The organism is Candidatus Defluviilinea gracilis, from assembly GCA_016716235.1.
GTDB lineage: Bacteria > Chloroflexota > Anaerolineae > Anaerolineales > Villigracilaceae > Defluviilinea > Defluviilinea gracilis.
Genome location: JADJWS010000003.1, coordinates 1 through 57,293, shown reverse-complemented (window position 1 = coordinate 57,293; position 57,293 = coordinate 1). Strand labels below are relative to the sequence as shown.

Below are 57,293 nucleotides of genomic sequence, written 5' to 3'. Positions count from 1 at the left end.
ATGGATCGTCGAAGGTGAAGCGCCGATGGACGTCAACGTGTATCGCGCCACGCGCTTCGGAAATTATTTTACCGATCCGCAATATGCCGCGGAGCGCACGGTCGAGAGCGTGAAATATTATTATGCGATTCGTTTCCCCAACGATGAAAATGAAGCGGCGCGTCCGCATCGCATGAGTCCCGTTTATCATCGCACGCAAGAACTCGGCGCGGTCTTCGGCGAAAAATTTGGATGGGAGCGCGTGTTGTATTATTCGCCCGATAAAAAATGGCGGCGCGCGGGCGCGGATCAAAAAACGTGGGGCTGGAACAAGCCTCCGTATTTCGAGCGCGTCGGCGAAGAACATAAAGCCACACGCGAACGCGCCACGTTGTTCGATCTCACGTCGTTCGGCAAGATCGAAGTCACGGGTCGCGATACGTTGAAACTTTTGCAACGCGTTACCGACTCGAATGTTGATAAACCCGTCGGCAGTACCACCTACACTCAATTTCTCAACACGCGCGGCGGCGTCGAAGCCGATGTCACTGTGGCGCGCATCGAGCAAAATAAATTTTGGGTTGTTACGGGTTCGGGATTCATCGCCAACGATCTGGCGTGGCTTCAAATGCACACGCAAGATGATGACGACGTGACTCTACGCGACATCACAACGGATTGGGCGACTCTCGCCATCATGGGACCAAAGTCCCGCTCGATTCTTTCCAAGGTGACGCCTGATTCAGTTACGAATGAAGCGTTCCCATATCTGACAGCGCGCTTCATCGCCATCAACGGAGTCAAAGTCTGGGCGCAGAGAGTCAGTTATGTTGGCGAACTCGGCTGGGAGTTATACATCCCCAACAACCGCGCCTCGATGGTCTGGGACTTGTTGATGCACGCGGGCAAAGGCTTCGGCATGGAAGTCGGCGGCTACAAAGCGATGGATTCCCTCCGCCTCGAAAAAGCCTATCGCTACTACACCACCGACGTGACCCAACTCGAAACCCCGTTCGAAGCAGGCTTGGGATTCTGCGTCAACTTTGACAAAGGCGAATTCATCGGCAAGTCTGCATTGCTCGAGAAGAAACAAAAAGGCTTCGCCACAAAATTGTGCACGCTGATTTTAGATGGCGAAGACTTCACCCAAATCTACGGCGGCGAAGCGATCTACCACGAAGGCAAAGTCCTCACCCGCGTGAGAAGCGGCGGATACGGCTACACCGTGAAGAAAAATATCCTGCTCGCCTATCTGCCGCTTGAGCTGGCAAAAGCAGGCACTCGCGTGGATGTCGAGTTGATCGAAGGTATGCGCGTCGCGGAGGTGTCCGCGCCTGTGTTGTATGACCAGAAAGGGGAGAAGTTGAAGGCTTAAATTCTCAGCTGCTGATTTTGCGGACTTTTGAGTGTTTCTTTGAAAATTTCATGGGACATGCAATGTGGATAACACCATTTCTCCCAAGGTTTTACACTCGTCCCATTCGGATGGTTTGGCTTGAAGCATCACAACTGCCACTCCTAAGCTGTAATCGTAGCCATTTAGTGATTGATCTTCGATATAAAGGGCTGTAATCAGTCCAGGTGGGGTTTTGTCAGAAACTGTAACTTGATATCTGATGTCGCCTAGTTGAAGGATTTCATCGGGAATCGGGAAGTTGCCTGAAGGCCCAACTTCTTCTAATTGACACTTTTCAAGAACCAAAGATTGAAGGAAACCTACATCTACCCTTTTCCATTTAGAAGTATCGTAATTCATGATAAGAGGGGGATAAAACAAGAATGCAAATACACCCGGTGGAACTGGAGTCGGGGTATTTGTGACAATTGGAGTAGGGGGGGGCATAATGTCTTTCAGGCTCTCTGTTTCCATGGAAGCCGCAGTTAGACCAAATTCGGTTTGTAGCGTCTTCGTCGCCGCGGGCGATGTTGGCAATTGAGTAGGCGAAGTAATAATTGCACAACTCGGGCTAATGAAAAACACAAGCAAAGAAACCGATAGAATCCTAGTCTGATTTTTCAAGAACATAATTAATCACTCACTAACCATTTCTAATCGGCAGACTACCTCTCTTTATTTGAAGTGGAGAGATATGTGCCAAGAGAATCGATCTTTTTGTGCAATGCCTCAATCTCGCGTGCTAATGCAATAATCGTCAAGCCACTTACAATCATGATTAGCCACAATACGATATAACTTACGAGCCAAAATCCAGTCATCATTCCTCCAAAGTCATTCGCTGTAACATCCGATACAACTGCCGTACAAGCACGGCAAAAATCGACGCGCCTGCACAAATAAGCACAAACGGTAGAAGTATCTCCGTCATCAATGATCTTTCCCAAACGAGTGGATGGTTGTCCAATGACATTAAGCCGCCACCCCAGATCGCTATACAGAAAGCGACTATCAACAGAGCAACGTTACGACCAACAAGTTGATAGTTGACTTTTTGAGTATGTTTCGCCCCAAAACAGCCACATTCTAAATTTGTATATCCACGCATTAAACTTAATGCAATAACGGCAGTAAAAAGTATAAGCATAATCCCGCTGAAAACTGCAATCGCTCGAGTCTGCCACCCCACTAATAACAAACTACCAATAACTGCCTCTGTGCCAATTAGGATAAAAGCAATCGGTTGTACTGATGCGCTAGGGATGAGATTGAAGGCGGCTAATGTGGTTGCGAAGCGACGTGGCTGACCAGCCTTTCCGATAAATGAGGACAGAAAGATTACTCCGAGAAGTAGACGAAAAAACGTTAGTGTCAGAGGCTGAATATCCATGAGACTCATGACTATGGAGTGTTACAATACCGACCGATAGTGTTCAGGAAGTTTATGGGTAGTTTTGATAAAGCACAAACGCGACAGAAAAAATGCTTCAATCACAAACTTGAGCATTATCCCATGTAAATTTGTAGATATTTGTGGAAGTAGTTACGGTTGCACCACAACAAGGTGCAACCACTGACCCGCCTAATCTTTCCATATGGGAATGGGCTCCAGTGGAACAACCGGTACATGATCCTGTCGTGGCAGTTCCAAGCAATAAGATGCTACTAGTTAGGTTATATATCCCGCCATTTGTAACTGCAGGATTTGAGACATGCCCATACATAACAGTTCCAATATAGCAGTAACCTGTGTTGTTTAACCCGTATAATTCCACACTTATCGTGCGTTTAAAATTGTCACCACAACTAGCACTGCCACAGCAATGAAGTCCTATATAAGTAATAGCTCTACGCACATTCGGGTAATTAACTCGGAGATACACATTACCACTCCCTCCTATGTCAACGGGATTAGACCAACCCCGACATGTGCCATGTTGGTTACCAGATCCATTACAATTACCATCTGGATTTGAACAATTGCCATTGCAGTAGTTATTCCGACCAGTAATACATCCCGAGAATGGGCTTCTAACATAAACTGTTACAATAGCCATTTTATCCTCCGTAGCATTAAGAATATGCCCAAACTATATCAGTTTTCAACAAGGGACCCTCCAACTTTTTCGGGGTTGTCATGCCATCCATCGTACTCCATAAACATAGTGTAGAGTATATTTTTCTTTATCCATTGCAATGTATAGCCTTGTTCAGTAGGTATCATAATACCTCGTTTAGGGGTATAAACTACTTTCTCGGGCTTTTTGACAACATATTCATCATCGAGGATAAAGTCGCCTGCATCTTTTTTAGGGTAAGCAAGCACGGGCCATACTGGATATGGTTGGGCAAATATTGGGCGAGCCGAAAGGCTAATCAATGATTCCTGATTATCTTCAAAACCAAAGTCGAGTCTTGCTTCCCATACCTCTCCCGAACCAGCGAATCTAACGACATATCCTTGTAAGAATGTCATTTTATGAGGCAATGAACCAGGAACAAATAGGCGGAAGTCAATACTGGTTTTTAATTTTTCGATATTATCGAATACCAAAACTTCTCCTCTGTATGCAACCACGTCAGGATCAAATTCATCACCTTCATCTACCTGGCAAAGAATGGGGCTAGGTGCACACCCAACGAAAAATGGAATCGGAGCATCTAGATCAAGGAGCACAAAGCCCTCATACAATTCTCCTTCCGGCGAACCCTCGCCATATGACCCGAGAGAAGATACTCTTAGCAGTTTGTTCAACGGTGTTAATACGAAACCAAATGCCCCGATCATTTTGATGAAGTCGCGTCGGCTCAGCATGGGTGTTTACTCCCTTCTTGTAAACATATAGAATCATAGTACAACTAATCCGCCTTAACTTCAACTTGCGGATTCCCGAGGGTTGTTACTTTTCGTACAAGCGAATCAATTTCGCAACCGCCTCGGCTCGGCAACAAACATTCAATTTTGCATAGATATAGGTCAGGTGAACTTCAACTGAGCGCGTGACCATCCCAAGTTGTAAGGCAATTTGCTTTGTACTTTTCCCATTTTTCAACAATTGTATTACCTGTGCTTCTCTCTTGGTGAATACTATTGCTTCAGCAATTACTGATATATTTTCATCCATCATCGCGACCTCCTCTTCCTACGATGAATTTGCCCAAAAAGAAAACGATTATCAACTCATTGGCCGAATTGATTAGACAAGTCTATCATAGTGATATGGCTTTACCAAAGTAGAGAAAAAGGTGTGGTGAGTAGGGCAAAGGCTTGTGAGATGTGCGCGGCAAACCAGCGACGGGCGTGAGCGGCATTATGAAATTTAGCCTGTCGAATGAGAGCCAAAACAAGATTGTTGAGGAGCCATGACTTTTCCAGTATTGCCGACAGTCATGCGAGTAGCATCTTCTTTGAAAGTGACATCTCTGCGATAATGCAACCCGGTCTCAATGCCCCAATGGGCGCGGCGAATATGCAAGAGGCGGGCGGGAGTGGCTTGGGTACGGGTCAAACTGGTAATGCCGAATTCGATTTCATGGGAAGTACGGTAGCAGCGTCCAGAACGCCACCATTGGAATTGACGTTCCAAACGGTAGACTTGCGCCAGACCCGGCCAAGTCGAATAGGGGTTGAGCATTTCACTGGTGGTCATCGTGCGAGTTTCAAGGCGGCCATGCCCTTTGTTGACTTTTTGAGCCGTGAGGAAATCGGTCTGGATTTTCCCAAAACCAGGCTTCGGATATTCAGGGGCAAAGAGTTGCTGAATGTGTTGGTATAAGTGCAATTGATTTTCCTTGACTGGCAGAACATAGTCGCCGCCTTGGCTCACAATCTGAGTGGCTAGGGCTCTTTGAGTGTGAATCGCATCTGCGGTGACCACTTTGTGTGAGATTTCCACAGGGTGTAGGGCTTTGGAGGCTTTCGTGATTTCATTTTCTTTGCGACCCACTTCCACCTGCGACAGTACTTTTGCCTGTTCCACATCATAGACACTCAACAAATATTCTCCCGCCTCTTCATCCTTCTTGCGCATGCCGCGCACCGCCTTCCCATCCAGCGCATACACTTCCCCGTGCGCACCACCCTGGTTGTATTCCCCCACCAACCTCTCGATCTCTTCCTGATAGACCACGTGTGCCATGATCCGACGATACGTATTGTAATGCGGCAGGCTGGGTCGCTCCAGACGCAATAACTTCACAAGCTGCTCCTGATGGTTGCTGGCCCAATCCGCAATTTCCATCGGTCGATCACTGCCACACAACTTTGCCAGCACAATGATCATCAGCACAGTTTCCAGACGGTAACGCTTCCCTTGGCCTTCCGAACATCCGTTAACTGACAGAACCGTTCATACACACTCCCGCGTTCATACTCAAAGCCCTCCGCACTGAACTCTCGTTCAACTTTGCCTGTGCTATACTCCATTTTAGATCCTCCTCGGTCTTTTTGCTTGTCTCTACTCGCAATTGTACCGAGAAGGATCTACTTTTTGCTCTTTGTCAACCTACTTTGGTAAAGCCATAATCATAGTGAAAAAAAAATGACAACCCCTATTTGTCCCATTTTCTCGCATCATTCTGTTGTTCTATGTGCAAGCCGTTTTTTGTATAACGAGAACGGCGTATAATACCCCCATGCCAAAATCCCCTCCTGAATATGTTGGCTTTGGGATGCTGACGCCTGAAAGCCAAAGGTGACAGCCATCACGAAGATGACCGTCACCTTTGCATGCCGAACGGGTGGACAAAAAATCGGAGCCTCTCGACTCCGATTAGATGGCAATTGCTACCTCTTATTTAATTCCAAATAGCAATTTCAGCTTTGCATCCACTTCCTTTTGAGCGGGCGTGGATAATTGTCCCAATTCACGGACGATAACACTTGTCGCAACCGTCATCATGCGATGGAGTTGTAAAGCCGAAGAGACGCGCAATCCTGTGGCGGAAAAGTCCTTGTCCGATTCTGTGAATACGATGTCAGTAGAGAGCGGCTTGTTGGGAACGCGGCTGGTGATGAATGCCAGAACAACATGCTTGTGTTCACTAATTGGCTCGGTAAGACAAACCGCAGGACGGACCTTCGCGCTGGAAAGATCGTCAAACGGAAACGGGACAAGCACCACCTTATACTTCATAGAACGGTTTGCCGTCACTGATGGAGTAAATATCTTCTTCGGGGTCGCGTAGATACTCAAAGGCGGGATTGTTCAAGGAGACTGTTAGCCATTCCGCTTCTGTCCAATCATCGGCGATTTCTGTCAGCGGTGAAAGGACAATCACACGGACGCGTTTCGGTCCCGCGAAAGGAAGCAAACCATCCACTTGAAGTTTATGGTTTTCGTCAACCGTCCCTGTCATTTCTATGGCTGTCATCGGGGCTTCCATCTTGCACATTTCCTTTCTATGGATTAGCGGAGAAAACTCGATTCGGTTTTCGCTATTATAACCCTGTGATGCGGCAGATGAAAACGAACTTTTCGACTCACTCATAGAGAACAGCGTATAATACCCCCATGCCAAAATCTTCCCCTGAATACGTCGGTTTTGGGATGCTGACGCCTGTTGAGATTATGGTGCTGGAGAAACTTCCTCGGCATAACACAGGCGCGATCGTGACTGAGGTCAACGAGTTTGTGTTTGATGACGCCGCGATCGTGGCGTGTTTACTTCGTCAATGGGACGTGTCCGCGGGGATGATCGGCACCGCCGTCGGCGACGATGAACGCGGGCGCGCGCTTGCCAAGCGATTGAAGGATTGGGGAGTGCAGGGCAAGGTGAGATTCACGAAGGAATACAAAACTCCGCTTGAGGTGAACGTCTCAGACCGCAAAGGCGCGCGGACGTACTTCTGGCAGCGCACGCCTCAAATCCTAGCGACGCTTGATTCTGCTGACCTCAAGTTGATCCGCGGCTCGAAAGTTTTATACGTCGACTGGTACGATGGCAACCACGTCATCCGCGCAATAGATGAAGCAAACCGACTCAAAGTCCCTGTGTTTGTAAATCTGGAGCACGGACATAAATACCCCGATGTTTTGAAAAAATATGCCGACCGCGCCATGTTCTGTCAGGCAGTGACCGATGCCGCGCAACTCGGCGGCAAGCGCGCGCTGATCGGCACGGCGCGCAAGTTATTGAAATCGGGAATTGAAACCGCCATCATCACCCTCGCCAAAGGCGGATGCCTCGTAGCGCGAGGAAATGAGATTGTCCGTGTGTTCGCTCCCCAAGTCAAAGCCGTGGACGCGTGCGGGGCGGGGGCGACATTTTCCGCAGGCTTTATTTATGGTTATCTCAAAAATTGGAACCTTGAACAGTCTGCGCGATTTGCGACAGCCGCCGCAACGTTAAAAGTCAAACGCGCGGGATTGCAAATGTTTTCGGTTGCTGAAATTTTTGAGCTGGCTAACACATTAAAGGTTGAGCATTGGGCGTTCAAGAATAACCGCTTCGAGATACTCGATAGAATTATGAATATCCCGCGTCAAGTAGCCGCGCAAGGCAAGCGCGCACAGGATAGAATTCTTCGTGAACTCAGGCTTCCTAAGAAAAACGCGTCTCATGTACAGCCGCACACGAAAGTGAAAAGGAAGACAGTTTAAGTGCGACCATAGACGTTAGACCATTAACCGTCGTCCATACCCCATGGTCTATCGTCTATTGACCATGGTCATTGAGCGTGTAACAACTTTATTGTCAAAGGACATTCCATGTCGTTCGCCGAACTTCTTACACAAGATCAAATTCAAAAAATTCACGACGCCTCGTTGGAGATTCTTCAAGAGACAGGCTTCAAAGTCCGCTATGTGCCTGCGCGGGAGTTGTTCGCCAAGCATGGATGTTCGGTGGACGGCGAGCGAGTCAAATTTCCGCGCGAGGTGATCGAGAAATACCGCAAGATGGCGCCGCCGTCGTTCACGTTCCATGCGCGTGACCCGAAATTTGACAAGACGATTCCGCGCGACAGCCCGGTCATCGTCACGGCGAGTTCGGCTCCCGATATCATTGACCCAGTTACAGGTCACGAACGACGCGCCGAGTCTGCGGATATTGCCCGCATCGCGCATCTCATCAATGAATTGCCAGGGTACGATATGTTTTCCATCTCCACGCTGGCAGACGACGCGCCGAAAGATCAATTCACCATCTCGCGTTTGTATCCTGCGTTGAAATATTGTCTCAAACCTATTCGCGCGACGACGACCGATCACAAAGATACGCTGGCGATGATGGAGATGGCGTACATCGTCGCGGGCGGGGAAGAGGCGTACAAGGAGCATCCGTTCCTCACGCACCATTATTGCCCGACTGTTTCGCCATTGACGATGGATGTGCTTTCCACTGAAAATGTAATGTACTTTGCGGGCGAGGGCTTGCCTGTGTATCCCACCATCGTCCCGAACGCGGGACTCACGTCACCCATGTCTATGGCGGGGACGTTGGTGCAAGGCAACGCGGAGTATCTCGCTACGGTCGCGTTGATGCAAATGGTGAAAGAAGGCACGCCGACAATTTATGCCACGCTCGCAACGGTCGCGGACATGCGCTCGGGCGCATACACATCAGGCGCAATTGAGTGCGGCATGTTGCACATGGCGTTTGCCCAACTCGCGCGTTTCTATAACGTGCCATGCGGCGGTTATGTCGGGCTGACAAATTCAAAATTGAATGATGCGCAATCGGGCTACGAAACTGGCATGTCTGGGATGGGTGGCATCGTCGGTGGCATGGACATGTTCAACATCGGCGGTTTGATCGATGCGTTGAAAACTTTTGATTTCGCCAAGGCTGTGATTGATGATGAAGTGGCTCAGATGTTGAAGCGCGTCAAACGCGGCATCTCGTTTAGCGATGAAGACCTCGCGGTTGACCTCATCAAAGAGATCGGTCCGGGCGGTTCGTATATTGTTGCCAAGCACACGATCAACCGCATGAAGACCGAAGCGGTGATGACAAAGATTGCCGACCGCGATGCGCGGACGGCTTGGGAAAGAAAAGGCGCGTTGGATATCCAAGCTCGGGCGATGAATAAAGTGAAAGAAATTATGTCGAAGAATCCTGAGCCGTTGATCTCGCCCGAAGTGGACGAAAAACTCCGCGCCGCGTTCCCCGGTCTGGTGGCGGGTGAGTTGGCGGCGATTCAATAGTAGCGCAACGATTTTCGTGATGCAGTTCAACTGCATCACGAACGGTGGCGCCGACTTAAGTCGGCGTTACGGAGAAAATCATGTCACGCAGAATCCGAATCTTATTGGGCGTCTTTCTTCTCGCGGTCTCGCTCTCGCTGTTGATCTGGGGATTCGCGCCGTCGCGCCGCGAGGTTCGGACGCAACCTATCGCGCCGAACGAAATGCAGTTACCGTATCTTTTTGAATCTATATCATGAAAACCTCCGCATTTTTTCCGCGCTTGTTATTGGTGTTGTCGATCGCGCTGACGGTTCTCGCCTGCGGGATTGCATCTTCGGCGGCGCCTGAAGCGCCGTCAACAACGGATCAACCGGCCGCCGAGGAAATTCCCCCGTCTCAATCTGTTTCGACGGCTTTGCCAAATACTGGCGGTGGCGATTCGATCAGCCCCACATCGCAACCGGCGATTCCCGAGCGGCGGCGCATCACGCTCGAATTTCCTCCGCAGATGCGCGCGGGAGATTCGGATATTGTCCGCCTCACGCTCGAGGTGGATGATCTCGGCAATATCACGCCGACTGCGGAGGTGGGAGGCAATGTCGTCACGGGTGAAACGGTCGAAATTCCTAACTTATATGAAACGCATAACGTGATCGCCGAAGCGCGATTCGATGTCGCCGGGATGCAAGTCTCGCCGCCTGGACTCACAAGCCAGCCTCTCGCGCAGGGTGAGTCCGTTTCATTTTTTTGGAGTGTTCGCCCAGATGGAGTCGGCGTCTATCGCGGGACGGTATGGCTGTATCTGCGCTTTGTAGAACGCTCAAGCGGCGAAGAAAGCCAGAAAGCCGTGTCAGCCCAACCCGTCGAGATCGAAGCGGTGAATTTCCTCGGTCTATCGGGCGACTTGGCGCGGTCGTTCGGAGTAGTTGGTTCCATCGCAGGCACCGTCATCGGTTTCCCGTTTTTCGAAGATGTCGTGAGGTTTTTCTTCCGCAGGCGAAGAAAAAAATAGGATGAAAATCACACCAGAATAAATACTCCGTCAATTTGGGTCGGAAATCCTTTATGGTACAATCTTGCCGCTCGTAAAAAAAATTCGCAGGAGATTTTATGAGTTCGTGGGTTTATGTGGGTCTGTTTTTACTTGTTGGGTTGATCATTCCCATCGGCGCCATCGGCGCGGCGTGGGTGTTGGCGCCGAAGAAACCGAACCCGATCAAGCAAACAACATACGAGTGCGGCATCGAAACGGTGGGCGATTCGTGGGTGCAGTTCAAAGCCCAGTATTATATTTTCGCGTTGGTTTTTTTGATCTTCGATGTGGAGACGGTCTTCCTCTTCCCGTGGGCGGTGAAACTTAATTCGCTCGGCATGTTCGCGGCGCTCGAAGGCATCCTCTTTATCCTCATCCTCATTGTCGGCTTGGCATACACATGGCGCAAAGGGATGCTGGAGTGGGTGTAATTTCCATAGGATCAATGAAAAAGGCTGAATTGGTTTAACCTGTTCAGCCTTTTCTTTGTCCATCGCCTGGCCCTTCTTCCACACAGAGAAGGGGCGGGGAGGATGGCAAATTCAGGAGCAATGATGGATTTTCTCAAAGACCCTCTCAAAGTTGCGGCAGATTGGTTGCTTGGGATTTTTGCGGGTTGGGGTATGCCTGAACTTTGGGCGAACGTCCTGGTCGGTTTCCTCGGCATTTTTATTCTGATCGCTCTGCTGATGGTGTTGGATATCGTCCTCGTGTGGATCGAGCGTAAGGTGGTCTCGCGCTTCCAATCCCGCATCGGACCGAATCGAGTCGGACCGTTTGGGCTGATCCAGCCGTTCGCCGATATTATCAAACTCCTCATTAAAGAAGACACCACCCCCGAAGGCGCGGACCGGGCGCTGTATAACCTCGCGCCGATCCTTTCGATGATGTCGGTGTTGATCCTGTGGGCGGTGGTGCCGCTGGCTCCCACCATCCTCGGCGTGGATTTGAACATCGGCGTGTTGTACATCATTGCGGCGGGCGCGATCGGCACGCTTTCGATCATCATGGCGGGCTGGTCTTCGAACAACAAGTATTCGCTCATCGGCGCGTTTCGCGAGGCGGCGGTGATGCTGTCGTTTGAGATCCCGATGCTGACGGTGATGCTCATCCCAACGATTTTCGCAGGCTCGATGGGCATCGGCGCGATCACGAACGCGCAAGACACGTGGAATTTTTTCCTTGCGCCTCTGGCGGCGGTCATCTTCCTCATCGCCGCGATCGCCGAACTCGGACGCTCCCCGTTCGACATGGGCGAAGCGGAATCGGAGTTGATCTCCGGCTATAACATCGAATATTCGGGCATGAAGTTCGGCATGTTCTACGCGGGCGAACTTTTGCACGCCTTCACGTTCGGCGGTTTTTGGGCGATCCTCTTCTTCGGCGGTTATCGCTTCTTCGGTTTGGAGCAGGTCAGCGCGTTCCTTGCCATCGCCATTCTTTTCTTCAAAGCGTTCATTGGCTATTGGATCATCATGTGGGTGAAGTACACACTGCTCCGCATCCGCATCGACCACATGCTTGCTTTTAATTGGAAGTTTCTCACGCCCGTCGCGTTTGTCCTTCTGATGACGACCGCCCTGATGAACGCGCTTCTTGCCGACGCCTCAAACTGGCTCTACATCGGGGGCATGTTCCTCTCGAACATCCTCGTCGCGTGGATCTCCCTCGAAGTTGCCCGCTCTGCCAGCCGAAGGGAGCGTGAAAGAATTGAGGGTACGCAAGTGGTTGACGCGCGCCAATAAAAAAGAATTCGCTAATTCTCCAAGGCTCATCGGGAGAATTAGCGAATTGGAGAATTACTTCAATGGCCATTGACCAAATCATCTTCCTCATCGTCGCCCTTGCGACACTGATCGCCGCGTTGCGCGTGGTGACGACGGGGAATCTCATCCATGCCGCGTTTTGGTTGATCGCCGCGTTGTTCGGCGTGGCGGCGATCTTTGCCATCCTGCATGCGAGTTTTCTCGCGGTGGTTCAAGTGGTGGTGTACATCGGCGCGATTTCGATCCTGTTTATCTTCGCGGTGATGCTCACGCGCAAGGATATGCGCGACCAGGGTCCGCAGTTGAATCGGAATTGGGGATTCGGCGCGTTGCTCGCGGCGCTCGCGTTTGGCGGGCTGGTCTTTCTCGTCCACGGTTGGAGCGGCGTCACGAAGACTGCGTCAGCCTTCCCGTCCGATTTTGACGCGGTGGGGGCGTTGGGCAACGCGCTGGTGTCGCCCGATGCGTACGTCCTGCCGTTTGAAGTCGCGTCCGTGTTGTTGGTTGCCGCGTTGATCGGCGCGGTGTACGTTGCGTACAATCGAAAATGATACAACGTCCCGCAGGTTTGAACGATGGCATTGATCGTTTGCAGAAACCTGCGGGACGGTTTTTCAAGGAGTTGGTATGGTTCCATTGTCATGGTATCTCATTTTTTCCGCCGCATTATTTAGCATTGGGTTGTTCGGCGTGTTGTCGCGTCGCAATCTGGTCGCCATTTTGCTTGGCATCGAATTGATGTTGAACTCGGTGAACGTGAACCTCGTCGCCTTCTGGCGTTACGGCGACGTGACGAATATTACCGGGCAGGTGTTCACCATCATCGTCTTCGCCGTCGCCGCCGCGGAAGTGTCGGTGGGTCTGGCGCTTGTAATTTCCGTTTACCGCAAACGCAACACGGTCATTGCGGATGAGATTGATATGTTGAAATTCTAGGGAATAGAGAATAGAGAATAGATGATTAGAGAGCAGATAACTACTTTCCACTTTCCACTCTCTACTCTCTAGTTTCCACTCTCTACTTTCCACGCTCTAGTTTTGGAGGCTTTGTGTCAACCGAAACCATCATCTGGCTTATTCCTCTCCCTCCCGCTCTCGCGTTCTTTTTGATTGTGTTATTCACAAATCGAAACAAGGCGCTCAGCCACACGATCGCTGTCGGCGCGGCTTTGCTTTCGTGGCTCGGAAGCATGATCGTCTTCACGCGCGCGCTGGGCGTGGAGCATTTGGGCGAGCATCCGTTTACATCCTCCATCAACTGGCTGGCGACGGGGGAGACATGGCTCAGGATCGGCGTTCTCGTTGACCCGCTCACCGCGTTGACATTGTTCTTCGTCGCCTGGACTGTGTTGATGATCTTCATTTATAGCATCGGCTATCACAACTTCGGTCAACCGCAGGGCGACCACGACCACAAGGGCTTGCCCCCGCACGGCGCGACGGTGGACGAACACGGGCACAAGCATGTTGTCGCGTCCGTCGAGCCGCTGTACTCGCGCTTCTTTGCCTTCATCGGCTTGTTCGCCTTCGGCATGTTCACGCTCGTGGTTTCCGACAACCTGCTCACGTTGTTCATCGGTTGGGAGATCATGGGCTTGTGTTCGTATTTGTTGATCGGCTTTTGGTATGGGAAGAAATCCGCCCGCGACGCGGCGGTCAAAGCCTTCATGACCACGCGCATCGGCGATGTGTTCATGTTGTTGGGCATTGCGTATCTCTATTCGGTCACCGGCACACTTTCGTTCCGTGAAATTTTTACAGAATCAACGTTACGCACCCTGCAACTCATTCCAAGCGGCGTGCTTGGTTTCTCCACCGCAGGCTTGATCGGATTACTGCTCTTCATCGGCACGGTCGGCAAATCCGCGCAGTTCCCGTTGCATGTGTGGTTGCCCGACGCGATGGAGGGACCGACTCCCGTCAGCGCGATGATCCATGCGGCGACGATGGTTTCAGCAGGCGTATACACGGTCATCCGCATGTTCCCGCTACTGAGTCTCGACTCGCAGACGATGTCCGTCGTCGCGTTCATCGGCGCGTTCACGGCGTTGTTCGCCGCCACGATCGCCCTCGCGCAAAACGACATCAAGCGCGTGCTGGCGTATTCCACCATCTCGCAACTTGGTTTCATGATCGCCGCGCTCGGCATCGGCGCGTACATTGCCGCCATCTTCCATCTCATCACGCACGCATTCTTCAAGGCGTTGCTCTTCCTCGGATCAGGCTCGGTCATCCACGGCATGGAGCATGGAGTCTTTCGCACGGGGAATCATAAAGTTGACCCTCAGGATATGTTCAACATGGGCGGCTTGAAAAGCAAAATGCCCATCACGTTTTGGACGTTTCTCATCGGCGGCTTTGCGCTTTCGGGTTTCCCGCTTGTCACCGCTGGCTTTTGGTCGAAGGATGAAATTCTTGCCGATGCGTTTGGTCACGGACACCTCTATATCTTTGCGACCCTCGCCGTCGCCGCATTCCTCACCGCCTTTTACACGATGCGCCAGATCACGCTGACCTTCCTCGGCGAACCGCGCACAGAAGAGGCGAATCACGCGCATGAGACTCCCTGGACGATGACGCTTCCGCTCGTCATCCTCTCGGTCTTAGCCATCGGGTATGGCTGGGTCGGCATCCCCGAAGATTTCCCCCTCCTCGGCGGACTCGTCCCGAACTGGATCCATGAATTCGCCGGCGGGACTCTCGCGCAACATCCCGAAGCGGGCGAATTCCATCCCGTCCCGTTGTTGACCTCGATCATCGTCGCCCTCGGCGGACTTGGTCTCGGCTACCTGATGTATCGCAACGTCAACTCGCCTGCCGAAGACAAACTACAACTTGGCTTCCTCAAGAATAAATATTACATGGATGAGATTTACAACGCGGTCTTCGTCAAGCCCGCGATCTGGTTCGCCGACAAGGTCGTCTACCAGATCATGGATAAAGGCTTCATTGACGGCATCCTGCATCTCTTCGGTCCGGGCACGCAAGGCATCGGCGACGGCATCCGCAATTACTTTGATCTGCCCTTCATCAACAGATTCTTCGGCGACGGCTCGGCAAACGTCACCTATTTCTCCGGCGAGAGATTGCGCGCCCTCCAAACGGGTCGCATCCAGCAATACCTCATGCTCGCGTTGATCCTCTTCCTCGCCGTCGGCGCGATTTTGTATTTCTTTGTGCTGGCTTAGGAACGAAACATGGATTTCATCTCAACCCACTTTCTCTCGCTTATCCTCTTCCTGCCCGCGCTGGCGGCGGTGTTCATGCTGTTCCTACCGAGCGGCGAAAATAAATTATTCCGCTGGTTTGCGTTGGTCGCCAGTCTGATCCCGTTTCTGTTGTCAGTCTCAATTTGGTTCCAATTCAAAGCCTCCGCGCCGGGCTTCCAATTTCAGGAACAATACGAATGGTACGAAGCGCTCGGCTCCACCCTCCACCTCGGCGTGGATGGTCTCTCGCTCACGATGGTCTTGCTCACCACGCTTCTCACGCCGCTCGCCATCCTCGCCTCGTTCAACATCACTGAAAAAGTGAAAGCCTACATGATGCTCTTCCTCTTTTTAGAGACCGGCATGTTGGGCGTCTTCATGTCGCTGGATTTGCTCGTCTTCTTCGTCTTCTGGGAAGTGGGACTCATCCCCATGTACTTCCTCATCAACCAGTGGGGGAGCGCGAACCGCAACTACGCCTCGATGAAATTCCTGATCTACACCATGGGCGGATCGCTCGGACTCCTGCTCGCGATTCAACTCCTCGGCGTTCTGTTCGGGACGTACGACCTGCTCGCCCTCACCCAGCGTTGGACCTCCCTTCAACCTGATTCGACCCTGCTCGGCATGAGCGTGTCGCAAGTAAAGGCTATCGCCTTCTGGGCGTTTGCGATTGCCTTCGCCATCAAGGTCCCGATCTGGCCCTTCCACACCTGGCTCCCCGACGCGCACACCGAAGCCCCGACGGCAGGTTCGATGATCCTCGCCGGAGTCCTGCTCAAGCTCGGCGCGTATGGATTCTTGCGACTCATCCTCCCGCTCTATCCCGTCGAAGCGCGATATTTCGCCGGGGCGCTGGCTTTCCTTGCCACCGCCGCGATCGTCTTCGGCGCCTTGGCGTCCTTCGCCCAAACTGACTTCAAGCGGCTGGTCGCGTACTCGTCCGTGAATCACATGGGGTTTGTGGTGCTCGGAATTGCCGCGGCAGGCCTCGCGTCCGGAACGCCCGACGCGACGATCGCGTTGAACGGCGCCATCTTGCAAATGTTCAATCATGGATTGTCCGCCGCCGGCATGTTCTTCCTCGTCGGCGTCATCTACGAACGGACTCACACGCGCAACCTCGAAGAGTACGGCGGATTGTTCGCGCTCGTCCCGGTCTACGGCGGCATCTTGGTCTTCACCAGCATGGCGTCGCTCGGTTTGCCCGGACTCAACGGCTTCATTTCCGAATTTCTCGTCGTGCGCGGATCGTGGCACATCCTCACAGCGTACACGGTCGTCTCGATGCTGGGATTGTTTTTCACGGGCGCGTACATTCTGAAAGCGCTCAAAAAAGTTTTGCACGGACCCTTGAACGAACATTGGTCGCATGGCGAGCATAAACTAACCGAGATCAACACGCGCGAGATTTTGGTCATGGCTCCGCTCATGCTTTTGATGTTATGGATCGGCGTCTACCCCGCGTGGATCCTAGACGTGATCAACAAAGCGGTTATGATGCTTTTCTAAAGAGGCAATTCCAATTCTCTATTTCTCTACTCTCTACTCTCTACTCTCTGCTTATCAGAGGCTATATGACCTTCCCCGTCCTAAGTATCATCACCTTCACCCCTCTTGTTGCGGCGCTGATCATCCTGTTGATTCCCGCCAACCGCAAGAATGAAACGCGCGCGGTTGCGTTGGCTTCGGCGGCGTTCGCGCTTGTTCTGTCCTTGTGGGTCTACTTCAACTACGACCAAACAACCGCAGGGTATCAATTCATCGAAAACTATGACTGGCTTCCCGCCCTGGGCATCAGCCTGCACTTCGGCGTGGACGGAATCAGCGCGCCGCTGGTCCTGCTGACCGGCGTGGTCATGTTCACCGGCGTGCTGATCTCATGGGGCGACGATCACCCGCATGTGATGGCTGGCATTCAAGACCGCCCGCGCGAATTCTTCGCCTTCCTGTTCATCCTGGCGTGGGGCGTGCTCGGCGTGTTCGTCTCGCTCGACCTCTTCATGCTGATCTTCTTCTATGAGATCGCCGTCTTCCCGATGTACCTGCTCATCGTCATCTGGGGCTGGAACGTCACGCGCGAATATGCCGCGATGAAGTTAACGTTATATTTGTTGATCGGCTCGGTTGTATCCCTGGTCGGCGCGCTGGCAATGTACATGGCGCAATATCAAAATACCGGCGTGTTGACCTTCAACATGATAACAATGGAAAGCGCGGGCTTCTCCTCCTCGTTCCAGATCGTTTGGTTCCTCCCGGTGTTTCTCGGCTTCGCAGTGTTGGGCGGCATTTGGCCCTTCCACAACTGGTCGCCGGACGGGCACGTTGCCGCGCCGACCGCCGTTTCGATGTTCCATGCCGGCGTGTTGATGAAACTCGGCGCCTTCGCCGCGTTGCGCGTGGGCATCATGTTACTGCCCGAAGGCGCGCAATACTGGCAATGGCTCATCATGGCGTTTGCCGCCATCGCGGTCGTCTACGGGGCATACATCGCCTTCGTGCAAATGGACTTCAAATACATGGTCGGCTTTTCATCCGTTTCGCACATGGGACTCGTGATGCTCGGATTCTCCACGCTCAACGCCGACGGTCTGCTTGGTTCGGGTTTGCAAATGTTTTCGCACGGGGCGATGACCGCGCTCTTCTTCGCCGTCGTCGGCATGATCTACGACCGGGCGCACACGCGCCAAATTCCCGAGTTGGGAGGCATGAGCAAAGCGATGCCGTTCGCCACAGTCGGGTTCATCATTGGCGGTTTGGTTTCGATGGGTATGCCGCTGTTCTCAGGTTTCATTGCCGAATTCCCGATATTCATGGGCGTCTGGCAGGTGCATTGGCTTGTGGCTGTGGTTTGCAGTATCTCCATCGTCATCACTGCCGCCTACATCATGCGCAATATCCGTCAAGTCTTCTTCGGGACTATGCCGGAGAAACTCGAAGGTCACATCGCAGACATTACCGTGTTAGACAAAGTTGCCATTGCAACGTTGTGTATTTTCATGATCGTGATCGGCGTCTATCCAAAATTCATGGCTCCAATGGTGCAGACCGGCGTTGATTATGTCCTGCGCCTGCTGGGAGGTTCGTAATGTTTTCGTCAACCATGTTCGCATCCATCCTCCCTGAAATTTTGATCCTCCTTTTGGGGATGCTTGTCCTCATCGTCGAGCCGTTTTGGAAGGAAGAGAAGCGCCGCAACGTGGGCTGGCTCACCGCCGGCGGATTGTTCGCCGCGATGCTCGTCAGTTTCCTTGCCGGTCAACCTGGCGAGCCGACCTCCGCGCTGGGCGGCATGATCCGCTTTGACTGGCTCGGCTTCTTCTTCAAGATGCTCTTCATGTTTGCCGGCGCGGCAACCGCGCTCTTGATGATGGATCACGAACGCCTCGGCAAACGCGGCGAGGCGTATCTCCTGCTCCTCGCTTCGCTCATCGGGATGAACTTGATGGCGGTCTCGTCGGACCTCGTCATGCTTTTCCTCGCGATCGAGACCGCCTCCATTCCTCTCTACGTGCTGGCTGGATTCATGTTGGGAGACGACAAATCCACCGAAGCCGGGTTCAAATACCTGCTCTTCGGCATTCTCACAACCACCATCATGCTCTACGGGTTCAGCCTCGTCTTCGGCTTCTCCGGCACAACAGACATCTACCGATTGGCGGAAATGTTCCGCGTTGGCGCGATCGCTCCGCTTGCGGCGTTCGGCATCCTGGCATTGATCCTTGTCGGCATCGGCTTCAAGGTCGCATTCGTCCCTTTCCAATTTTGGGCGCCGGATGTGTACGAAGGCTCGCCCACCCCGGTCGCTGGATTTTTATCCACCGCCTCGAAAGCCGCTGGCTATGCGGTTTTGTTGCGCCTGTTCTTCATCGCTTTCCCTGAGCCCAGCCTCTCAACATCATGGACAACAACTCTGGCGATCGTCGCCGCCATTTCCATGATCGTTGGCAACCTGCTTGCGCTGCCGCAAACCAACATCAAGCGCCTGCTGGCGTATTCCTCCATTGCGCACACAGGTTATACATTGATCGGCGTGGTCGCGCTCACGCAGTTGGGCGCGGCGAGCGTGGTGTTTTATCTGGCGGCGTATATCCTCACGAACCTGCTCGCCTTCGGCATTGCAATGGCATTCAGCAAAGTGACCGGTTTGGAAAATATTCAAGACTATGCCGGTATGAGTCGTCGCTCGCCGTGGCTGGGACTCATGATGCTGACCGCCTTCCTCTCGCTTACAGGCATGCCTCCGTTCGGCGGGTTTGTTGCGAAGGTGGTTGTCTTTGCGGCGGGCATTCAAGCCGGTTACGTCTGGCTTGTCGTCATCGGCGTGATCACATCGGTCATCGGCGCGTACTATTATTTGAACGCGCTCAAGTTCGTGTACCTCTACCGAATGCCGAATCAAGATGAAGAGAATCATCCAATCCCGCTTTCGCGCCCATACGCCATCGCGCTTGTGGCGTTGACCCTCGGCGTCATCCTCATCGGGACGATCTTCGCGCCATGGTTCGGCTGGTCCGATGCGGGCGCGTTGAATTTGTTTTGAATCGTGCCGCAAAGTTCACTTCGCGTTTTCGCCATCTAGAAACCTGCGGGACGGCGCGTAACATCCGTTGATAACTTCCCGTAGGTTCGTTCGCAGTTGCACTGCGAACGGGATGCACGATTTGCCAAGCAAATCGAACTGCATCCCCAACAGGGAATTTATATTTTTACGAACCCCCACCCTGCGGAGCGCTCCGCAGGGTGGGGGGCAGGCTGAAATTGGGAGAGAAGCGAGCGGTCGAATCGATTGACAATTCGTAGAACGTCCCGTTATAATTGTGCATAATAGCACAATCAGAACCTGAATTGTCAAGTTGTTGCGCAAGCCTTGATGATGAAGGTTTTATCCTTTACAATTGCGAACCGATGCAAGTATCTTAGCGAGGTGAAAACCGATGAACGAAAAGAATATCCGACAAGTGCTGGAGATCGAAAAACAAGCCGCGGAGTTGCAGGAAAAAGCGAAGCGCGACGCGCAGGAAATCCCAGTGCGCGCCGAGCAGGAAGCGCAAGCCTTGCTTGCCCGCGCCCGCGCCGAAGCGCAAGACGAGGCTCGCCGCATTGTGGCGGAAGCGCAATCGGAAGATAAGTCGAAGGATGTGCTTGCTTCTGTGGACGCCAAGAATAGCGAGTTCGAAGCGCAGTCGAAAAAGAATTTCGATAAAGCCGTTGCCTACGTGTTGGACCGCGTGCTCGGTAAGGCGTAATCATGGCGAGCGGCGTTACCGGCTACGCGGCAATTAGCACGAAAGTGCGGGCGATGTATTCCAATTTGCTGACCCCGCAGGATATTTCTCGTTTAAGCGATTCCCCCGATTTTCCCTCTTTAATCAGCGCGCTGAAAAATACCCAATATGGACCTTACCTCGCCACGTTGAAAGATAACGAGTTGACGCCGCGCCGTGCCATCCAGCAATTGAGGCGGCGGCTGGCTGATTCATACTCCAGCGTCGCGCAGATGTCGCCCGAGCAGACTCGTTCTCTGATCAAGCAATTGTTTCGCTATTTCGAGTTGGGTAATTTGAAGGCGGTCTTGCGGAGCATCCAAACGGTGTCGGCGTGGAATCCCGATATTGCGCCGTGGGATCGCGTGCACGAAGTGTTATTCCCGTTCGGCTCATTTTCCAGCCTGCCCGCGCAAGCCATGGTGGAGGCGGGGAATGTTCCCGCCGCGGTGGAATTGCTGAAAGGCACGCCGTATGAATCGACGATGTCCTTCGCCATGAAGCGTTTCTCTGCCGAGCAGAATCTGTTTCCGCTCGAGGTGGCGCTCGACCTGGATTACTGGCGGCGCTTGTGGGCGGAGGCGAAGAAACTCAGCGGGCAAGACCGCGAATCGGCGACCAAGATCATCGGCGCCTTGCTTGATATGAATAATTTGATGTGGGCGATTCGGTATCGCGTGTATCACAAGCTTTCAGAGGAAGAGATCATCAACTATACACTGCCGTTCGGTTTCCGCGTGCGCGATGAAGACGTGCGCGCGATTGCGGCGGGCGGGGATATTGCCGCGATCGTTTCGCGCGCCTTTCCCGCGATCGCGGAGGTGAACACGCTTCTGGAGAACCCTCAAACTGGTTTGCCCAAACTGGAGGTTTTGCTCAAGCGTCAGGTGATTCGACAGTGCACCGCCGCGTTCATCGGCAATCCCTTCCACATCGGGCTTCCGCTTGCGTTCCTCATCCTAAGCGACCTTGAGATCCAGGATTTGGTTGTGCTGATCGAAGCGAAATCCTCCGAAGTGCAAGATGATGATTTCCGTTCCGTGTTATTGAAGACCAGCCTGTTGAATTGATGCGTTTGAAATTTTGCACATGGAGATGACATGTTTTTTCCAAGAGAAATGACCGAAGTTGAGTTGATCATCCCCTCCAAAGACCTCGTGGCGGTGACGAAGGTGTTGAGCGGGAGGGGCGTGTTCCATCAGGTGGATAGCGCCTACCTGGGTTTGGAAAGCCTCGGACCCAGCACATGGCAGGACAAAGCCGCGAATTATTCCACGCTCGAACGCCGCATCCAGTCCATCATGCAGACGTTGGGGCTGGCTGAGGAGCAGAAAGGCTCCACCGAGTTCGATATTGTGGATGCCGAATCCGTTCGCCCGGCGGTGGATCGGATCGAGGGCGATGTCAAAGGCGTCGGCGACCAGCTTGGCGTCGAGAAGAAACGGCTTGAATCGCTCGAAGCGCAGTTGAAGCAACTCGAACCGATCGCGCATTTGAATTTCGAGGTCGGCTCCCTGCGCAAATCGGATCATGTGCATTCCATCCTTGGCGTAATGAAAGCGGATACCAAGGTGATCGAACGTCTCGACAGCATCCGCGTGCCGCATGTGTTGTTCGAATTGAAACGCGACGCGAAAGATGCGGTGGTGTGGCTGCTCGGCTCCAAGAATAATTCCGATGAACTCGAACGCGCCGCAAAAAGCGCCTTTTTGAATCCGCTCACCCTGCCGGAGGAATTCAGCGGCACGCCCCAGCAAGTGGTGGAAAAAACTCGCAAAGCCATCGAGGAGTCGAAGCAGAAGATCTTCGAGTTCGAATCCCAGTTGGGTAAGTTGGGCGGCGTTCACAAGGTTGAGTTACAAAAACTGTGGTGGGACGCGCATGTCAGCCGTTTGATGGCGGACGCGATCGCGCGTTTCGGTCAATTGCGGCACACGTACGTGGTGGTGGGTTGGGTTCCCGCCGCCGATATGCCCCTGCTCACCGAGAAACTGAAGCAGGCTTCGAAGGAAATCTTGATTGAAGCCATTCCGACCGAGCGTTCGGGTCATCACGACAATGTGCCTGTCGCTTTGTTGAACAACAAATGGCTCAAGCCGATTCAGGAATTGGTCACCACGTATGGTCGCCCGTCATACGGCGAACTCGACCCGACCATTCTGGTCGCGTTGACCTTCCCGATTTTGTACGGCGCGATGTTCGGCGACTTGGGACAGGGTCTGGTGATGATGCTGGTCGGGTTTCTCTCGCACAAAAAGATTTTCATGAAGGGCTTGTCCAGTTTGGGCTTGCTCCTCGTGTATTGCGGTTTCTTCGCCTCGATTTTCGGCGCCCTGTATGGGAGTATCTTCGGCTTTGAGGGTCATTTGATCGAAGAATACCTTCACTTCCACTTTGAACCTCTTTGGCTCAGCCCCCTTGAGAACATCCTCACCATTCTAGGCTTTGCCATCGATGCGGGTATCGTGATCCTGCTCTTTAGCTACCTGTTGAGTTTGTTCAACATGGCGCGCGCGCGCGATTGGGCGCATTTCTGGTTCGGACACACCGGCGTGGTGGCGATCGTTTTTTACTTCTGCTTCCTCACGATCCTGAACGGACTTTTGGGAACCACGCCGATTGCTCCGAAAATTGCGGCGGCGATCAGCACATTGCCTTTACCGTTCAATATCCTCACGCCCATTTTTGCGTTCGGCGTGATGTTCAATGGTTTGTTCCGCAACATTGCGGAAGGACATCGTCCGTTGATCGAAGGCGGAGTTGTGATGTACCTCGTGACGGCGTTCATGGATTTGTTCGAGTCCGTGATCAGCATGTTGAGCAATACGCTGTCGTTCGTCCGCGTGGGCGCGTTTGCGGTGGCGCATGGCGGTTTGAGCCTCGCGTTCTTCTCGCTGGCGGGCGAAGAGCCAACCATCGGATTCTGGATCACCCTGCTGATCGGCAACATCTTTATTATCGGCTTCGAAGGTCTGATCGTGTACATCCAGACCATGCGTTTGCACTACTATGAAATTTTGGGCAAGTTCTTCCACGGCGGAGGCATGCGCTTCGAGCCGTTGCGGCTGAACTCCTCACAAGAGGAGGCGTGAGCCCGGAGAAAGAAGCAATTAATAATACAATCTTGAACGCGCGCGACAAATCGAATTGAAAAATATTTCTACAACATAAGGAGATAAACAATGTTCTTAGCTTTTGCTGTTCTGGTTGGTTTGATCCCGGTCATCCCGGCAGTGATCTACGTGATCCAAAATGGAAAGACCAGCCCTTCGCAGGCGGTTTCCCGCATGATCACCGGATTCAACGCTTTCAATTTCATCGTCGGCTTGATGGCGGGCGGACTCGCCCTCGTCTGGCTGGCTTCCCCTTCGTCGGCTTTCGCGGCTGGCGCGGCGCAGGAAGCCGTGGTTGACCAATACGCGACTCTCGCGGCGGCTCTTTCCACCGGGTTGGCTTGCATCGGCGCAGGCATCGCGGTCGGCGGCTCCGGCGCGGCGGCGGTCGGCGCCACTGCCGAGAAGCCCGAGTCGTTCGGTCGCGCGCTCATCTTCGTGGGTCTCTCTGAAGGTATCGCGATCTACGGTTTGATCATTTCGTTCCTTGTTCTTCCGTAAGGCGCGGAACGTTCATGAAGGTTCTGGTTATCGGTCATCCTGACGCGGTGCTCGGATTCTCGCTCGCCGGCGTGGGAGGCAGGGTTGCCTCCACAGCCGATGAGGTGAATCAGGCGCTTGACGATGTCGCGTCTGCCAAAGACGTGGGCATTGTCCTCGTCACCCAGGATGTGGCTGAGATGATCCCCGCCCGCATGGAGCACCTCAAACTGCGGAGCACGATCCCGCTGGTGGTGGAGATCCCTTCGCGCGGCGGCGTTCCGGAAGGACAGGCTTCGCTTGGCGACATTGTCCTGCGGGCGATCGGTATCAAGTTATAACCCTTTCCTGACTCAGGAAAATGAATTGGAAGTGTATCTATGAATTCTGAAGCAGAAAACATCGTGGAACTCGAACGGGCGATCCTGATCGAAGCCCGCGAAGAGGCTGAGCAGATGCAGGTGGAAGCCAAAGAGAAGGCAGAAGCCATCCACAAACGCGCGCAGGAACAGGCTGAGTCCGAACGGAAAGCCGTCCTCGACCGCGCCCGGGAAGATGCGGATCGACTCCGCAGTCAGTCAACCGCCACCGCGCAGTTGAAAGCGCGTTCCTCCCAGTTGGAGCATCGCGAGAAGGTCCTCGATAACGTGTTTACGGAAGTGAAGAAACAACTGGACGCCGTGAAAAAGCGCCCGGATTACGATGCCATCGCGGCATTATTGTTGCGCGAGGCGTTGACCCAGTTGCGCGTGGGCAAAGCGGACATTCGAGCGGACGAATCGACACAAAAGGCGCTGAAAAAAGGCGCCTTGGACGAGATCGCAAAAGAACTCAAAGGCGAGTTCACGATCAGCGGCGGGCTGGATGAAGGCACCGGCGTGGTCGTGGACGCCTCCGCCGGAAAGATCCATTACGATAACACATTGGAAACCCGTTTGAGCCGTTTGCAAAACACCCTGCGCGCCTCGGTCTACAAAGTGTTGATGGGAGAATAGCATGGCAAATGAAGTAGGAACAATTACCTGGATCAGCGGACCCGTTGTCCGCGCCCGAGGCTCCCGCCACGTCGGCATGTTGGAGTTGGTAGAGGTGGGCGAGGATCGACTCGTGGGCGAGGTCATCGGTCTGAAAGGCGACCAGATGACCGTGCAAGTCTACGAAGAGACCGCCGGTATGCAAACCGGCGCGCCGATCTACGGCACGGGCTTGCCGCTCTCGGTGGAACTCGGACCCGGCTTGATGCAATCCATTTACGACGGCGTACAACGACCTTTGCCGCTCATCGAGCAGGCAGTGGGTTCGTTCATCAACCGCGGCGCGCGCTTCGACCCGATCAGCCGCGAGAAAAAATGGAAATACACGCCGAAGGCAAACGTCGGCGATGAAGTGAAAGGCGGCTCGATCCTCGGCGTCGCCATGGAAACCGACAGCTTCGAACATCGCGTGATGGTCCACCCCGACGATAAAGGCACCCTCACCTGGGTTGCCTCCGCCGGTGAATATACCGTCACTGATACGATTGCGAAGATCAAGATCGGCAAAGAAGAAAAATCGGTCACGATGTTACAGCGTTGGCCCGTTCGACGCCCGCGACCGTTCGTGCAGCGACGCGGCGCGAACATCCCGTTAATCACTGGGCAGCGTATCCTCGACACGTTCTTCCCTGTCGCAAAGGGCGGCGCGGCTGGCATCCCCGGTCCGTTCGGCTCGGGCAAAACAGTGACTCAGCACAGCATCGCCAAATGGGCGGATGCGGAAGTGATCGTCTACATCGGATGCGGCGAGCGCGGTAACGAGATGACCGAGGTGTTGCAGGAGTTCCCGCATCTTGTGGACCCTCGCTCTGGTCGCCCGTTGATGGAGCGCACCGTCCTCATTGCGAACACCTCCAACATGCCGGTTGCGGCGCGTGAAGCCAGCATTTACACCGGCATCACCATCGCGGAATACTATCGCGACATGGGTTACCACGTCGCGCTCATGGCAGATTCAACCTCCCGTTGGGCTGAGGCGTTGCGCGAAGTTTCCGGTCGTCTCGAAGAAATGCCCGCCGAAGAAGGGTATCCCGCTTACCTCGCCGGTCGCCTCGCGGAATTTTACGAGCGCGCCGGTTATGTCGAAAATTTGAACGGCTCTCAAGGTTCGGTCTCCGTGGTAGGCGCAGTCTCGCCTCCGGGCGGCGACTTCTCCGAGCCGGTCACACAACACACCAAGCGCTTTATCCGCTGTTTCTGGGCGCTGGATAAATCGCTGGCGTCGGCTCGTCACTTCCCCGCCATCAACTGGCTCGACTCCTACAGCGAATACATCGAAGACGTTGGCAATTGGTGGCGCGAAAAGACCGGCAAAGACTGGCTTGGAATGCGCACCAAAGCCATGGAGTTGTTGAGCGAAGAAGCGCGCCTGTCGCAGATCGTCAAACTCGTGGGTCCCGATGCGTTGCCGTACGCGGAACGCATGGTGCTGGAGACGTCCCGCCTCATCCGCGAAGGCATCTTGCAACAGAACGCCACAGATAGCGTGGACGCGTACTCGTCTGTGGAAAAACAGATTCGCCTGCTCGAGTTGGTGTTGTACTTCCACGAGCGCGGCATGGCGATCGTCAAGCGCGGCGCGCCGATCAATCTCATCCACGACCTTCCCGTTGTGGATACCATCATCCGCGCCAAGTCCTCGGTCACCAACGAAGAGATCAACAAGTTGGACGATATCCAAAAGATGATTGACCAGCAAATGGGTCAATTAGATGCGGAGTATAGATAATGAGCGAAGCAACAGTTTTAGGCGGTCAGGAAGTCGTCGGCGTCGGGCGCATCGAAGGTCCGATCATGGTCGTCGAGGGCGCGTCGAACGTCAGTTACGACGAGGTCGTTGAGATTCAGGACGCGCGCGGCGATACCCGCCGTGGGCGCGTGCTCGAAGTGGGCGAAGGCTTTGCCGTTGTGCAGGTGTTCGCCGGTTCCACCGGTCTTTCGATCGACGGAACGCGCGTCCGCTTTTTAGGCAACACGCTTCACATGCCTGTGGCGGAAGAAATGCTCGGGCGCATCTTCGACGGCTTGGGCACCCCGATCGACGGCGGTCCCGAACCGCTCACCGATGTGTACCGCGATGTGAACGGTCAGCCGATCAACCCCACCGCGCGTATTTACCCGCGCGATTACATCCAGACCGGTATCTCGACGATTGACGGCGTGAACACGCTCCTGCGCGGACAGAAACTTCCGTTGTTCTCCGGCGCGGGCATGCCGCACGACCAACTTGCCGCGCAGATCGTGCGTCAGGCAACTTTAGGTCGCTTGGCAGGCGCGCCGCAAACCGAGGGCGAAGAGTTCGCCATTGTGTTCGCGGCGATGGGCGTCAAGAACGACGTGGCGGATTACTTCCGCAAATCGTTCACCGAAAGCGGAGCGTTGACCCGCGTGGCAATGTTCCTCAACCTGGCAGACGATCCTCCAGTGGAGCGTATCGTTACCCCGCGCGCGGCGTTGACGCTGGCTGAGTACCTCGCTTACGATCTCGGCAAGCACGTGCTGGTCGTGTTGACCGACATGACCAACTACGGCGAAGCCCTGCGCCAGATCTCGAACGTGCGCGGCGAAGTGCCGAGCCGTAAAGGTTACCCGGGTTATTTATATTCCGACCTCGCGTCGTTGTACGAACGCACAGGGCGCATCCGCACCAGCCAAGGGTCGATCACGCAGATCCCCATCCTCACCATGCCGAACGACGACATGACCCACCCGATGCCCGATCTCACCGGCTATATTACCGAAGGTCAGATCGTGCTGGGGCGCGAGTTGTACTACGCGGGCGTGTATCCTCCCGTGACCGTTCTGCCGAGCCTTTCGCGTTTGATGAAAGACGGCATCGGCAAGGGACGCACCCGCGACGATCATCCGCGTTGGGGCGCGCAGTTGTACGCGGGCTATGCCAAGACGCAAGACATCCGCGCGCTGGCATCCGTCATCGGCGAGGAAGAACTCTCCGAGGTGGACCAGAAGTACCTGAAGTTCGGACGCGCGTTCGAGCGTGAGTTTGTCAATCAGGCGTTCACCGAAAATCGCACCATCGAGCGCACGCTGGAGATCGGCTGGAAGTTGCTGTCCATGCTTCCAAAGGGCGAGCTGACTCGCGTCACGCTCGACGAGATCAAACAATATTACAAAGGCGACGATGCCACAAGTTAATATCGCGCCAACCCGCACGAACCTGATCCGCCTCAAAAAGGAATTGCGTTTCGCCAAAGAGGGGTACGAGATCCTCGACCGCAAACGCGAAGCCCTGACCGGCGAACTCGTGCGCGTGGCGAAGGAAGCGGACACGCTTCAAAAAGAAGTGTGGGCTTTGCTTGCCACCGCCTACGATGCGATGGAAAAAGCGCGCCTCGTGATGGGTTCGGACCATGTGGAGTGGGCGGCGCTTGCCGTCAACAAAACCGTGGACGTGCACCTGCGCCTGCGCGGCATCATGGGCGTGGCGATCCCGCAGATCGAAGCGCGCGGCGAACCGCCGAAATTGCTGTACAGCCCGGGCGATACCGCCGCCGTGCTTGATGAAGCCAGCAACGCCTTCCGCGAAGTGCTCGTGCGCATCCCGCAACTCTCGATGCTCACTGCCGCAGTATGGCGGCTCGCCAATGAGTTGAAGAAAACACAGCGGCGCGTGAACGCCTTGCAGCATATCTTCATCCCGAACTACCAGCACCAGATCGAATTTATCGTCAGTTCGCTGGAGGAACGCGAGCGCGAAGAAACTTTCCGCCTCAAGTGGTTGAAGACCAAGATGACCAAGCAGGCGGCTTAAATCCTCAGCCACAGAGAACACAGAGATTTTGAGTTTTTCTCTGAGAACTCTGTGATTTCTGGGCTACGCAAAAAATGGGTTTTGACGATATACTCGTCGGAACCCATTTTGTTTTATGACCACAACTTACACAAAACGTCCCGCAGGTTTTCCTGAACCATTTTGGTCTTGCGCGTGAACCTGCGGGACGGTTTCACTTGTAAAGTATGAACACGAATCCATCGCTCCGAAAAATTTTTGCTGAACTTCCTCCGCCGCTCTGTATGTTAGATGTTCCTGATGCGCAGATCACGGGCATCTCGATTGACAGCCGCGCGGTGAAGCCCGGTCACTTGTTCGTTGCCATGCAAGGCGGAACGTTGGACGGACACGATTACATCCAAGCCGCGATTGACAACGGCGCGGTCGCAGTGGTGGGTGAGAGGGACGTGGCGCAAATTGGCAATTTGCCCTACCTGCGACTCACGAACACGCGTCAAGCGCTGACGTGGATAGCTGGTTCGTTTTACCTGTGGCCCTCTCGCCGCTTGACGATGATCGGCGTGACCGGCACCGACGGCAAGACGACGACGACCAACATCCTCTATACCATCCTCAAAGCGGCGGGACTTAAAGCCGGGATGATCTCGACCGTCAACGCGGTGATCGGCGATGAAGTCCTCGACACGGGTTTCCACGTCACCACACCGGACGCGCACGATGTGCAATTCTATCTGGCGAAGATGGTGGAGGCAGGCTTGACTCACGTTGTCCTCGAAACGACATCCCACGCATGGGAACAACATCGCGTGGATGCGTGTGAGTTCGACGTCGGCGTAGTCACGAATATCACTCATGAGCATTTGGATCAGCATGGCTCGTATGAAAACTACCGCGCGGCAAAGGCGCGACTCTTTGAGGCGTTGGAAAAGACATCCGAAAAGCCGCAGGGCAATCCGCGCTTGGCTGTGCTGAACCGCGATGACTCCTCTTTTGAATTCCTGACAAAAATTTCAGGGGCGAATAAAATGGATTATGGCTTGAACGCGGATGCGAAAATCCGCGCGGTGGAGGTGAGACACTTGCCGTCGGGAATCCATTTCACGGCAAAGAGCAAAGACTTCGAGATTCCCGTCTCGTGCAAATTGGTCGGCGGATACAACGTAACCAATTGCCTCGCCGCGTTGACTGCGACAATTTACGGCTTGGGAATCAAACCCGAAGTTGCCGCGCAGGGAATCGCCGCGCTGGAGGGAATCCCCGGTCGCATGGAACGCATTGACCTGGGGCAGAATTTCACCGCCATCGTTGATTTTGCGCATACGCCGAATGCGTTGAAGTCTGCTCTCAAAGCCGCGCGGGAAATCCTTACCGCTAAGACCGCGAAGGACGCTAAGCAAGAAGAAAATCTTCGCGCTCTTAGCGAGCTTCGCGGTTCAAAGGTTGAGGAACTTCGCATAATAGCAGTGTTTGGTTCTGCCGGGTTGCGCGATAAAGCCAAACGGCGGATGATGGCGGAGATCGGCGCGGAACTTGCGGATGTGTGCATCCTCACGGCGGAAGATCCGCGCACTGAATCACTGGCGGGAATTCTTGAGGAGATGGCGGCAGGCGCCACGTCGAGTGGAGGAAGCGAGAACGAATCGTTTTGGAGAATCCCCGACCGAGGCGAAGCGATCCGCTTTGCTGTGAATCAAGCGCGCGAGGGAGACATCGTTCTAGTCTGCGGCAAGGGGCACGAGCAGTCGTTGTGTTTCGGCGCGAAAGAATTTTTATGGGACGACCGCATTGCCGTCCGCGCGGCGTTGAGTAAACTGCTCGGCGTTGACGGACCGAGGATGCCTTATTTACCAACACAAGATTTGGAGGAGAGCGAATGGCTGGCTTTGAAATAAAACCCGTCACGTTGACCGGCAATCACGTACGACTTGAACCGATGACGCTTGAACACGTCGAAGCGTTGGCGGAGATCGGCGTGGGGCATGATTTTTGGGATTTCATGGTGTACGGCAAAATGGAAAACGCGGAGGATATGCGCGGCTGGGTGAGCGACATCCTTGCGCGCGCGGCAAAAGGGACCGACCTGCCGTTCGTCGCTGTCCATTTGGCTTCGGGGCGCGTGGCGGGCGCGACGCGGTATCTCAACATCATGCCCAACGACCGCGGACTCGAAGTAGGCGGCACGTGGTACGGACTCGACTTTCAACGCACGGTGGTCAATACCGAATGCAAGTATCTGCTGTTCAAGCACGCTTTTGAAACGCTGGGAGCCATCCGCTTGCAATTGAAAACAGACTCGCGCAACGAACGCTCACAACGCGCCATCGAGCGCATCGGCGCAGTGAAGGAAGGCGTGCTTCGCAATCACATGATCCTGCCCGATGGGATCATCCGCCATTCGGTGTACTATTCGATTTTGGATACGGAATGGGAGAACGTGAAGAAGAGGTTGGAAGAGAGGCTGGGGAAGTGAACCCGCTGGCAGGAGATTGTCTATTGCTTATTCGACATGAACGAAATTGATATTCAATTTTGTTCATGATTTGAATTGGATGTGAATAATTCTTTCACTCCGGGACTCAATTGTACGATGTAGATCAACAGCGGAATAAAGACCAGGAATTGAAGAGCAACCCAGCCGTACGATCCCATAAAATAACCCAAATTGCCCAGCAATCCAATCCAACCGATTGGCATTACAAGCAGAAACAACAAATCGTTTTGCTGAAAATAAGGCAGCGCAAGTCCCATTGCGGCTACCAACGCCAGAAACCGCCGTTGCGGTTTTAAGCGAAGTAAAAACGGCGGTAGCCAGAATAAAAGCGACCATGGTCCCGCCCAACGCCACAACGATATGCTTCCCAAGTCATTCGGAGGATGGTTAATAATGTTATTTAATAGTTGAAGGGGCCAGCCGGGATATGCGATAAGAGATGCTGTCCATATCAAAATGGGCATGACCATTACCCTCAACCTGTCTTTCCAGGACAGTTCTGCCATAAGCAGGAGGATCAAACTGCCTGTCAGTCCGGTTTGGAATTTGGCGCTTGCGATGGCGATGCCCAGGCCGGCGAGATGCCATTTTCGGTTCGCCAAGCCCCACCAACAAAGCGCCAGCCCGCCAACGATCAAGCCGGTGATGCTTCCGTAAATGATGGTGTAAAACATTTGATACGATGCTATTGCGATCAACGCTTTCCCGTTAAACACACGGACCGCAAAGAATATTCCAAGGATATTTACTGCGCACCACACCACATATGCCAGAGTGAGCGGCAGTTTTGATAAGAGAGCGAAAATCGGCAAGATCCAATATCCATAGTAATAATAAAAATTCTGATAGCTAAAATTGCCGTGCGCGGTCTCCAGATAGATTTTAAGATCAAAATAAGCAAATGATAAATTAGCCTGTTGCCAGACGAATATACCCATCATCCCAAATGCCAGACCAAGCGCGAAAACCTCTCCGGGCTTAAGGCGCTGGCATAGCCGTTCGTTCATTTGCCGTGCAGTATCGGTTAGCGACATGACTGTATTATATGTTGCTGAACGTCGAAAAGGGAAGGGAATGACCGGGAGCGATGCTGACGGGTTGGAAAATGGGCGGAAAGCCATGATCTTCTAGCCAGGCGACCGCATTCTCTTTATAGGTTTCGTCCCTAACTCTGAACCAACCCTCTTCAACCCCATAACGGTAAATCGTATCTTTGAATCTGAGGAACGCTCCGAACGGCGAGCGTAGACAAGCCTTCCGCATGGCGGCGCAATCCGTCAAGCAGGCAGACTGTGTGTTTGGCTCGTTCTATCGGCGTTTGAAATCACGGCTGGACAAAGCGCAAGCCACGGTCGCTACTGCGCACGCCATCGCGCGAGTGGTGTATCGGATGCTCAAATACAAGGTGGAGTATGAGACGATCAGCGTGACCGAATATGAAAAGAAGTATGAAGAACAACAGATCAAGTATATGAAGAAAAAGGCGCAGAAGCTGGGCTTCCAACTCATCCCTGCCTGACGAGGGGGCGACCTAACAAAAAGGCGTGACGTAAGGCGTCGCGCCTGCTTTGCGTTTAACTGCCTTCGTGATTTTGCAGTTTTTCCCCACTCAACTCGTTGACTTTGCTCAGACCAACGCCTTGTACGATCATCTCAACCGCTCTTGGATCAAGACGGTTTCTGAGAACGCTTTGTTAGCCACCGTTCTGGACATGTAGAACACTTTCGATTTCTGCTAACCGTTCAATATTTGATATATAAACATTTAAAGACTTTGCCATCTTTTCTGTTTTTGATTGCTCTTCCATTGCCAATATTAACCAAATAAAACTATCTTTAGGCAGTTGTTCAACAAAATAGGTCAATTCCGAAACGCTCATTTGACGAAATTTTCCGTGAAGAACTCCGCCCCGTGTCTTTTGGCGGTCTTCGCCGTGAGCATACGCCGCTTTTAGGCGAACTATTACAAACAGATTCTCTCTGCCAGATTGTACTTGGATTATATTGCCTAATTCCTTAGTTGCAGAACTTATATTCTTTGGGGTAATTTGTTTCGGAAGGGTTACGGGTTTATCGCAAGAAAATAAAATGCCGTTCACTGATTGATTGTTGAAATGCTTCATGACTTCAATCGTTCGTTCTGTCATGTGAAAAATGAGAAAATTCGCCCACGCATTTATACATTCGGATGCTAACTCTAGGGCGTCAATGTATTCATGGTCATCAGTTTCCACGTAAAACCGAAATCTTGTTTGTAGAAGCGACGAATCTGCTTTGACCGCTTTGGGATCAATTGCAACACTGGTGTAAATTTCAGGGACGCCAACTCTAGGACTTTTTTGGCTTCTTCCTTTTGTGTTTAGAACCAAATGCTTGCTACTATTACATAAATCTGCACACAATTTCAGGTATTCGTTTTTTGCCAGAAAAGATTCTGTGTCAGACTTTGTGCAGGCAATCGAATTATCTTTTTCTATCCAGTCTTTCAGATGATAGCAATTGATGAAGAAAGAATACAAGTCATCCTGAAAATATTCTTCGGTAATTTGCTGGGTTTTAGGGCGTGACAAAGCGTCGTCCAACAAACGACTAAACCATCTTTCGACACGTAGGAATTGCTCGATATACTTTGCTTTCATTGTTGGCGTTTTATGTTGCAAGAAGGTGGCTAACGGTTTGCGTTAGCGGATTTTGGGCGGGCTGGGACAATGCCTGAGAGTGGGAAAAACTTGAAGCCAGAAAAATGCTTCTCGAAGCCGCAGACTCCCAAAAATCCGCTGCACGCTTTGTTGGGCGTTTTTTTGTTGTGCAAGACTCATCGACTGTGTGATTTTACTCATAACTTGGCTCTTATGATGTAGAAAATAACTTTCTAATGCGTGCGACTAAACTCGTTTTTGATTTCTTATCCATGCCAAATTTATCTGGTAAAGGTTTTCCTTGCTTAATGCTTGCAATCACCTTTTGGGGTTCTACTTGACACCAATACATGAATTCCAAATGATGACCGTCTTTGCGTTCAATCAAATTTTCAATAAGGGCGGTAGGTTCTACAAGGTAATGAGGTTTTGACCGTTGTTGCGCCACAACTGCTAAAGGATTTTTCCCTACAACTATCCAAGTTGCCTTTCCATCAATGATAGATGGTAAATAATGAATTGCTAGAATTTTTTCCAGCATACTTTCAACGGTTTCGCCGCTTTCCATCTTTATCCTTTTTTCATGTCGTGGATAAATGTCATCGCCTGCGGCAACGCTGTCACGCCAAATGATTATATTTTTAGACCTTCTTTTTTGTTGAGTGCCCATTTTGAAAGATTTTACCCATAGACTCAAACATCAAAAGCGACAAAGTAGTTTTGGAAGAAACGCCCAACGGCTGGCGTTACCTGCGTGTGGGAGGGCGTGGATTCTGTTTGGGAGCAGGAAAAACTCAAAGCGGGGAAAATGCTCGAAAATGCCGCAGAATCCCACACGTCAGGTGCACGCTTTGTTGGGCAGATTTTATAGAGCGACAAAAAATTGTTGTTTAAATTTTTTTGTCGCTCTACTTTCTTACTTAATCATCATCACCAGGTTCCCAATTGTCCCACTCGCCTGCCCACGGTGGAGCGTCGTCGAAAGTGCTATCTTTGTAACTATTGTCAAGTGCAGTTTCGACAACAGCATTTGACACGTTTTGATCTGTTAGTAATGCAGGTTCGGTCTCTGCAATTAATTTCTTAATATCTTCGGCAAATGCAGAAACTACTTTAAGGGTTGGTGTTGTCATTTTTATCTCCTTTGGTGATTAGTGAACAGTTTTTACAAATTCAAGAATTGTTTTTGCTGGAGAAATTCTTGAAGAATAACAATACTGAGTTTCCGTTGATTTGACAGTTCCATTTTCAAAATATTTATTGCTGGCTTGTCCGCCATGACAAAATGAAAAGTAATCACAAGATTCAGCACACATTTCAGTTCCTTCAACAAACTCCTTGACATACCAAGCGTTTGTGCCATTGTTTACGATGGTTTCTAGATCGTCCTTTAATACATTGCCTACTATAAACTTGTTGCGCTCATTTTTAGGCACTGAAATAAATTCAGGCGATAATAAGACTACATTGCCTTCGGTGTCAACTGTTGGATAAAAATTTCTATTGACAACATAAGGGGCATATGTACCATCAATTAGTTTGTTCATTATAGCAAGCGATTCTCGGAAATGGCGAATAGACGTGACTGGTTTCTTACGCCACTCCAAAAATAAGCGACGCCAAAAAATATCAATCTCTTCTTTTGTAAATTTTACTTTGCCAAGATTCAATCCTTCGTTTTCTTCAAAATTGATGCTAATACTTTTGGGCTGAAGAGACGATAAGAAGTTATACAACTCTTCTGGGCTATTGATGTTGTGCTTATTGATAACGGCAATTATTCCAAAGGAAATTTTATGATTTCTCAAGTGTTGAATGCCTGCCAATGTGCTTTCAAATGCTTCCTGTCCAGACCAGTTTTTTCTGGATAAGTTATGAGTTGCATTACCATCTAGGCTAACGCCAATTCTGAATTTGTACTTCCTTAGAAAATCACACCACTCCTCATTTATTAGCGTTCCGTTTGTTTGGATGCTGTGCTGGCGGAATCTTTCTTCACAATGCTCATCAAAGATGTTCATGTAGTGACGAAATTTATCAATTCCTGTTGCTAAAGGCTCTCCGCCGTGCCATAACACAATAGTTCTTCTGTTTCGTTTCCCAATCGCTTTTGCTATGTTTCTAACAACATCATCTTGGATGAATCTCTTCTCTTGTCTATCAGGGAGGTAACAATAACTGCAATTTAAATTGCATATTGAAGTTGGTTGCAACACAACAGTATTCCAATGGTAAACAAAATGCTTCGTTTCGTGCATGATTTTCCCTTTTGTTTATTGACTGAACCCGTTAGACCTTATCTGCCCAACGGTTTGCGTTAGCGGATTTTGGGCGGGCTGGGAAAATGCCTGAGAGCAGAAAAAACTTGAAGCGAGAAAAATGCTTCTCGAAGCCGCAGACTCCCAAAAATCCGCTGCACGCTTTGTTGGGCAGGTGTGGGTTGCGCGAGACTCTACTACTTTGGATTGGTTTGCTGTTCTTTTTTAGATTGTTCTGCGACTTTCTTAAACACAGTACTCAAACCTTTTATTGGATTCAGAAATGTATCAATTGCAACTTCCCATGCGTCAGGAGCAACTTCAAGAAGAAATTTCAACCATTTTGAAATAACTTTTTCGCTCGCTTTTTCACCTTGTGATGCTTCAAGTTCTAATTCTTTCACAGCAGTTTTTGCAATTTCTTTATCAGCACCGTTTGGTATTAATTCGACTTTATTATGCAGTACAGTGAATGCGTTTTTTATTTCTAAAAAATGTTCGACTTCCTCTGTTTGAATAGAAATATTTCCAACATTCGTTAAATTAGTATTTTTTGAGTTCTTGACTTCTATTTTTGAATTATTCTCTACCTTTTTCATGGCAAGACTCCTGAAATATTATTTAGTATTGTCTTGAAAAACATTTGCAACTTTGTCTAAAATAGTTCCAGGTGAATTTGTTATATTGATTTGAGGAGCGTTTGTGATGTAGTTGACAATGGTTTGTTGTAGTTCCTCAGACAAGATGCCTTTTTCTTGGAGAATGGATTTTGTAATATTTAGAATTACTGTGTAAGAAGAAACATAGAATGTTCTTACATCAATTTTGTCGTATGAGTTTTCAAAACTTGTACTAAGTGAAGCCAATATACTATATTGGCTATTGAGCCAGCGTGGATACCATCCCCAAATACTTACTGGGCTAGTAATGATAAAGTCTAATACGTTGAACCATTCGTAAGTTCCACGAGTATAACTGGAGTAATGCGCTACAATTTCTTCGCCTGTTGTAGCAAAATGAAGAAAATGACTTACGATGCTTCCTCTGCTGGTGCGATATATAATCTTTGAAAATGCGCGTTTTTCATTTTTCTTTGTATCTACTATTATTTCGGCTGGTGTACTGATAACTCCTAGTGATGCAAAGTGCTTGTTGAGTTCGTCACATATGCGTTGATGCAATTCTAAAATGAAGTTATTAACATCAAGTGTATTTTTTGAGTTTTTGTAAGGAATGATTAACGTAGAGTTCTTAACTTCAGTACCAAATTGAAAAAATAGATTTTTGCCCGCAAAACTTTTGAAATTTAAGTTCTTATCTCTTGCTTGGTCTTGAGAAAAGGACACTAAGGCTATGAAAACAAGCGGTACGAATAAACATAAAATCGCACCGCTTGTTTGTGCTATTAACGTGATGTACAAACTAATCAGTGCCAACCATTTAGTAACTAATCCAATCTTAGGCATTTTATTTAATCCTTCCTTGTTATATGATGATTTTGAAATGTTACTTTATAAGAACAAATTACAAAGCACCTGCCCAACGGTTTGCGTTAGCGGATTTTGGGCGGGCTGGGAAAATGCCTGAGAGCAGAAAAAACTTGAAGCGAGAAAAATGCTCCTCGAAGCCGCAGACTCCCAAAAATCCGCTGCACGCTTTGTTAGCCTGCTTTTATTTTTAAGAACACCTTTTGCTTTTAACATTTTCTCAATTATCTTGAAATCAACGAAAAATCTGTCAATGTTACAGAAAGCGTTGCGCCTTGTGCAACCGTGTACCCCACCCAAAGAAAAGGATGGGCTTTGGGTAAACTTCTATCATCTACAATTTCGTATTCTAAATACGTTATGAGCCTTGTTCCACGAATTTCAAGTTTGACATTGTAAACTTGATTTATTGATATTCGAGGTGGTGGTAGATATATTTGCTTAATGTCGGGCATTTGCAACATCATCCATATAGGTTTGTCTTGCACTCCTGATTGAAAAAGGATAGAAGTCCCATCTTGGCTTGGGATAGATGTTGCGCTCGGTAATAATCCGATTGCGATATTAGTATTCCAATCAGAAATAGTAGCCAACTCACTTATTTCCATCTTGAAACTTATATCTGTATCAGACGAAATGCCTGTAACAAGCCCGTTTACTCTGGAACTTGGGGGATTGATTACATTAATTGATAGTCCTGTTTCTTGTAATGCAAAAATACCTTTGTTCTCTAAATTCCAGCAATTATTATTTTCGGGTGCTGTGTTTCCTTCAAGCAAACTCCACACACCTTTATTGATACAACCATCTTCAAAAAGATATGCCGATGATGTCGTTGGTGATGGAGTTAATGACGCTTCGGAAGCCGTAATACTTGGGGTATCTGTAGGCACTGCAAACAATACGGCGGCTGTTTGGGTTGCTTTGAAACTTTCTGCTGTTTGAGTTGCGCTTATCTCAAGTTCTTTAGGGGCTACATTACTCCGAAATGTAAAATACGCAACCGCAATTGTGCCAATCACTCCAATTATGGCGGTTATAACTGGGGCAAGATTATTTGAAGATGCCGATTCGTTTTTGCTCATTGAATACTTTTCCCTTTTAGCGGAGCGGGCTAACGGTTTGCGTTAGCGGATTTTGGGCGGGCTGGGAAAATGCCTGAGAGCAGAAAAAACCTGAAGCGAGAAAACTGCTCCTTGAAGCCGCAGACTCCCAAAAATCCGCTGCACGCTTTGTTGGGCTGTGTTGGACAGATAGACACCATGATTATTGGATAACTACAGTAGAAAGAATTTTATCCAAAACTTTTATCAAGTTATCATTTTGTTCAGGCGTTCCTATCATGTATCCATCAAGTGAAAGACGATAATTTTTTGTGTATAAAAACACTGTCCATACTGTCCAGCCAGAACGGTTTTCTATTTTTTTAACAGCTGATAAATTCGGTGCGAGAATAGATAATCCCGCAGGATTACAGCCTTCCTCTGTTATTGCACAAGGTAGTGCATAGATTTCTAATCTTACTGTACCTGCCACTTGATAGTCTGAGGTATCACCACCTACTTCGCCAATGCGTACAAAGTCTTGAATGTAAGTCTGACCTTCTAAACCTGGCTCACTTTTGGTTGAACCTGGATAAACATACCAATCTTGAGGGTAATCAAGGCTATATTGGATTGTTCCAGCATCTGATGTAAATTTACTTGAATATTCTTTCCAATTATCAGATGTAAAGGTCGAAGTTGGAATAGCCGCTTCTGTTGGAACAACTTTAGCCGCTGGCGCACATGATACCAAGATAAAAACGACAAACCAAACTGAAACAATGTTTTTGTTTTTCATTCATACCTTTTGTGCAAGGAACAGCCCAACGGTGTGCGTTAGCGGATTTTGGGCGGGCTGGGAAAATGATTGAGAGCAGAAAAAACTTGAAGCGAGAAAAATGCTTCTCGAAGCCGCAGACTCCCAAAAATCCGCTGCACGCTTTGTTAGCCCGCTTTTGTCTATCAAGGAATAATTTTCCAATAAGAGCCACCATTTGGTGCAATAAAAGAATCAGTTGTCTCAAATAATCCAGTACTAAAATCAATACATACTGCTTCTACAGGAAATTGAGACCAGTGATATTTTCCGCCAGCCGATAAATCAGTTAATATCAAATAGCCTTTTGGAATTTCATCGCCTGCTTCATAAGAAATAAATGGAATTGGGCGATTGTGAACATCTTCAGCGCATTTACCAGAAATTTCAGTTGTTGTTTCACCAAAATTCCAATTGTTTACTTCATGTCGTGTGACAGTTGCTTCACGAGATTCAACTTCAACTGGAGAACCCCCAATTATCCAACCTGCGCCAACATTAGGGTTTGAAAGCACTATTGCGATAATAAGTAAAACAATTCCGACAATTACAGATAATATTCTAATTTGCGTTGAGATAGCAGGTATTTTGAATTTTTCAACATCAATACCACCTCCAAAAATTCCTGCTAACAAGGCAACACCACCGATGCCTGCAATGATTGAAGAAACTTCCATATATTTTCCATCTCCTTATTTATTGCAGATTTTATAACGTGATAATCTTTTGCGCGAAGCGGGCTAACGGTTTGCGTTACCCGCGCTGGGGCGGGCGGCGGGACGCCGTCCGACTGGGAAAATGCTGAGGCGTAGAAAAATGCTTGGAATCGCGCCAGAATCCCCAGCGTCGGGTGCACGCTTTGTTGGGCTGTTTTATGCGTACAAGAACTTACTCATTTTTCATCGTCTTTTTTCTTGCTCTGTTCAATTAGCAAGGAAATTTCTTGCCCGCAACCAGAGCAAAACTTTGAACTCATAGGTGTTTCGGCTTTGCATATTGGACAAGTAAATATTAGTAAAGTGCTACATTTAACACAAGATTTTGCGGTTTTAGAATTTTCGTGTTTACATTTTGGGCAAATGATAATTTTATCAAGCGCAACTTCATTTTCATTGCCAATTATTATAGTACTACCTGCGACATTACCATGAATTTCAATATTGGTTGCGTTATATTGGTCGCTTACTTTCTGCCCCCGCTGGTCAAAATGCGTAGGTGTTCTTGAAGAACCTTTGAGTTTGAGGTTTGGGTTTTCTGGAGGGAGTGATAAAGGTTTATCTTTTTTAGATTTGCTCATTGTCTCCGCTCCTAAAATAGCGATATAAACAAGGCGACGCCTAACGAAGTGAACGCTAATGATTGTGACACAAATGCCAGCCGTAATATGATAGCATTTCGTTCTATTATGACGGAATTCTCTTTCCAAGACCCAATCATATTTGAAATCATTTGCAATTTTGTTTCATCGGGTGATTGATTTAGATATTCGTGCGCTAAAACTTCTGGATTTGGGTCAATTCGATAACTTCTTACCCAAGATACAATAGTTGAGCAAATAACCGAGATTGCAAATAGCACTATACCAATAAGCACAAGAATTTGACCACTAACGGGGATAAGGATAATAGTTTCTCTTGCTCCCATGAGTAAAGCAAACATTCCGCCAGCAAAAGCCATTAACATACTTGCTTTATTTTCAAGTGATGTTTTTTGGCTTTGCTGTACAGAAAGCAAGTTTCTTACAGTTTCATGAATTAGAGAAACACTATTTTCATTAGTCATAATTTTTCAAAGGAACAGCCCAACGGTTTGCGTTAGCGGATTTTGGGCGGGCTGGGAAAATGCCTGAGAGCAGAAAAAACTTGAAGCGAGAAAAATGCTTCTCGAAGCCGCAGACTCCCAAAAATCCGCTGCACGCTTTGTTAGGTGACTGCGGGTTGCGCAAGACCTTTTGCCTGAAAACAGAACCACGCCTTTTATGACTTGATTTTACACGTACCACAATTTTTTACAAGCCCGACTTTGCCAGCGAAAACGAAACTGATTTACCAAAACGCCAAAGTTTAGAACTTGTGTTTCGACAAGCTCAACAACCACTGAAACCTTTGCCAAAAACTGACTTTACAAAGAAATTACTTGCCAGAAAAAATAAACCTGACAAAAAAGCCTAACCCAAACTTGCCAAAACTTTTTCTAAAAAAATGTAGCCGATTTTAGAAACCTGACTTTACCAAAAAGAGCGCAAGCCATGAAAAACGGACTTTGTGTCTCGACAAGCTCGACAACCACAAAATGAAACCTCTTGCTTGCCAAAACTTTAACTGAAAATCTTGAAGCCGATTTCAGAAACCTGAGTAAATTTAACACGAAACTTTTTGAACCAAAACCATGAGCTAATTTAAAGCCAATAAAATTTTGGAAACCGCCACTGCTAAAAATGCCCGATTTTATTGAACAAGAAACTTTGCTAAAAACCAAAATCCTGATTTGCAAGACTCAAAACGCCAATTTGAAACACAACTTATTTTTGCAAAGCGCCTGAAAGATTTAACGAAGCAGACACCTAACGGTGAGCGTTACTTGCGCTGGGGCGGGCGGCGGAACGCCGTCCAAACGGAAAACGGCTGAGGTAGAGAAACTGCCGAAAAACGCGCAGAGTCCCCAGCGTCAAGTGCACGCTTTGTTGGGCAGTTTTTATGATAACAATGCTATAAAAACTAACGGCAAATCTATAACCACATGAACAATCATCACGAATAACAAATTTCTTTGCCAAAAGTATAAACCAGTAAGGATAATACCTAATGGAACCACCACGCCAACAATGTGAGCGAGATTCCATCCTGTGGCATGAACAGCCACAAAAAATACCAGGCTAATCAACCCGCTAATCCATTTATTCCCTGTAATTTTCTGTAATCGTTCTAGTGGATAACCACGAAACAAAATCTCTTCCGTTATACCTGCTGTCAACACGCTTAAGAGTAATATCCACCAAGAATAATTAGATGCGACTTGTGCTACTGTTCCTGAATTTGACGGCGGAAAAACTTTGCTAATTAATAACGTGAGAACAGGGACTAATAGTGATAACAAAACACCCAATCCAACTGCTATTAGCCCTGATTTCCAAGATAGGGATTTCCAGCCAATAGTTGCCAGTGGTTGATTCTCGACGGTTTGTGTAAAAAATAGCATCACAAAAGCCAAGCCCCAAAATACACCAAACCCTATCAAGGTAGAAACTGGTTCATTGATATTAAGTTTAATGAACACTGGATTGATGAACAATGTGAAAATTACGGGGACAGCCAGCGATAAACTCAATCCAAGAATCTTTTTTTGCATATTGATACTATTTATCCTTTGCAGGGAACTGCCCAACGGTTTGCGTTACCTGCGTGTGGGCGGGCGTGGACAATGCTTGGGAGCAGGAAAAACTCGAAGCCAGAAAAATGCTCGAAAATGCCGCAGACTCCCACACGTCAGGTGCACGCTTTGTTAGGCGCTTTTTGATTTCACTATTTACTTTGAATATCTTTTTGCTTTTTCCTTTGCTTGATTGATGTTTTCCATCAATAAAGCCCTTCTTTCTGTTATTGTATCAATTCGTTGCTCCACGCTTTTTATTGACTTTTTAACTTCTTCAAATTCAGTTAGTAAACTGATGGGTGATTCTAATGACCCGTAACCACTTATTTTTTCTTCAATAATACGTCTATTGGTTCTGTATTTGCACAATAAATTTCTGTGGTGCTCTTCTTCTGTTTGTATTTCTTCCAACTCTTTCCCATCTCTTGCAAGTTGAGAGAGTGCCTCCCTGATTTCGAGTTCTTCAATCTGATCTTTGATTTCAATACCTTTGAATTCTTCTGGCAGGGATGTTGGTTGTTGTGTAATTGGAGAAGGATGGCTTTTGCTTCCTTCATTCGCCTTCGCAGAGCCACTTTCGTCTTTCTCCTGAGTTCCATAGAGAAGCCATTTTACGGCTGAAACGACTTTCTTTCCTAATTCGAAAATTCCATTCTTAATTTCTTCAAGGCTTGGAAGGTTGATTTTTTGAAAAAACCATTGAATAGTTTGCATTTTTATTCCCCTAAAGATTTATTTTGCTTTCCCGATTCAAGGATGTCTTGTCTGTCGCTTTCAGAAAGGAAGTTAAGCAGATTAATTCTAAGCGTTTCTGAAAGACTTAATAATATTTTAGCCTGCTCAGAAGTTGTCATTGTACTTATTAGTTTTAACACGCCTTGAGGTCTCATTACATTAAATAATTCTTCTCGCTCGGCGGTAGATATGTCTAGTAGTATTTGCCTTTGCTGATCGGCATTTAATGCCAGTATGAATTTTCTTTGCTCTTTGGCTGTCAATGTTAACCAAACAAAATATTGCAATTGCACGTCAATTGTTTTCCATCGCTCCTGAAAACCAGATTCAAACAACACGCCATCCTTTTTAGCAACTGCAAAATTAATTAATCTTTGATCGTCTGAGAAAATGCTTTGCCATAGTGCTTGAATTGAAAATGAATTGTCGATATTTACTCGAAAATCTAAGTCTATTGCCATGTTTCATTCTCCTTGTATATAAAGATTTAATTATTGACAACTATTTCCTTGTTGTAAATTTTTGCCAACGTAGATTTTAATTTCGTGACAACATCTTCGATGCCTTCTTCTGCTTCTTCAAGTTCATGCAGCACTTTGTAGGGTGTGTCAAGTGTTCCATAAATCGAGATTTTCTCTTTAGCAAGTTGATATCTCTTGCTGTATGTGTCCTTTAGTTTCAACAAATGTTCAAGTTCTGAAATTTCATTCTTGAGGATATTTTCGGAAATCTGAGTAGACATTGCCTCATTAATCGACCCGATAGATTCTGAACTTCTATTATTTGAGGCTTGATGACTATCTTTATTGCTGTCTTGAACATTAATATTTTTTGAGGCGCGACGTTCTCTGCGTTCTTGCAGGATTTTTTGAGCCTCTCCAAACAAAAAATCTAAAGTTTTTAAGAGAATTGGTAAACCTGTTGGGTCAATCATACCTGCTCCTTTGCTTTTGGAAATAACTCTTGTTAAATTTTATCAATGACTTGCAAGTCAGCGCCTAACGGCTCGCGTTAGTGGCAAGTGGGCGGGCTGAGATAATGTTTGGGAGCAGGAAAAATCCGAAGCCAGAAAAATGCTTGAAAACGGCGACGAATCCCACTTGTCCACTGCACGCTTTGTTAGCCGCCGTTTTTGTTAATAGACTACTTTGCAATTTGCAATATACGATATGCGCCACGTGCCACAATAATAAATACGATTGCTCCGACAACCAAATCAGGAATTTTGGAGTTTGTTACAAAAACCAGTATACCAGCGAGAATAACCCCGATGTTGATTATCACATCATTGGAGGTGAAAATCATGCTGGCTTGCATGTGGGCTTCTGTGTTTTTACTTTTTTGAAGCAAAAACAAACTGGTTGCGTTTCCAATCAAAGCAAGCAATGAAATAACAATCATCATTTGAAATGTGGGAACATCACCAAACCCAAGAAAACGTCTGATTACTTCGGTAATACCAAAAATAGCCAAAACTATTTGGAAATACCCACTTGCTTTGGCGATATTCTTTTTCTTGGCAATTGTTCCGCCAATCGCAAAAAGTGCAAGCCCATAAACAAGGCTGTCTGCCAGCATATCTAAACTATCGGCAACAAGCCCCATTGAATTGGAGATGAAACCCATTAATATTTCAAGGGCAAAAAAGAAAAAGTTAATAGACAGAACCTGCCAAAGCAATTTCCGCTCTAAATTATCCTTGCCAGTTGGTACAAACTCATCTGTTGCGCCACTTTCAATCAGAGTTGTGTCGAGTTGCAAACTGTTAAGTGCTTCAAAAATTAATTGATAATCGCCTGTATGGAAAACATCCAACTGGCGATTGGGAAGGTCAAACTGCAAAGAAGATATATTGCTGACTTCTTGAAGTTTCAAACGTACTAATTGTTCTTCAGATGCACAGTCCATTTGCTGGACTGCAAAGGTCGTTTTTTTCATACTTCACTCCTATATATATTTGCAGGACAGGCGGCTAACGGTTTGCGTTACTTGCGGGTGGGCGGGCGTAGATAAAACTTTGGGAGCAGGATTCTGTTTGGGTGTAGAAAAATGCCCGAAAATGGCGCAGAATCCCACCCGTCAAGTGCACGCTTTGTTGGCACGCTTTTGTTTTGCAAGACTCCACAACTTATAACAGAAAGTGCTTTATGATGGGACAGATACCTGCTCTATGTTCTTTATCAAACTACGCACATTTCCTAAACAACAGGAACCTTGCGGGTTTCGTAAATCACAGGCGCATTGATTGGCTTGGATGCCAGTATTAATATCATTTACCATCGAAACACGGGCTTCAGGTGAAGCATTACGAATTTCTGATACCGTATGCTTGAAGCAATAGCATACAAATACATCATCTGCGCTTGGCTCTTTTTGATAAACACGCTCACGCAATTGCGATGTTGTAAAAACGGACTTGCCATCAGCCGAATAATAAACAACAGGGCAAGATTGCGTGCGGCAAAAATAATACTCTGTATCTTGAATTGAACGCAACGAAACTGACAAAAGTGCCTTGACAGTTTGACCTTGAACAACCTTTCCTTTTTGGTTACATTCAGGACAAAATACTTCTGCGGATGGCTTATGCTGAACTGTCACTTGTGGCAATTCGCAAACCATACTTCCTGCGGACGTTTGCGAACAACAATTATCGCTCATAAAATCTCCTTGATTGGGTTAACGATAAGACAGTTAAAAAGGCGAATTGCTTACTTGAACGGTTTTCACCTTGTTGCGCAAGGGGCGTGCCAACGGTGTGCGTTACCTGCGTGTGGGCGGGCGTGGACAATGTTTGGGAGCAGGAAACACTCGAAGCGAGAAAAATGCTCATAAATCGCGCAGACTCCCACACGTCAGGTGCACGCTTTGTTGGGCGTTTTTGTGTTGTGCAAGACTCGCCGCCTAAAAAATGACGACACCGCCAACTTGACCAGATTTTACACACAACGTGTTTTTCAGAAATGACCAAAAATAAAGCCTGCCAAAACGTTACTTAATCAACTCGACATTTGCAATCTATGAACTTCGAGAAGTTTCAAACCACTTTTTCAACTTTTGAGCGTATTCGGCTCGCTCGTTGGCTTCAAACGAAACTCTTTTGGAATTCTGAAAATCATCATCGTTATAGCGTGGAATAACGTGCAGGTGATAATGCCAAATGTGTTGGTCTCCTGCGGGTTCATTATGTTGCCGAATTGTAATACCATCACACCGATATTCTGATTTCATCGCCAATGCAATATTTTTAGTCAAAGTATGAAATTGCTCTGCAAGTGTTGAAGGCAAATCAAAGATATTTTCAAAATGTTGGTTGGGGACGATAAGCACATGACCTTGATTATTAATCCATTTTCTTGTTGCAATGAACGCTGTTAAATCGGCAGTTTGAACCACTATATCGGTTTGCGCCATTGGAATCTGGTCGTTTTCTTTACTTTGAACAAATAAACAATATGGACAAGTGTACTCTGATGGTGCGTGACTATACATAAATTTTCCTTATTGTTTTGCAAGAAAACGCCCAACGGATTGCGTTAGTGGTTGGCGGGGGAGTGACCAAAACCAACGAAACCGTGATATTTGTGCAATTCTACTTCAGAACGCGGCGACTCCCGCCAATCCACTGCACGCTTTGTTGGGCATGGGACTTGAGGGCTTGCCAACTGTGGACGTAAACCAACAAACCCACAACAAACCTTTTTATACGACACAGGCAAGGCGACACTGAACATAAAAACACAGAACCATCACGAAAACACATGAACGATGAAACCCAACCAAAACCGAAACAATTTGCCCAGAACGAGAACCATAAAACGAAAAACTTTGCCTACCTTGCCAGCCAACGGAACTTGCGAAAAAACAACGGCGAGCAAACCAAACTTGCCCAAGCACCACAAAACAAACCAACCAAAAGAAAATGCAAACTGACTTGGCTAAAAAAGTAAATGCAGAGGATGAAGCGAAACCCAAAAACAACTTACGAGCAAACATAAAAAGCCAAAAGATAAAAGCGAGCAGAAAAACTGAAAAGCAAAACAACTTGCAGGCAAAGCGAGATGGACTGGAAGAAATGAGAAACCCAAAGACCGAAACAACGAGCGAAGAAAACTGCCAGCCAGCCAGATTCAGATTTTGAATTTCACATGACCCGATGCCCAACGGCTTGCGTTAGGGGTTGGCGGGCGGGCTAGGAAAAAGTTCCAAGAGCGGAAAAAACCCGAAGTCAGAAAAATGCCTGTAAGTCGCGCAGACTCCCGCCAATCCACTGCACGCTTTGTTGGGCTGTTTTGCTCTACCAAAACGATGGCTAAAGAATTTACCACCATTCGTTGCTAACTTGAATCAACCACTTCATAGCAGAATAATAATGTTGATTGGGATGTTCTAAAATAATAGAATTTTCATTACTATCTACTCTGATTTGAATATATCCATCAAATACATTTATCCCTATAATTCCCGTGTCAAAAAGAATTTCATCTCGAAATTTTTGCATTTTTGCATTAGTGTACGATATGAATAATGTCGCAATATCGAGGGCATCTGCTACTTTTTCTGATGGTGGATTTACGAATTCATGTTCAAGCAAATTACGTTCACGATTTATCTTTTGCAAGAGTATTGGTGACAATAACCCTATTTCATTCAAAATATTCAACTTTTCTGGAAAATCAATGTCAGGTAAATTAATGCCAGTTGTTGCAAGTATACATTCAATCTGACAATCTATCGCTCTTTTTGTGTTTGATAAAGCATTCACAGCCTTGTGAGACAATTCGGATTGTAAATCCGATTCTGCGAACTTTAGAAAGGCATTGGGAGAAATATCAAAAGGTCTTGCAAGCCCTTTAATGCTGCTTCCCAAAATGCTATCTTGGTAATTAAAAAGAAGGCTTAATATATGTTCAACAGAAATCGCATTATTCATTATCAAGGCTCTGCTAGCGGATTAGTTCCAATACCCCATCTTATGAATAACAATCGTTCTGTGAAAACAAAAAAATCATCATCACTGGGCGATAAAACAATTTTTTCAGGCGAAAAATTTGACGAAATTTCTAAAGAATGCTTATCTGGCTTTAGATATATCTTCACCTCTTCAGAATCAGGCTCGTCATTTTCATTTTTCAACGCAACAACAACTTCATCAGAAAAATTCATCATTATTGTGTCAGTATAAGCAATAAACAAAGAAATAACATCTTTCATGTCTATTACTGTTTCTTTGTCAGGATTGGTAAATTCATGCTCCATTAAATTCCTGACGGCAGTAACCTTGTTCAATATTCGTGGCGAAACCAAACCTAATTTTTGTATTATTTGCAATTTTCTTTCCAGCCCCAATTTTTTGATTTTCTTTGTGGGCATTCCAAGCGAAAGAAAAATAGATAACACTTGACAATCTAACGCACGCTTGATGTTTGCTAAGGCGTTTACATACTTGTGCGGTAATTTTGAGGCAAGGTCATTTTCTGCAAAACTTAGAAAATGATTAGGGCTTATTTCAAATGGACACTTCATGCTTGTTTTTGTGTCCTCAATGACAAACAAATTGGGTTGGTGTAGGAAACTAAGTAAAGTATCCCTATATCCACTTGGATTTGACATTATTTATTCCTACCAAAATTTTCAAAGGAACAGCCCAACGGTTTGCGTTACCTGCGCTGGGGGCGGGCGGCGAATGCCTGGGAGCAGGAAAAACTCGAAGCCAGAAAAATGCTTGAGATTGCCGCAGAATCCCCAGCGTCAGGTGCACGCTTTGTTGGGCGCTCTTGACCTGCAAGACTCTTTGCCATTAAAAGACCTGAACCCATTTTACTACTGACCTTCCACGATTTTTATTTCTTCATCACTTAATCCGTATAACTCATAAACAAGCGAGTCAATTGAATGAATCTGTTTTTTGAATTTGACGTTCTAATCTCTTGCTCTTGTGGCGTTTTTGCTTCTGCAAGCCGTTTCGATGAATGAGTAATTTGTTCAACTAGACTAACCATCTTTTTGAACTGCGGACTATCTTTTTCAATAACTTTGAATTGGCAATTCTTTTAATTGCGGCGGTCCAATTCTCAAAAAACCGCCTAAAGATATCCTGAAAGTTATTGCGGTAATAATAAGTTAGCAACACTTGCTATTTAATAAACGAAGAAGATATTGGGCGAGTCAATTTCGCTAGATGTAATTATTGATAGATTTGCCAGCAACAGTAATTTGCCGTCATCTGTACCTACGCATTCTAGGCGTTTATTCATTCCGCCTACAATAATTTTCCTGCTTTCTGGCTTTGATAACCTGTTTTCTCAGCCATTTTAGACCAATATTTTTTAGGAATAACAGGCATGTCGTACTTTGCTTTTATATATGTGGTTTGATAAATACCCCATAAAACAGCGTAACGGTCAATTGTTCCTGTGTTTACAAAAGCAAAAGTAATCTTCTTTTTTTTGGCTCATTAATCACATACTCTTTGTATTCGTATGCTTCGGATACTGATTGCCCTCTCCATTTACGGTAGCAACTTCATCAAGGCGTTTACAGAGTGTTCTAAATCTTTCTATAAAGTCATTGTCCTGCCCGCTAAAAGTGAACCAACTATTTCCATCAGAGTTGATTTAATTTTTTCCCACGTTCAATAGGCTGTTCTTTTTCGGCCATTTCACGCTGTTTCGGTTTGATTCGTTTAATTCATAAAACCTGATTTGCTAAAATTAGTCGGTGCCTTGACTATATAAACAATTAGGATAAACTGCGAACGGGGAGTCACGGGAGACGCTAAGTAATCGTGGATAACCAATAATTGAGTGATTTGAGTAATGTAATTTCTTGTGGCGCGAGCATAACCAGCCGAAAGCAACTTGTTCGGGATAATCATGCTTGAATATTGCTTTGAAATTTCCAGACTCTTTTCTACAAACACACAGAAAATATCCCAGTTGCCTTTTGCGCTTTGATAGTGTTTTGTTTTTACAGTTATCTACGGGGTTCTAAGGATTTGTCTTTGTTAGCCATTCAGAATCAATGTAGGGCGGATTTCCAATAGCAACATCAAAACCACCTTTTGCAAAGACTTCTTTGAATTCATTTTTCCAATTGAACGGATTAACTTTTGCTTGTTCTTCTTCATCGGGCATTAATCCGCCTTCAAAGTAATCAAAGCCAATTAATAATTACCGCATTTAATGATACTTCCCGTCGGGCAAAACTCGCTCCTTTGAACTCCTAACTGCCCAAGCCGCTGGCATTTTCCAATACTTTGAGCAAAAGAGAAAGTTTGGTCACTTCTACCGCTTGCGCGTCAATGTCCACGCCATGAATATTGTTGAGCAAGATTTCTTTTTTCTTCGCAGTAGTTAACCTGTAACCATCGCTAACTTTTACAATGGCTTTGCTTTTCTCGGCTTTTTCAGGCTCATTTTCAACATACCAATTCAAATGCCAATCCAATAAAAATTGATATGCGCCTAGCAGGAAAGTACCCCGACCCCCAAGCAGGGTCCATGATTTTAGTGAAGCAACATCTTTCGGACTTTTCTTTTCAACAAGTTTTCCAACTGTGTTTTCTACGATGTATTCCACGATATAAGTAGGCGTGTAATAAACACCGCCTGCTTTGCGGACTTCTGGCTTTTCTTCTACCTTTGCACTGTGTCCTGCTGTTAAGCGAATCACCTTGCCAAGAAAACGCTCGTAAACCTGCCCTAAAATATCGGAAGGAATATAAAGAAAAGCATACGGGCTTTTTGGATAATACAAATTTGAAATGATGTCTTTCAATATCTTGTCGTCAATGTCAATTAGAAAGCGTCAAATCATCAGGGCGGCTGTTTTGTTCTTTTTCTTGGCTGAAATGGAAAGAAGACCAGAGTTATATCTTGTGTCCGCTCGTTTGAATAACTCGCATGATTCTTGGTAAACATCATCATGGCTGATGATAGTTTCCTGTAATTGATTTTCCGGCTCGATTCCACGTTCTTCGCCAGATTCGCAAAATACAATGCGGTCAATTGTCATTTGAACGGAATAATTCAAGCCTGCAATATCAATCGTTTCATTTCGCAAGGCGATATTTTTAGCAAGCAATTCCCGCCAGCGTTCAATCTCTTGTAAAAATGCGTCGTCAACGTCCGCAGTACCTTTTTTGCCTTTCATGCTTTCGGCGTATTTGGCAAAAGAACCTTTTCGCACCGCTTCGGGCGAGAAGATTTCTACAATCTCATTCCATCTTTCAACATATTCTTTGTAGTGAATAATTTTGATTCGCCCAATTGAAGCCTTATCGCTGTAATTTGGCTTTGTACGGCAATCATAAATAGCGAAGTGTTCAAAGTTGGTCAAGAGATAAGGTGGGAAGTTTTGCGCTCCAACCATAACGGCGGATTTGAAAAGCCGCTTCTTGGCTGGTTTCAACTTTTACCGATGGCTTTTTTGCTTCAACCAGAAAATCGAACTTTTCCCCACGTCCAACACGAAAAGCATAATCGGCTTTTTTCTGCTGACCTGCAACATCTACCGAAAATTCATGTGTCAACTTCTTTTCCCGCTACAGCATAGCCTTTTTCGTTGGCAACATCCGGCCCAAGCGCAGTAAAAATGGGTCTAAAACTGACGGCGCAATTCGGTTTCGTTTTTGCTGAAACGATACGAATCTAAATTCTGCTCGAAAGTCTCAACCAATTTATGAATAATTGCGGGGTGGTAGTTTGCGATGTCATCCGATGAGTTTTACCCGAGAAAGAATGAGATGGAATTTTTCGAGGGTCTAACGGCTTGCGTTACTTGCGGGTGGGCGGGCGTAGATAAAACTCCAAAAGCAGGATTCTGTTCGGGTGTAGAAAATGCCCGAAAATGGCGCAGAATCCCACCCGTCAAGTGCACGCTTTGTTGGGCGTTCTTGGGGGATATGCACCTATTTTTCCCGTTCAAACATTTCTAATAGTTCATTTAAATTTTCTCGGTCTACACTTGTGGTTAACTTTATCTTAAACTTTGAAGCGTCTGAAAAAATAACCAGTGCATAATCGGGCTTCGTACTCGATCCGAAACGGCTTATTTTTCAATAAAACCGTTTATTGTGTTTGGACGAATATAATAATCTTTAATGTGCAACCAACTGCCATCTTCCATGCAGACACGAATTTCTTCTACATATTTTCGATGTTTATTATCTATTAGCGTCTTGTCAGGAAGTTCGATCTCTCTCTTTCGTTGTCTCCACATTTCCAATATCATAAGAAATAATTGTGCAACAGTGGCTATACTAGCAATAATTGTCAACGGGTCAGGTGGACCTCCATGAAAACCAGGTCCAAAGATAAGTACATCCCCATCTTTGATGTTTTTTTCTTTTATTGTTTCAGCTTGAGAGAGATCAATGTGTTCTCCAGATTTCGCAAAACCAAGGAGTCATGTGTGGTCGAAAGGGATGGATTTTAATAAATTTGGGTCATTGACCTTAAATAAACCGTATCCAATGCTATTTCGTCTTCGTCGTAGGTTGGCGCGGATACTTTTAATGCAATGCGAGATACTAGGTCTTCTATTGTTATGTCGTCATTAACGGTTGTCTCAGCAATCACGTGTTTCCAGTTGTCTTTTACTTCAATGGCGCGTTCCACTTGGGATTTAATAATTTCATATTCTATAGTGAAGTTTTCTTTATTCGGTGTCGTAAAACAATGAATTGTTTAATTTTTCACGATTGTCCTTAGAATATATTTTGCGTGGAAACGCCCAACGGTTTGCGTTACCTGCGTGTGGGCGGGCGTGGACAATGCTTGGGAGCAGGAAAAACTCGAAGCCAGAAAAATGCTTGAAAATGCCGCAGAATCCCACACGTCAGGTGCACGCTTTGTTAAGGCTTTCGTCTTCTGCAAATCCTTATATTTTCCAAGACAACCATTGACGTTGCGTAAATTTGGTTGCTGAAATTTTCCACAATCATTTTATTGTATTCTATTACATCATTTTCCGTTTAGTAATTTTAAATTAGGTTCCTTTTAATTACTTCTCGCTCGCTAATTAGAATATGCCACTTAGGCGAAGAAACTGGATAATACGGTTCTAATTCGTTTGGAGGAGTCTTCTTACCCAATACTGAAATATGTGTTTATCACAGCTGGTCTCCTGTAATAAACTCTATAGGGCTTTCGTTTTTGAGCAGTATCATCCTAAAAAATTTCTTTCTGCGTACAAGACCCAAGCCACATTTATGGCAAATATATGTCGTAACACATTCCACATTTTCAAACACAACCATCTTGACATCTTTAACGAACTGGCTTCGAGAACACTTTTTTTAATTTTCTCAGTTCGTTGGTGTTGTACCGACAAAAACAACAAAAATTCCATGCAATCTTCATCTTTGTCGTAAAACCTAATGTCTTCTTGCAAAATTGAATCGAGATATTTTATTGCTGTGTTTTCTATGTCGGTATGTAAATCTTCTTCAATATTGTGAATGGCGGTTTCTATCATCTCCAACAGACGCGTTCTGGGTCTTTGACGCCCATTGCTCAATATATTTTCTAAATTGGAAAACAAAGTGAACTGTTTCAGTAAGTTTAAGTGTGTTTCTTGGAGGCGTTTATTTGAGCGGGTGCGATTGCAAGATTTTTTTTTTTTGATAAATGCTATTTCATCGGGATTAACTCTTTGAGTTTTTGAAATCTCTTTCTTGACCTATGCCCATAAGATTTGGGCATAAACAATTTTCCTTCCCGTAAACAGGCAATCTTTCCGTTTGATGACCAGGGACGGAGATAGTATCTCCAGACGTAATGGTGATGCCTTTTCTTTTCCATCATATATTTCCAAGATTACCTAGAAAACCTAACTATGTCTTAACCAGCCTGTAGGCTGTATAAGACACCGTTTGGGTGGTTATACAGCCTGTAGGCTGTATAATTGCCTATGTACAGCATTATACGCCCACATATTCAAAGGCAAATATTCCAATGAACCAGCCAGCCCACCCGAAACCCCCAGGCTCTACCCAAACACAGGCGTTAAGTTCGATCCTCTTTCTCTATCGTCATGTTCTGCGCATCGCGCTGGATGAAAACGCCCTTGTCGAATTTCGCCCCCAAAAAGCAAAGACCGTCCCCGTCGTGCTTTCGAAAGAAGAAATCAAATCCGTGATCGCCAATTTGAGCGGCGTCAACAAGATTATCGCGCAGGTCATGTACGGCGGAGGCTTGCGCGTGATGGAAACCATGCGCCTGCGCGTCAAAGATATTGACTTTGCCAACCATCAAGTGATGATCCGCGATGGCAAAGGCGACGATGATCGTTCTACCATTCTGCCTGATAGTGTCGTCGAGCCGCTAAAACGCCATTTGGAGCAAGTCAGACGAATACATCAAAAAGACCTGGCAAAAGGATGCGGCTCTGTCTAGCTGCCCTTTGCTCTGGAGCGGAAATATCCAAACGCCAGCAAAGAATGGGTATGGCAATACGTCTTCGCTGCCGCCAGCCTCTTCAAAGAGCCAGGGACGGGTATAACCCGCCGCCATCATTTACATGAAACGGCAGTCAAAAAGCCGTGAAAGAAGCGGCGCGCTTAGCGAGGGTTGATAAACATGTCACCTCTCACACCTTCCGTCACTCCTTCGCAACCCACACTCCTGCAAAATAACTACGATATTCGCACCATTCAGGAACTCCTCGGTCACAAAGACGTCAAAACCACCATGATCTACACCCGTCATCCAACGCGGCGGCTCGCCGTCAAATCCCCCTCGACACCTAATCTCCAATCACTCAATTCTCTAATCCTCTAATTCTCAATTCTCTAATTCTCCAATTCTCTAATTCTCTAATCCTTCAATCACTCTACTCCTCAATCCACCTAACACCTCCCAACAAAAAAAAGCGGACGATGCCTCCCTCATCATCCGCTTTCCACTCTCTACCCTCAATCCTCTACTCCTCTAATCCTCTAATCTTCTAATCATCCACGTTCTACCTTCTGCCGCCGCGATCACCGCCACGCCGATCCCCTCCGCGCCCGCGATCTCCGCCGGGTCTTCCGGCTCCGCCGCTTCAGCGCGGATTGATCTTTCTCGCGCGCCTCTTCTGCCGTCCAACCTTCAAGCACAGCCTGACGCGAGAGTCAGATCTTTCCTTGTCCGTCAATGTCGGTCACCATCACGGTGATCTCTTCGCCCATGCCGACCGCTCTTCCACTTTGTTCACGCGCTCAGAAGCGAGTTGCGAAATGTGGACGAGCCCGTCCATGCCAGGCAGGGATTTCGACGAACGCGCCGAAGTCCGCGATGCGAACGACTTTGCCGGGTAGATGTTCCCAACGACAGCCTCTTCGCCAAGTCCAGCGATGCGTTCCCTGCGTGATCTTCACGCCGGCGCCATCGGTGGACGCGATGTACACCATGCCGTTTTTCTTCGATGTCGATCTTTGCGCTGGTCTCTTCTTGCAGTACGCGGATGTTCTTTCCGCTTGGTCCGATCGACGCGTCGATCTTATCAGCGAGGATTTTTACGGTGATGATGCGCGGCGCGTGTTCTTTGATGTCAGGGCGCGATTCGGGCAACACCGCCGGCATCTTTCCAAATGGATGCGCGCCACCTTCGCCTGTTCGAGCGCTTCTGTCATCATCTGCGCGCTCAAGCCGCTGATCTTGATGTCCATTTGCGGGAGGGCGGTGATGCCGGCCGGTGTTCCCGCCACTTTGAAATCCATGTCGCCGAGATGATCTTCGGTGCATGAGATGTCAGTGAGGATTTTGTAGCGGCTGAGCCGTTCAAATCGGTGATGAGTCCCCATCGCCACGCCGGCCAGACGGGGCTTTGTTCGGCGTCGCCCGCATCCATCAACGCAAGTGTCGAGCCGCAGACGGAACCCATCGAGGTCGAGCCGTTGGAGGACAACGCTTCCCGATACGACTCGCAACTTGTACGGGAACGAATCTTCCGCAGGGATAACTGGTTCAAGCGCGCGTTCTGCCAACGCCCCGTGACCGACCTCCCGTCGGCTTTGCCCGCCCGTGCGTTTCCCTTCGCCCGGTGGAATACGGCGGGAAGTTGTAGTGATGGATGTAGCGTTTGTCTTTGATCGGGCTGAGGTTATCGAGTTCCTGCGCATGCCGAGTGTTGCGAGAGTCGCAACAGATAAGAGATTTGAAGTCTCGCCGCGTGTGAACAAGCCTGACCCGTGCGCGCGCGAAAGTTCCTCGCACCAAATGGGGCGGATGTGTCGGTGGATGGGCGACGTTCGCCCATCGGGACGTTTCCCTACGCTAGGATGCGTTCGCGCACCACGTCCATCTCC

Annotated in this window: 63 protein-coding genes and 1 pseudogene (1 of these 64 running past the window's edge); 28 read left to right on the top strand and 36 right to left on the bottom strand. The window is 48.3% G+C overall.

The genetic code is table 11. From position 1 onward, the window contains the following. Positions 1–1,354, top strand: partial view of an FAD-dependent oxidoreductase gene (locus IPM31_14050; protein MBK9008101.1) — the 3' portion only. 1,070 nt of this gene lie to the left of the window's left edge; the window shows 1,354 of its 2,424 coding nt (coding positions 1,071–2,424); its start codon lies beyond the left edge, outside the window; its stop codon occupies positions 1,352–1,354. A gap of 48 nt (positions 1,355–1,402) precedes the next feature. Here the strand turns inward: IPM31_14050 and IPM31_14045 are convergent, their stop codons facing one another. The 7 genes from IPM31_14045 to IPM31_14015 form a co-directional block, all read right to left on the bottom strand. Further along, positions 1,403–1,849, bottom strand: coding sequence for a hypothetical protein (locus tag IPM31_14045; protein MBK9008100.1), 447 nt, complete (start codon positions 1,847–1,849; stop codon positions 1,403–1,405). Positions 1,850–2,195: 346 nt separating this feature from the next. Beyond that, positions 2,196–2,765: a DoxX family membrane protein gene (locus IPM31_14040; GenBank protein ID MBK9008099.1), complete on the bottom strand. Its 570-nt coding sequence runs from the start codon at positions 2,763–2,765 to the stop codon at positions 2,196–2,198. 705 nt (positions 2,766–3,470) lie between these two features. Next, a complete protein-coding gene (locus IPM31_14035) occupies positions 3,471–4,190 on the bottom strand; it encodes a hypothetical protein (GenBank protein MBK9008098.1) in 720 nt (239 codons plus the stop codon). A gap of 85 nt (positions 4,191–4,275) precedes the next feature. Then, entirely contained in the window at positions 4,276–4,503 is a 228-nt protein-coding gene (locus IPM31_14030) for a helix-turn-helix transcriptional regulator (GenBank protein MBK9008097.1), read from the bottom strand. A gap of 192 nt (positions 4,504–4,695) precedes the next feature. Continuing rightward, positions 4,696–5,664 carry an ISAs1 family transposase gene (locus IPM31_14025; protein ID MBK9008096.1) on the bottom strand — a complete coding sequence of 323 codons (969 nt, stop codon included), beginning with the start codon at positions 5,662–5,664 and terminating at the stop codon, positions 4,696–4,698. A 504-nt stretch (positions 5,665–6,168) separates the two neighbouring features. Further along, positions 6,169–6,510 carry a type II toxin-antitoxin system PemK/MazF family toxin gene (locus IPM31_14020; GenBank protein ID MBK9008095.1) on the bottom strand — a complete coding sequence of 114 codons (342 nt, stop codon included), beginning with the start codon at positions 6,508–6,510 and terminating at the stop codon, positions 6,169–6,171. Beyond that, positions 6,500–6,748, bottom strand: coding sequence for a hypothetical protein (locus tag IPM31_14015; GenBank protein ID MBK9008094.1), 249 nt, complete (start codon positions 6,746–6,748; stop codon positions 6,500–6,502). Before IPM31_14015 ends, IPM31_14020 begins: the two co-directional genes overlap by 11 nt. A gap of 140 nt (positions 6,749–6,888) precedes the next feature. On the opposite strand from IPM31_14015, the gene IPM31_14010 reads away from it, so the two are divergent. The 23 genes from IPM31_14010 to IPM31_13900 all read left to right on the top strand — a co-directional run bounded on the left by IPM31_14010 (position 6,889) and on the right by IPM31_13900 (position 31,630). Beyond that, positions 6,889–7,977 carry a carbohydrate kinase family protein gene (locus IPM31_14010; protein ID MBK9008093.1) on the top strand — a complete coding sequence of 363 codons (1,089 nt, stop codon included), beginning with the start codon at positions 6,889–6,891 and terminating at the stop codon, positions 7,975–7,977. A gap of 108 nt (positions 7,978–8,085) precedes the next feature. Continuing rightward, the gene (locus IPM31_14005; GenBank protein MBK9008092.1) at positions 8,086–9,522 is read left to right on the top strand and encodes a trimethylamine methyltransferase family protein; all 1,437 of its coding nucleotides are present in this window, start codon (positions 8,086–8,088) and stop codon (positions 9,520–9,522) included. Positions 9,523–9,602: 80 nt separating this feature from the next. Further along, on the top strand, positions 9,603–9,761 hold the full coding sequence (locus tag IPM31_14000) for a hypothetical protein (protein MBK9008091.1): 159 nt from the start codon (positions 9,603–9,605) through the stop codon (positions 9,759–9,761). Beyond that, on the top strand, positions 9,758–10,516 hold the full coding sequence (locus IPM31_13995) for a hypothetical protein (GenBank protein MBK9008090.1): 759 nt from the start codon (positions 9,758–9,760) through the stop codon (positions 10,514–10,516). Before IPM31_14000 ends, IPM31_13995 begins: the two co-directional genes overlap by 4 nt. 98 nt (positions 10,517–10,614) lie before the next feature. Then, positions 10,615–10,968: an NADH-quinone oxidoreductase subunit A gene (gene ndhC / locus IPM31_13990; GenBank protein ID MBK9008089.1), complete on the top strand. Its 354-nt coding sequence runs from the start codon at positions 10,615–10,617 to the stop codon at positions 10,966–10,968. A 123-nt stretch (positions 10,969–11,091) separates the two neighbouring features. Then, positions 11,092–12,282: an NADH-quinone oxidoreductase subunit H gene (locus IPM31_13985; GenBank protein ID MBK9008088.1), complete on the top strand. Its 1,191-nt coding sequence runs from the start codon at positions 11,092–11,094 to the stop codon at positions 12,280–12,282. Between the two features lie 62 nt (positions 12,283–12,344). Then, a complete protein-coding gene (locus IPM31_13980; GenBank protein ID MBK9008087.1) occupies positions 12,345–12,854 on the top strand; it encodes an NADH-quinone oxidoreductase subunit J in 510 nt (169 codons plus the stop codon). A 76-nt stretch (positions 12,855–12,930) separates the two neighbouring features. After that, positions 12,931–13,239 (top strand): NADH-quinone oxidoreductase subunit NuoK, encoded by a 309-nt coding sequence (gene nuoK, locus IPM31_13975; protein MBK9008086.1) that lies wholly within the window; start codon positions 12,931–12,933, stop codon positions 13,237–13,239. A 113-nt stretch (positions 13,240–13,352) separates the two neighbouring features. Continuing rightward, complete coding sequence (gene nuoL / locus IPM31_13970; GenBank protein ID MBK9008085.1) at positions 13,353–15,491, top strand: NADH-quinone oxidoreductase subunit L; 2,139 nt, start codon at positions 13,353–13,355, stop codon at positions 15,489–15,491. A 9-nt stretch (positions 15,492–15,500) separates the two neighbouring features. Next, entirely contained in the window at positions 15,501–17,024 is a 1,524-nt protein-coding gene (locus IPM31_13965; protein MBK9008084.1) for an NADH-quinone oxidoreductase subunit M, read from the top strand. 65 nt (positions 17,025–17,089) lie between these two features. Further along, the gene (locus tag IPM31_13960; protein MBK9008083.1) at positions 17,090–18,601 is read left to right on the top strand and encodes an NADH-quinone oxidoreductase subunit M; all 1,512 of its coding nucleotides are present in this window, start codon (positions 17,090–17,092) and stop codon (positions 18,599–18,601) included. Beyond that, on the top strand, positions 18,601–20,055 hold the full coding sequence (locus tag IPM31_13955) for an NADH-quinone oxidoreductase subunit N (protein ID MBK9008082.1): 1,455 nt from the start codon (positions 18,601–18,603) through the stop codon (positions 20,053–20,055). The genes IPM31_13960 and IPM31_13955 overlap by 1 nt, the downstream gene beginning before the upstream one ends. Before the next feature lie 394 nt (positions 20,056–20,449). Further along, a complete protein-coding gene (locus IPM31_13950; GenBank protein MBK9008081.1) occupies positions 20,450–20,761 on the top strand; it encodes a hypothetical protein in 312 nt (103 codons plus the stop codon). Between the two features lie 2 nt (positions 20,762–20,763). Beyond that, entirely contained in the window at positions 20,764–21,849 is a 1,086-nt protein-coding gene (locus IPM31_13945) for a V-type ATPase subunit (GenBank protein MBK9008080.1), read from the top strand. Positions 21,850–21,879: 30 nt separating this feature from the next. After that, the gene (locus IPM31_13940) at positions 21,880–23,871 is read left to right on the top strand and encodes a hypothetical protein (GenBank protein MBK9008079.1); all 1,992 of its coding nucleotides are present in this window, start codon (positions 21,880–21,882) and stop codon (positions 23,869–23,871) included. A 90-nt stretch (positions 23,872–23,961) separates the two neighbouring features. Beyond that, a complete protein-coding gene (locus IPM31_13935; protein ID MBK9008078.1) occupies positions 23,962–24,393 on the top strand; it encodes an ATPase in 432 nt (143 codons plus the stop codon). A gap of 14 nt (positions 24,394–24,407) precedes the next feature. Further along, entirely contained in the window at positions 24,408–24,713 is a 306-nt protein-coding gene (locus tag IPM31_13930; protein ID MBK9008077.1) for a V-type ATP synthase subunit F, read from the top strand. 39 nt (positions 24,714–24,752) lie between these two features. Further along, complete coding sequence (locus IPM31_13925) at positions 24,753–25,367, top strand: hypothetical protein (GenBank protein MBK9008076.1); 615 nt, start codon at positions 24,753–24,755, stop codon at positions 25,365–25,367. A gap of 1 nt (position 25,368) precedes the next feature. Beyond that, entirely contained in the window at positions 25,369–27,135 is a 1,767-nt protein-coding gene (locus IPM31_13920; protein ID MBK9008075.1) for a V-type ATP synthase subunit A, read from the top strand. Next, entirely contained in the window at positions 27,135–28,562 is a 1,428-nt protein-coding gene (locus IPM31_13915) for a V-type ATP synthase subunit B (protein ID MBK9008074.1), read from the top strand. The genes IPM31_13920 and IPM31_13915 overlap by 1 nt, the downstream gene beginning before the upstream one ends. After that, positions 28,549–29,178: a V-type ATP synthase subunit D gene (locus tag IPM31_13910; protein MBK9008073.1), complete on the top strand. Its 630-nt coding sequence runs from the start codon at positions 28,549–28,551 to the stop codon at positions 29,176–29,178. The genes IPM31_13915 and IPM31_13910 overlap by 14 nt, the downstream gene beginning before the upstream one ends. Positions 29,179–29,441: 263 nt before the next feature. Then, complete coding sequence (locus IPM31_13905) at positions 29,442–31,052, top strand: UDP-N-acetylmuramoyl-L-alanyl-D-glutamate--2,6-diaminopimelate ligase (GenBank protein MBK9008072.1); 1,611 nt, start codon at positions 29,442–29,444, stop codon at positions 31,050–31,052. Then, the gene (locus IPM31_13900; protein ID MBK9008071.1) at positions 31,034–31,630 is read left to right on the top strand and encodes a GNAT family N-acetyltransferase; all 597 of its coding nucleotides are present in this window, start codon (positions 31,034–31,036) and stop codon (positions 31,628–31,630) included. Before IPM31_13905 ends, IPM31_13900 begins: the two co-directional genes overlap by 19 nt. Before the next feature lie 53 nt (positions 31,631–31,683). On the opposite strand, the gene IPM31_13895 is transcribed toward IPM31_13900, so the two are convergent. Continuing rightward, positions 31,684–32,685 carry a DUF2029 domain-containing protein gene (locus IPM31_13895; GenBank protein MBK9008070.1) on the bottom strand — a complete coding sequence of 334 codons (1,002 nt, stop codon included), beginning with the start codon at positions 32,683–32,685 and terminating at the stop codon, positions 31,684–31,686. A gap of 179 nt (positions 32,686–32,864) precedes the next feature. On the opposite strand from IPM31_13895, the gene IPM31_13890 reads away from it, so the two are divergent. Next, entirely contained in the window at positions 32,865–33,170 is a 306-nt protein-coding gene (locus IPM31_13890) for a hypothetical protein (GenBank protein MBK9008069.1), read from the top strand. Positions 33,171–33,345: 175 nt separating this feature from the next. Here IPM31_13890 and IPM31_13885 read toward each other — a convergent pair whose 3' ends face one another. The 18 genes from IPM31_13885 to IPM31_13800 all read right to left on the bottom strand — a co-directional run bounded on the left by IPM31_13885 (position 33,346) and on the right by IPM31_13800 (position 47,494). Then, positions 33,346–34,290: a hypothetical protein gene (locus IPM31_13885; GenBank protein MBK9008068.1), complete on the bottom strand. Its 945-nt coding sequence runs from the start codon at positions 34,288–34,290 to the stop codon at positions 33,346–33,348. 211 nt (positions 34,291–34,501) lie between these two features. Next, positions 34,502–34,960 (bottom strand): hypothetical protein, encoded by a 459-nt coding sequence (locus IPM31_13880; GenBank protein ID MBK9008067.1) that lies wholly within the window; start codon positions 34,958–34,960, stop codon positions 34,502–34,504. 250 nt (positions 34,961–35,210) lie between these two features. Continuing rightward, positions 35,211–35,423, bottom strand: a complete 213-nt coding sequence (locus IPM31_13875) for a hypothetical protein (protein ID MBK9008066.1) — start codon at positions 35,421–35,423, stop codon at positions 35,211–35,213. A gap of 18 nt (positions 35,424–35,441) precedes the next feature. Further along, positions 35,442–36,548 (bottom strand): radical SAM protein, encoded by a 1,107-nt coding sequence (locus IPM31_13870; protein MBK9008065.1) that lies wholly within the window; start codon positions 36,546–36,548, stop codon positions 35,442–35,444. A 197-nt stretch (positions 36,549–36,745) separates the two neighbouring features. Continuing rightward, positions 36,746–37,147 (bottom strand): hypothetical protein, encoded by a 402-nt coding sequence (locus IPM31_13865; protein ID MBK9008064.1) that lies wholly within the window; start codon positions 37,145–37,147, stop codon positions 36,746–36,748. Positions 37,148–37,165: 18 nt separating this feature from the next. Then, a complete protein-coding gene (locus tag IPM31_13860; protein MBK9008063.1) occupies positions 37,166–38,014 on the bottom strand; it encodes a hypothetical protein in 849 nt (282 codons plus the stop codon). Positions 38,015–38,259: 245 nt separating this feature from the next. After that, a complete protein-coding gene (locus tag IPM31_13855; GenBank protein ID MBK9008062.1) occupies positions 38,260–39,120 on the bottom strand; it encodes a hypothetical protein in 861 nt (286 codons plus the stop codon). 181 nt (positions 39,121–39,301) lie between these two features. Beyond that, the gene (locus tag IPM31_13850; GenBank protein MBK9008061.1) at positions 39,302–39,877 is read right to left on the bottom strand and encodes a hypothetical protein; all 576 of its coding nucleotides are present in this window, start codon (positions 39,875–39,877) and stop codon (positions 39,302–39,304) included. A 164-nt stretch (positions 39,878–40,041) separates the two neighbouring features. Beyond that, positions 40,042–40,572, bottom strand: coding sequence for a hypothetical protein (locus IPM31_13845; GenBank protein MBK9008060.1), 531 nt, complete (start codon positions 40,570–40,572; stop codon positions 40,042–40,044). A 215-nt stretch (positions 40,573–40,787) separates the two neighbouring features. Continuing rightward, positions 40,788–41,192: a zinc ribbon domain-containing protein gene (locus IPM31_13840; GenBank protein ID MBK9008059.1), complete on the bottom strand. Its 405-nt coding sequence runs from the start codon at positions 41,190–41,192 to the stop codon at positions 40,788–40,790. A gap of 11 nt (positions 41,193–41,203) precedes the next feature. After that, entirely contained in the window at positions 41,204–41,677 is a 474-nt protein-coding gene (locus IPM31_13835; protein MBK9008058.1) for a hypothetical protein, read from the bottom strand. A gap of 912 nt (positions 41,678–42,589) precedes the next feature. Next, complete coding sequence (locus IPM31_13830; GenBank protein ID MBK9008057.1) at positions 42,590–43,243, bottom strand: CPBP family intramembrane metalloprotease; 654 nt, start codon at positions 43,241–43,243, stop codon at positions 42,590–42,592. 177 nt (positions 43,244–43,420) lie between these two features. Beyond that, on the bottom strand, positions 43,421–43,981 hold the full coding sequence (locus IPM31_13825) for a hypothetical protein (protein MBK9008056.1): 561 nt from the start codon (positions 43,979–43,981) through the stop codon (positions 43,421–43,423). A gap of 2 nt (positions 43,982–43,983) precedes the next feature. After that, positions 43,984–44,463, bottom strand: a complete 480-nt coding sequence (locus IPM31_13820; GenBank protein MBK9008055.1) for a hypothetical protein — start codon at positions 44,461–44,463, stop codon at positions 43,984–43,986. A gap of 26 nt (positions 44,464–44,489) precedes the next feature. Next, complete coding sequence (locus tag IPM31_13815) at positions 44,490–44,936, bottom strand: hypothetical protein (GenBank protein MBK9008054.1); 447 nt, start codon at positions 44,934–44,936, stop codon at positions 44,490–44,492. 209 nt (positions 44,937–45,145) lie between these two features. Next, positions 45,146–45,940, bottom strand: coding sequence for a cation transporter (locus IPM31_13810; GenBank protein MBK9008053.1), 795 nt, complete (start codon positions 45,938–45,940; stop codon positions 45,146–45,148). Between the two features lie 207 nt (positions 45,941–46,147). Beyond that, positions 46,148–46,663 (bottom strand): hypothetical protein, encoded by a 516-nt coding sequence (locus IPM31_13805; protein ID MBK9008052.1) that lies wholly within the window; start codon positions 46,661–46,663, stop codon positions 46,148–46,150. 357 nt (positions 46,664–47,020) lie between these two features. Beyond that, positions 47,021–47,494 carry an HIT family protein gene (locus IPM31_13800; protein ID MBK9008051.1) on the bottom strand — a complete coding sequence of 158 codons (474 nt, stop codon included), beginning with the start codon at positions 47,492–47,494 and terminating at the stop codon, positions 47,021–47,023. A gap of 269 nt (positions 47,495–47,763) precedes the next feature. Here IPM31_13800 and IPM31_13795 point away from each other — a divergent pair, with 269 nt between their 5' ends. Continuing rightward, positions 47,764–47,952, top strand: coding sequence for a hypothetical protein (locus IPM31_13795; GenBank protein MBK9008050.1), 189 nt, complete (start codon positions 47,764–47,766; stop codon positions 47,950–47,952). Further along, complete coding sequence (locus IPM31_13790; GenBank protein MBK9008049.1) at positions 47,925–48,143, top strand: hypothetical protein; 219 nt, start codon at positions 47,925–47,927, stop codon at positions 48,141–48,143. Before IPM31_13795 ends, IPM31_13790 begins: the two co-directional genes overlap by 28 nt. A 180-nt stretch (positions 48,144–48,323) precedes the next feature. On the opposite strand, the gene IPM31_13785 is transcribed toward IPM31_13790, so the two are convergent. The 7 genes from IPM31_13785 to IPM31_13755 form a co-directional block, all read right to left on the bottom strand. Further along, positions 48,324–48,935 (bottom strand): hypothetical protein, encoded by a 612-nt coding sequence (locus tag IPM31_13785; GenBank protein MBK9008048.1) that lies wholly within the window; start codon positions 48,933–48,935, stop codon positions 48,324–48,326. Positions 48,936–48,937: 2 nt separating this feature from the next. Further along, the gene (locus IPM31_13780) at positions 48,938–49,615 is read right to left on the bottom strand and encodes a hypothetical protein (GenBank protein MBK9008047.1); all 678 of its coding nucleotides are present in this window, start codon (positions 49,613–49,615) and stop codon (positions 48,938–48,940) included. A gap of 1,072 nt (positions 49,616–50,687) precedes the next feature. Then, positions 50,688–50,924, bottom strand: coding sequence for an Eco57I restriction-modification methylase domain-containing protein (locus IPM31_13775; protein MBK9008046.1), 237 nt, complete (start codon positions 50,922–50,924; stop codon positions 50,688–50,690). A gap of 67 nt (positions 50,925–50,991) precedes the next feature. Continuing rightward, positions 50,992–51,138, bottom strand: a complete 147-nt coding sequence (locus IPM31_13770; protein ID MBK9008045.1) for a hypothetical protein — start codon at positions 51,136–51,138, stop codon at positions 50,992–50,994. Between the two features lie 88 nt (positions 51,139–51,226). Beyond that, the gene (locus IPM31_13765; protein ID MBK9008044.1) at positions 51,227–51,781 is read right to left on the bottom strand and encodes a hypothetical protein; all 555 of its coding nucleotides are present in this window, start codon (positions 51,779–51,781) and stop codon (positions 51,227–51,229) included. 30 nt (positions 51,782–51,811) lie between these two features. Next, positions 51,812–52,342, bottom strand: a complete 531-nt coding sequence (locus IPM31_13760) for a hypothetical protein (protein MBK9008043.1) — start codon at positions 52,340–52,342, stop codon at positions 51,812–51,814. Beyond that, complete coding sequence (locus tag IPM31_13755; GenBank protein ID MBK9008042.1) at positions 52,329–52,535, bottom strand: hypothetical protein; 207 nt, start codon at positions 52,533–52,535, stop codon at positions 52,329–52,331. Before IPM31_13755 ends, IPM31_13760 begins: the two co-directional genes overlap by 14 nt. Before the next feature lie 2,425 nt (positions 52,536–54,960). Between IPM31_13755 and IPM31_13750 the strand changes: the two are divergent. Continuing rightward, positions 54,961–55,785, top strand: a pseudogene (locus IPM31_13750) (integron integrase). Positions 55,786–55,935: 150 nt separating this feature from the next. Here IPM31_13750 and IPM31_13745 read toward each other — a convergent pair. The 3 genes from IPM31_13745 to IPM31_13735 form a co-directional block, all read right to left on the bottom strand. Next, positions 55,936–56,091 (bottom strand): hypothetical protein, encoded by a 156-nt coding sequence (locus tag IPM31_13745; protein MBK9008041.1) that lies wholly within the window; start codon positions 56,089–56,091, stop codon positions 55,936–55,938. Between the two features lie 105 nt (positions 56,092–56,196). After that, a complete protein-coding gene (locus IPM31_13740) occupies positions 56,197–56,556 on the bottom strand; it encodes a hypothetical protein (protein ID MBK9008040.1) in 360 nt (119 codons plus the stop codon). Further along, on the bottom strand, positions 56,502–57,107 hold the full coding sequence (locus tag IPM31_13735) for a hypothetical protein (protein ID MBK9008039.1): 606 nt from the start codon (positions 57,105–57,107) through the stop codon (positions 56,502–56,504). The genes IPM31_13740 and IPM31_13735 overlap by 55 nt, the downstream gene beginning before the upstream one ends. Positions 57,108–57,293: the final 186 nt, after the last annotated feature.

Bases quoted from the DNA above. Each gene is read 5' to 3' on its own strand.
- IPM31_14045 (MBK9008100.1), bottom strand. From the start codon at position 1,849: ATGGAAACAGAGAGCCTGAAAGACATTATGCCCCCCCCTACTCCAATT.
- IPM31_14040 (MBK9008099.1), bottom strand. From the start codon at position 2,765: ATGGATATTCAGCCTCTGACACTAACGTTTTTTCGTCTACTTCTCGGA.
- IPM31_14035 (MBK9008098.1), bottom strand. From the start codon at position 4,190: ATGCTGAGCCGACGCGACTTCATCAAAATGATCGGGGCATTTGGTTTC.
- IPM31_14030 (MBK9008097.1), bottom strand. From the start codon at position 4,503: ATGATGGATGAAAATATATCAGTAATTGCTGAAGCAATAGTATTCACC.
- IPM31_14020 (MBK9008095.1), bottom strand. From the start codon at position 6,510: ATGAAGTATAAGGTGGTGCTTGTCCCGTTTCCGTTTGACGATCTTTCC.
- IPM31_14015 (MBK9008094.1), bottom strand. From the start codon at position 6,748: ATGACAGCCATAGAAATGACAGGGACGGTTGACGAAAACCATAAACTT.
- IPM31_14010 (MBK9008093.1), top strand. From the start codon at position 6,889: ATGCCAAAATCTTCCCCTGAATACGTCGGTTTTGGGATGCTGACGCCT.
- IPM31_14005 (MBK9008092.1), top strand. From the start codon at position 8,086: ATGTCGTTCGCCGAACTTCTTACACAAGATCAAATTCAAAAAATTCAC.
- IPM31_14000 (MBK9008091.1), top strand. From the start codon at position 9,603: ATGTCACGCAGAATCCGAATCTTATTGGGCGTCTTTCTTCTCGCGGTC.
- IPM31_13995 (MBK9008090.1), top strand. From the start codon at position 9,758: ATGAAAACCTCCGCATTTTTTCCGCGCTTGTTATTGGTGTTGTCGATC.
- ndhC (MBK9008089.1), top strand. From the start codon at position 10,615: ATGAGTTCGTGGGTTTATGTGGGTCTGTTTTTACTTGTTGGGTTGATC.
- IPM31_13985 (MBK9008088.1), top strand. From the start codon at position 11,092: ATGGATTTTCTCAAAGACCCTCTCAAAGTTGCGGCAGATTGGTTGCTT.
- IPM31_13980 (MBK9008087.1), top strand. From the start codon at position 12,345: ATGGCCATTGACCAAATCATCTTCCTCATCGTCGCCCTTGCGACACTG.
- nuoK (MBK9008086.1), top strand. From the start codon at position 12,931: ATGGTTCCATTGTCATGGTATCTCATTTTTTCCGCCGCATTATTTAGC.
- IPM31_13965 (MBK9008084.1), top strand. From the start codon at position 15,501: ATGGATTTCATCTCAACCCACTTTCTCTCGCTTATCCTCTTCCTGCCC.
- IPM31_13960 (MBK9008083.1), top strand. From the start codon at position 17,090: ATGACCTTCCCCGTCCTAAGTATCATCACCTTCACCCCTCTTGTTGCG.
- IPM31_13955 (MBK9008082.1), top strand. From the start codon at position 18,601: ATGTTTTCGTCAACCATGTTCGCATCCATCCTCCCTGAAATTTTGATC.
- IPM31_13950 (MBK9008081.1), top strand. From the start codon at position 20,450: ATGAACGAAAAGAATATCCGACAAGTGCTGGAGATCGAAAAACAAGCC.
- IPM31_13945 (MBK9008080.1), top strand. From the start codon at position 20,764: ATGGCGAGCGGCGTTACCGGCTACGCGGCAATTAGCACGAAAGTGCGG.
- IPM31_13940 (MBK9008079.1), top strand. From the start codon at position 21,880: ATGTTTTTTCCAAGAGAAATGACCGAAGTTGAGTTGATCATCCCCTCC.
- IPM31_13935 (MBK9008078.1), top strand. From the start codon at position 23,962: ATGTTCTTAGCTTTTGCTGTTCTGGTTGGTTTGATCCCGGTCATCCCG.
- IPM31_13930 (MBK9008077.1), top strand. From the start codon at position 24,408: ATGAAGGTTCTGGTTATCGGTCATCCTGACGCGGTGCTCGGATTCTCG.
- IPM31_13925 (MBK9008076.1), top strand. From the start codon at position 24,753: ATGAATTCTGAAGCAGAAAACATCGTGGAACTCGAACGGGCGATCCTG.
- IPM31_13920 (MBK9008075.1), top strand. From the start codon at position 25,369: ATGGCAAATGAAGTAGGAACAATTACCTGGATCAGCGGACCCGTTGTC.
- IPM31_13915 (MBK9008074.1), top strand. From the start codon at position 27,135: ATGAGCGAAGCAACAGTTTTAGGCGGTCAGGAAGTCGTCGGCGTCGGG.
- IPM31_13910 (MBK9008073.1), top strand. From the start codon at position 28,549: ATGCCACAAGTTAATATCGCGCCAACCCGCACGAACCTGATCCGCCTC.
- IPM31_13905 (MBK9008072.1), top strand. From the start codon at position 29,442: ATGTTAGATGTTCCTGATGCGCAGATCACGGGCATCTCGATTGACAGC.
- IPM31_13900 (MBK9008071.1), top strand. From the start codon at position 31,034: ATGGCTGGCTTTGAAATAAAACCCGTCACGTTGACCGGCAATCACGTA.
- IPM31_13895 (MBK9008070.1), bottom strand. From the start codon at position 32,685: ATGTCGCTAACCGATACTGCACGGCAAATGAACGAACGGCTATGCCAG.
- IPM31_13885 (MBK9008068.1), bottom strand. From the start codon at position 34,290: ATGAAAGCAAAGTATATCGAGCAATTCCTACGTGTCGAAAGATGGTTT.
- IPM31_13880 (MBK9008067.1), bottom strand. From the start codon at position 34,960: ATGGGCACTCAACAAAAAAGAAGGTCTAAAAATATAATCATTTGGCGT.
- IPM31_13875 (MBK9008066.1), bottom strand. From the start codon at position 35,423: ATGACAACACCAACCCTTAAAGTAGTTTCTGCATTTGCCGAAGATATT.
- IPM31_13870 (MBK9008065.1), bottom strand. From the start codon at position 36,548: ATGCACGAAACGAAGCATTTTGTTTACCATTGGAATACTGTTGTGTTG.
- IPM31_13865 (MBK9008064.1), bottom strand. From the start codon at position 37,147: ATGAAAAAGGTAGAGAATAATTCAAAAATAGAAGTCAAGAACTCAAAA.
- IPM31_13860 (MBK9008063.1), bottom strand. From the start codon at position 38,014: ATGCCTAAGATTGGATTAGTTACTAAATGGTTGGCACTGATTAGTTTG.
- IPM31_13855 (MBK9008062.1), bottom strand. From the start codon at position 39,120: ATGAGCAAAAACGAATCGGCATCTTCAAATAATCTTGCCCCAGTTATA.
- IPM31_13850 (MBK9008061.1), bottom strand. From the start codon at position 39,877: ATGAAAAACAAAAACATTGTTTCAGTTTGGTTTGTCGTTTTTATCTTG.
- IPM31_13845 (MBK9008060.1), bottom strand. From the start codon at position 40,572: ATGGAAGTTTCTTCAATCATTGCAGGCATCGGTGGTGTTGCCTTGTTA.
- IPM31_13840 (MBK9008059.1), bottom strand. From the start codon at position 41,192: ATGAGCAAATCTAAAAAAGATAAACCTTTATCACTCCCTCCAGAAAAC.
- IPM31_13835 (MBK9008058.1), bottom strand. From the start codon at position 41,677: ATGACTAATGAAAATAGTGTTTCTCTAATTCATGAAACTGTAAGAAAC.
- IPM31_13830 (MBK9008057.1), bottom strand. From the start codon at position 43,243: ATGCAAAAAAAGATTCTTGGATTGAGTTTATCGCTGGCTGTCCCCGTA.
- IPM31_13825 (MBK9008056.1), bottom strand. From the start codon at position 43,981: ATGCAAACTATTCAATGGTTTTTTCAAAAAATCAACCTTCCAAGCCTT.
- IPM31_13820 (MBK9008055.1), bottom strand. From the start codon at position 44,463: ATGGCAATAGACTTAGATTTTCGAGTAAATATCGACAATTCATTTTCA.
- IPM31_13815 (MBK9008054.1), bottom strand. From the start codon at position 44,936: ATGATTGACCCAACAGGTTTACCAATTCTCTTAAAAACTTTAGATTTT.
- IPM31_13810 (MBK9008053.1), bottom strand. From the start codon at position 45,940: ATGAAAAAAACGACCTTTGCAGTCCAGCAAATGGACTGTGCATCTGAA.
- IPM31_13805 (MBK9008052.1), bottom strand. From the start codon at position 46,663: ATGAGCGATAATTGTTGTTCGCAAACGTCCGCAGGAAGTATGGTTTGC.
- IPM31_13800 (MBK9008051.1), bottom strand. From the start codon at position 47,494: ATGTATAGTCACGCACCATCAGAGTACACTTGTCCATATTGTTTATTT.
- IPM31_13795 (MBK9008050.1), top strand. From the start codon at position 47,764: ATGAACGATGAAACCCAACCAAAACCGAAACAATTTGCCCAGAACGAG.
- IPM31_13790 (MBK9008049.1), top strand. From the start codon at position 47,925: ATGCAAACTGACTTGGCTAAAAAAGTAAATGCAGAGGATGAAGCGAAA.
- IPM31_13785 (MBK9008048.1), bottom strand. From the start codon at position 48,935: ATGAATAATGCGATTTCTGTTGAACATATATTAAGCCTTCTTTTTAAT.
- IPM31_13780 (MBK9008047.1), bottom strand. From the start codon at position 49,615: ATGTCAAATCCAAGTGGATATAGGGATACTTTACTTAGTTTCCTACAC.
- IPM31_13770 (MBK9008045.1), bottom strand. From the start codon at position 51,138: ATGCCCGATGAAGAAGAACAAGCAAAAGTTAATCCGTTCAATTGGAAA.
- IPM31_13735 (MBK9008039.1), bottom strand. From the start codon at position 57,107: ATGCGCAGGAACTCGATAACCTCAGCCCGATCAAAGACAAACGCTACA.